Origin of the sequence: Shewanella carassii, assembly GCF_019670705.1 — a bacterium.
Classification (GTDB): Bacteria; Pseudomonadota; Gammaproteobacteria; order Enterobacterales; family Shewanellaceae; genus Shewanella; species Shewanella carassii.
In genome coordinates this window covers 287,707-345,377 of the sequence record NZ_AP024618.1, presented here as the reverse complement: position 1 = coordinate 345,377, position 57,671 = coordinate 287,707, and the positions used below count along the sequence as shown (strand labels likewise).

Annotated in this window: 46 protein-coding genes (2 of these 46 only partly in view); 28 read left to right on the top strand and 18 right to left on the bottom strand. The window is 52.2% G+C overall.

Annotated features, from left to right (window positions below):
• The 4 genes from prpC to K5621_RS01620 all read left to right on the top strand — a co-directional run.
• Positions 1-1,002, top strand: the 3' portion of a protein-coding gene (gene prpC, locus K5621_RS01635) for a bifunctional 2-methylcitrate synthase/citrate synthase (protein WP_025889866.1). It extends 123 nt beyond the left edge of the window; only the last 1,002 of its 1,125 coding nucleotides appear in the window; the start codon falls outside the window, past its left edge; its stop codon occupies positions 1,000-1,002.
• 104 nt (positions 1,003-1,106) lie between these two features.
• Positions 1,107-3,698, top strand: a complete 2,592-nt coding sequence (gene acnD / locus K5621_RS01630; RefSeq protein WP_221050256.1) for a Fe/S-dependent 2-methylisocitrate dehydratase AcnD — start codon at positions 1,107-1,109, stop codon at positions 3,696-3,698.
• An 85-nt stretch (positions 3,699-3,783) separates the two neighbouring features.
• Positions 3,784-4,983 carry a 2-methylaconitate cis-trans isomerase PrpF gene (prpF, locus tag K5621_RS01625; protein ID WP_221050255.1) on the top strand — a complete coding sequence of 400 codons (1,200 nt, stop codon included), beginning with the start codon at positions 3,784-3,786 and terminating at the stop codon, positions 4,981-4,983.
• Between the two features lie 322 nt (positions 4,984-5,305).
• The gene (locus K5621_RS01620; protein WP_221050254.1) at positions 5,306-9,637 is read left to right on the top strand and encodes an EAL domain-containing protein; all 4,332 of its coding nucleotides are present in this window, start codon (positions 5,306-5,308) and stop codon (positions 9,635-9,637) included.
• 63 nt (positions 9,638-9,700) lie between these two features.
• Here K5621_RS01620 and K5621_RS01615 read toward each other — a convergent pair whose 3' ends face one another.
• Complete coding sequence (locus K5621_RS01615) at positions 9,701-10,792, bottom strand: branched-chain amino acid aminotransferase (RefSeq protein WP_100146031.1); 1,092 nt, start codon at positions 10,790-10,792, stop codon at positions 9,701-9,703.
• Between the two features lie 129 nt (positions 10,793-10,921).
• Positions 10,922-12,280 carry an esterase/lipase family protein gene (locus tag K5621_RS01610; RefSeq protein ID WP_100146029.1) on the bottom strand — a complete coding sequence of 453 codons (1,359 nt, stop codon included), beginning with the start codon at positions 12,278-12,280 and terminating at the stop codon, positions 10,922-10,924.
• Between the two features lie 235 nt (positions 12,281-12,515).
• Here K5621_RS01610 and K5621_RS01605 point away from each other — a divergent pair, with 235 nt between their 5' ends.
• Both K5621_RS01605 and K5621_RS01600 read left to right on the top strand, forming a co-directional pair.
• Positions 12,516-13,070 carry an outer membrane beta-barrel protein gene (locus K5621_RS01605; protein ID WP_100146027.1) on the top strand — a complete coding sequence of 185 codons (555 nt, stop codon included), beginning with the start codon at positions 12,516-12,518 and terminating at the stop codon, positions 13,068-13,070.
• Between the two features lie 269 nt (positions 13,071-13,339).
• Entirely contained in the window at positions 13,340-13,618 is a 279-nt protein-coding gene (locus K5621_RS01600; protein WP_100146025.1) for a Rho-binding antiterminator, read from the top strand.
• Here the strand turns inward: K5621_RS01600 and K5621_RS01595 are convergent.
• The gene (locus K5621_RS01595) at positions 13,615-13,962 is read right to left on the bottom strand and encodes a RidA family protein (protein WP_100146023.1); all 348 of its coding nucleotides are present in this window, start codon (positions 13,960-13,962) and stop codon (positions 13,615-13,617) included. The genes K5621_RS01600 and K5621_RS01595 overlap by 4 nt on opposite strands.
• A 202-nt stretch (positions 13,963-14,164) precedes the next feature.
• On the opposite strand from K5621_RS01595, the gene K5621_RS01590 reads away from it, so the two are divergent.
• A complete protein-coding gene (locus tag K5621_RS01590) occupies positions 14,165-14,368 on the top strand; it encodes a cell division protein ZapB (protein WP_100146021.1) in 204 nt (67 codons plus the stop codon).
• 2 nt (positions 14,369-14,370) lie between these two features.
• Here the strand turns inward: K5621_RS01590 and K5621_RS01585 are convergent, their stop codons facing one another.
• The 7 genes from K5621_RS01585 to K5621_RS01555 all read right to left on the bottom strand — a co-directional run bounded on the left by K5621_RS01585 (position 14,371) and on the right by K5621_RS01555 (position 19,767).
• Positions 14,371-14,583 (bottom strand): DUF1107 domain-containing protein, encoded by a 213-nt coding sequence (locus K5621_RS01585; protein WP_025010850.1) that lies wholly within the window; start codon positions 14,581-14,583, stop codon positions 14,371-14,373.
• Between the two features lie 344 nt (positions 14,584-14,927).
• Positions 14,928-15,539, bottom strand: coding sequence for a thiol:disulfide interchange protein DsbA/DsbL (locus K5621_RS01580; protein WP_221050253.1), 612 nt, complete (start codon positions 15,537-15,539; stop codon positions 14,928-14,930).
• Positions 15,540-15,704: 165 nt separating this feature from the next.
• Positions 15,705-16,706 carry a serine/threonine protein kinase gene (locus tag K5621_RS01575; protein ID WP_221050252.1) on the bottom strand — a complete coding sequence of 334 codons (1,002 nt, stop codon included), beginning with the start codon at positions 16,704-16,706 and terminating at the stop codon, positions 15,705-15,707.
• Positions 16,703-16,996: a DUF3630 family protein gene (locus K5621_RS01570; RefSeq protein WP_100146015.1), complete on the bottom strand. Its 294-nt coding sequence runs from the start codon at positions 16,994-16,996 to the stop codon at positions 16,703-16,705. Before K5621_RS01570 ends, K5621_RS01575 begins: the two co-directional genes overlap by 4 nt.
• 16 nt (positions 16,997-17,012) lie before the next feature.
• A complete protein-coding gene (locus tag K5621_RS01565; RefSeq protein WP_221050251.1) occupies positions 17,013-18,485 on the bottom strand; it encodes a protein adenylyltransferase SelO in 1,473 nt (490 codons plus the stop codon).
• Between the two features lie 5 nt (positions 18,486-18,490).
• Positions 18,491-18,823, bottom strand: a complete 333-nt coding sequence (locus K5621_RS01560) for a hypothetical protein (RefSeq protein WP_100146011.1) — start codon at positions 18,821-18,823, stop codon at positions 18,491-18,493.
• Positions 18,824-18,942: 119 nt separating this feature from the next.
• Positions 18,943-19,767, bottom strand: a complete 825-nt coding sequence (locus K5621_RS01555) for a hypothetical protein (RefSeq protein WP_221050250.1) — start codon at positions 19,765-19,767, stop codon at positions 18,943-18,945.
• Between the two features lie 271 nt (positions 19,768-20,038).
• On the opposite strand from K5621_RS01555, the gene K5621_RS01550 reads away from it, so the two are divergent.
• The 5 genes from K5621_RS01550 to K5621_RS01530 all read left to right on the top strand — a co-directional run bounded on the left by K5621_RS01550 (position 20,039) and on the right by K5621_RS01530 (position 24,763).
• Entirely contained in the window at positions 20,039-20,398 is a 360-nt protein-coding gene (locus K5621_RS01550) for a DsrE/DsrF/TusD sulfur relay family protein (RefSeq protein ID WP_100145832.1), read from the top strand.
• 139 nt (positions 20,399-20,537) lie between these two features.
• On the top strand, positions 20,538-20,924 hold the full coding sequence (locus tag K5621_RS01545; protein ID WP_221050249.1) for a nitrous oxide-stimulated promoter family protein: 387 nt from the start codon (positions 20,538-20,540) through the stop codon (positions 20,922-20,924).
• 57 nt (positions 20,925-20,981) lie between these two features.
• Positions 20,982-21,833 carry a hypothetical protein gene (locus K5621_RS01540; RefSeq protein WP_221050248.1) on the top strand — a complete coding sequence of 284 codons (852 nt, stop codon included), beginning with the start codon at positions 20,982-20,984 and terminating at the stop codon, positions 21,831-21,833.
• A 68-nt stretch (positions 21,834-21,901) separates the two neighbouring features.
• Positions 21,902-23,962, top strand: coding sequence for a S9 family peptidase (locus K5621_RS01535; RefSeq protein WP_221050247.1), 2,061 nt, complete (start codon positions 21,902-21,904; stop codon positions 23,960-23,962).
• 222 nt (positions 23,963-24,184) lie between these two features.
• Positions 24,185-24,763: a lipid-binding SYLF domain-containing protein gene (locus K5621_RS01530; protein ID WP_221050246.1), complete on the top strand. Its 579-nt coding sequence runs from the start codon at positions 24,185-24,187 to the stop codon at positions 24,761-24,763.
• A 45-nt stretch (positions 24,764-24,808) separates the two neighbouring features.
• Here the strand turns inward: K5621_RS01530 and K5621_RS01525 are convergent, their stop codons facing one another.
• Positions 24,809-25,381, bottom strand: coding sequence for a hypothetical protein (locus tag K5621_RS01525; RefSeq protein WP_157929116.1), 573 nt, complete (start codon positions 25,379-25,381; stop codon positions 24,809-24,811).
• 335 nt (positions 25,382-25,716) lie between these two features.
• Between K5621_RS01525 and K5621_RS01520 the strand changes: the two genes are divergently transcribed.
• The 8 genes from K5621_RS01520 to K5621_RS01485 all read left to right on the top strand — a co-directional run bounded on the left by K5621_RS01520 (position 25,717) and on the right by K5621_RS01485 (position 35,958).
• Positions 25,717-26,679 carry a LysR family transcriptional regulator gene (locus K5621_RS01520; RefSeq protein ID WP_100145843.1) on the top strand — a complete coding sequence of 321 codons (963 nt, stop codon included), beginning with the start codon at positions 25,717-25,719 and terminating at the stop codon, positions 26,677-26,679.
• A 210-nt stretch (positions 26,680-26,889) separates the two neighbouring features.
• Positions 26,890-28,332, top strand: coding sequence for a disulfide bond formation protein B (locus tag K5621_RS01515; protein WP_221050245.1), 1,443 nt, complete (start codon positions 26,890-26,892; stop codon positions 28,330-28,332).
• Between the two features lie 118 nt (positions 28,333-28,450).
• Positions 28,451-30,652: a molybdopterin-dependent oxidoreductase gene (locus K5621_RS01510; RefSeq protein ID WP_221050244.1), complete on the top strand. Its 2,202-nt coding sequence runs from the start codon at positions 28,451-28,453 to the stop codon at positions 30,650-30,652.
• 11 nt (positions 30,653-30,663) lie between these two features.
• Positions 30,664-31,212, top strand: a complete 549-nt coding sequence (locus K5621_RS01505) for a 4Fe-4S dicluster domain-containing protein (protein WP_039035838.1) — start codon at positions 30,664-30,666, stop codon at positions 31,210-31,212.
• Positions 31,209-31,832, top strand: coding sequence for a TorD/DmsD family molecular chaperone (locus K5621_RS01500; RefSeq protein ID WP_208163148.1), 624 nt, complete (start codon positions 31,209-31,211; stop codon positions 31,830-31,832). The genes K5621_RS01505 and K5621_RS01500 overlap by 4 nt, the downstream gene beginning before the upstream one ends.
• 18 nt (positions 31,833-31,850) lie before the next feature.
• Positions 31,851-32,816: a formate dehydrogenase subunit gamma gene (locus K5621_RS01495; protein ID WP_221050243.1), complete on the top strand. Its 966-nt coding sequence runs from the start codon at positions 31,851-31,853 to the stop codon at positions 32,814-32,816.
• A 107-nt stretch (positions 32,817-32,923) separates the two neighbouring features.
• Positions 32,924-33,982: a porin gene (locus tag K5621_RS01490; RefSeq protein ID WP_100145853.1), complete on the top strand. Its 1,059-nt coding sequence runs from the start codon at positions 32,924-32,926 to the stop codon at positions 33,980-33,982.
• Between the two features lie 77 nt (positions 33,983-34,059).
• The gene (locus K5621_RS01485) at positions 34,060-35,958 is read left to right on the top strand and encodes a methyl-accepting chemotaxis protein (protein ID WP_221050242.1); all 1,899 of its coding nucleotides are present in this window, start codon (positions 34,060-34,062) and stop codon (positions 35,956-35,958) included.
• Positions 35,959-36,062: 104 nt separating this feature from the next.
• Here the strand turns inward: K5621_RS01485 and K5621_RS01480 are convergent, their stop codons facing one another.
• Entirely contained in the window at positions 36,063-36,389 is a 327-nt protein-coding gene (locus K5621_RS01480; protein ID WP_039035843.1) for a YkvA family protein, read from the bottom strand.
• Between the two features lie 478 nt (positions 36,390-36,867).
• Here K5621_RS01480 and speFL point away from each other — a divergent pair, with 478 nt between their 5' ends.
• From speFL to K5621_RS01460, 4 genes are all read left to right on the top strand, one after another.
• Positions 36,868-36,987 (top strand): leader peptide SpeFL, encoded by a 120-nt coding sequence (gene speFL / locus K5621_RS20135; RefSeq protein ID WP_167387703.1) that lies wholly within the window; start codon positions 36,868-36,870, stop codon positions 36,985-36,987.
• 270 nt (positions 36,988-37,257) lie between these two features.
• Entirely contained in the window at positions 37,258-39,423 is a 2,166-nt protein-coding gene (speF, locus tag K5621_RS01470; RefSeq protein ID WP_165564310.1) for an ornithine decarboxylase SpeF, read from the top strand.
• A gap of 58 nt (positions 39,424-39,481) precedes the next feature.
• Positions 39,482-40,801, top strand: a complete 1,320-nt coding sequence (gene potE / locus K5621_RS01465; protein ID WP_221050241.1) for a putrescine-ornithine antiporter — start codon at positions 39,482-39,484, stop codon at positions 40,799-40,801.
• Positions 40,802-40,878: 77 nt separating this feature from the next.
• Entirely contained in the window at positions 40,879-42,033 is a 1,155-nt protein-coding gene (locus tag K5621_RS01460; protein WP_221050240.1) for a porin, read from the top strand.
• 225 nt (positions 42,034-42,258) lie between these two features.
• Here the strand turns inward: K5621_RS01460 and K5621_RS01455 are convergent, their stop codons facing one another.
• The 3 genes from K5621_RS01455 to K5621_RS01445 are packed head-to-tail and all read right to left on the bottom strand — an operon-like array spanning position 42,259 to position 46,547.
• On the bottom strand, positions 42,259-43,881 hold the full coding sequence (locus tag K5621_RS01455; protein WP_221050239.1) for a GTP-binding protein: 1,623 nt from the start codon (positions 43,879-43,881) through the stop codon (positions 42,259-42,261).
• A gap of 18 nt (positions 43,882-43,899) precedes the next feature.
• Positions 43,900-45,069 carry an MBL fold metallo-hydrolase gene (locus tag K5621_RS01450; RefSeq protein ID WP_221050238.1) on the bottom strand — a complete coding sequence of 390 codons (1,170 nt, stop codon included), beginning with the start codon at positions 45,067-45,069 and terminating at the stop codon, positions 43,900-43,902.
• 8 nt (positions 45,070-45,077) lie between these two features.
• Complete coding sequence (locus K5621_RS01445; RefSeq protein WP_221050237.1) at positions 45,078-46,547, bottom strand: hypothetical protein; 1,470 nt, start codon at positions 46,545-46,547, stop codon at positions 45,078-45,080.
• Positions 46,548-46,842: 295 nt separating this feature from the next.
• On the opposite strand from K5621_RS01445, the gene K5621_RS01440 reads away from it, so the two are divergent.
• A complete protein-coding gene (locus tag K5621_RS01440; RefSeq protein ID WP_221050236.1) occupies positions 46,843-49,536 on the top strand; it encodes a DEAD/DEAH box helicase in 2,694 nt (897 codons plus the stop codon).
• On the opposite strand, the gene K5621_RS01435 is transcribed toward K5621_RS01440, so the two are convergent.
• Positions 49,533-50,990, bottom strand: coding sequence for an MFS transporter (locus tag K5621_RS01435; RefSeq protein ID WP_093981886.1), 1,458 nt, complete (start codon positions 50,988-50,990; stop codon positions 49,533-49,535). The two genes, K5621_RS01440 and K5621_RS01435, sit on opposite strands and share 4 nt — an antisense overlap.
• A gap of 559 nt (positions 50,991-51,549) precedes the next feature.
• Here K5621_RS01435 and K5621_RS01430 point away from each other — a divergent pair.
• Positions 51,550-52,161 carry a TetR/AcrR family transcriptional regulator gene (locus K5621_RS01430; RefSeq protein ID WP_221050235.1) on the top strand — a complete coding sequence of 204 codons (612 nt, stop codon included), beginning with the start codon at positions 51,550-51,552 and terminating at the stop codon, positions 52,159-52,161.
• A 58-nt stretch (positions 52,162-52,219) separates the two neighbouring features.
• Here the strand turns inward: K5621_RS01430 and K5621_RS01425 are convergent, their stop codons facing one another.
• Both K5621_RS01425 and K5621_RS01420 read right to left on the bottom strand, forming a co-directional pair.
• Positions 52,220-54,574, bottom strand: a complete 2,355-nt coding sequence (locus tag K5621_RS01425) for a YgiQ family radical SAM protein (RefSeq protein ID WP_221050234.1) — start codon at positions 54,572-54,574, stop codon at positions 52,220-52,222.
• 175 nt (positions 54,575-54,749) lie between these two features.
• Positions 54,750-55,154, bottom strand: a complete 405-nt coding sequence (locus K5621_RS01420) for an MAPEG family protein (protein WP_221050233.1) — start codon at positions 55,152-55,154, stop codon at positions 54,750-54,752.
• Between the two features lie 214 nt (positions 55,155-55,368).
• Here K5621_RS01420 and K5621_RS01415 point away from each other — a divergent pair, with 214 nt between their 5' ends.
• Both K5621_RS01415 and K5621_RS01410 read left to right on the top strand, forming a co-directional pair.
• Positions 55,369-56,589 carry a threonine/serine exporter family protein gene (locus tag K5621_RS01415; RefSeq protein WP_025889321.1) on the top strand — a complete coding sequence of 407 codons (1,221 nt, stop codon included), beginning with the start codon at positions 55,369-55,371 and terminating at the stop codon, positions 56,587-56,589.
• 156 nt (positions 56,590-56,745) lie between these two features.
• A protein-coding gene (locus K5621_RS01410; protein WP_245003123.1) for a BamA/TamA family outer membrane protein crosses the window boundary here: on the top strand, positions 56,746-57,671 show its 5' portion. 724 nt of this gene lie beyond the right edge of the window; only the first 926 of its 1,650 coding nucleotides appear in the window; its start codon is at positions 56,746-56,748; the stop codon falls past the right edge of the window.

Here is a 57,671-nt window from a genome sequence, read left to right as displayed (position 1 = left end):
GCCGAAAACGTCAGCTTCGAGGAAGTGGCCTACCTGATCCTCTACGGCGAACTGCCCACCGAAACGCAACTGGCGGCCTATCGTCAGAAACTCAAAGGCATGCGCGGCCTGCCACAGGCACTGAAAGAGGTGCTGGAGCGGATCCCGGCCGATGCCCATCCTATGGACGTTATGCGTACCGGTTGCTCCATGCTGGGTAACCTGGAAACCGAAAAAGATTTCTCCGAGCAGAGTGAAGTGGCCGACCGTCTGCTGGCGGCATTTCCTTCCATCATCTGTTACTGGTATCGCTACAGCCATGACGGCGTGCGTATAGACACAGAAACCCATGACGACCAGATAGGCGCCCACTTCCTGCACCTGCTGCACGGCGAAGCCCCATCGGCCCTGCATGCCCGGGTTATGGATGTGTCACTGATCCTCTACGCCGAGCACGAATTCAACGCCTCTACCTTCACCGCCCGGGTTTGCGCCTCTACCCTGTCTGACATGCATTCCTGCATCACAGGCGCCATTGGCTCACTGCGCGGTCCTCTGCACGGCGGCGCCAACGAGGCGGCGATGGAGCTGATTCAGGATATGCGCGATGAAGACCATGCCCGCGAAGTGCTCAAGGGCAAGCTGGAGCGCAAAGAGAAGATCATGGGCTTTGGTCACGCCATCTACCGTGAGTCAGACCCCCGCAACGTGATCATCAAAGAGTGGTCGGAAAAGCTGGCGCAAGAATACGGTGATGATCGCCTCTATCGCGTTTCTGTCGCCTGTGAAGCCCTGATGTGGGAAGAGAAGAAACTCTTCTGTAACGCCGACTTCTTCCACGCCAGTGCCTATCACTTCATGGGGATCCCCACCAAGCTGTTTACCCCCATCTTCGTTTGCTCCCGCCTCACCGGCTGGGCCGCGCACGTGATGGAGCAACGCGCCAACAACCGCATTATCCGCCCGAGTGCCGACTATGTTGGGGTTGAGCCACGCAAGGTGACGCCTCTCAGCGAGCGTTGATCCCGGCGGCGGCCAAAGGGCCGCCAGATGAATGAGCAAGAGCGGGCACCCAAGTAAGCAGGGGCCCGGCTCTTTTTGCAGTTGCTTCTCAGTGGACAGAACTCATGAATACCAATTACCGAATTCCCCTGCCCGGCACCAGCCTCGAGTATTTCGATACCCGCGCCGCGGTCGAGGCCATCAGCCCCGGAGCCTATGCCAAACTACCCTACACCTCGCGGGTGTTGGCCGAAAACCTGGTACGCCGCGCCGAGCCAGGCAGGCTCAACGACTTCCTCGAACAGATTATCGAACGCAAACGGGATCTGGACTTCCCCTGGTTCCCGGCGCGGGTGGTGTGTCACGACATTCTCGGCCAAACAGCACTGGTTGACTTGGCCGGTCTGCGTGATGCCATCGCCGACAAGGGTGGCGATCCGGCCAAGGTTAACCCTGTGGTGCCAACCCAACTGATTGTGGATCACTCTCTGGCAGTGGAACACCCCGGCTTTGAAGCGGATGCCTTCGAGAAAAACCGCGCCGTTGAAGACAGACGCAACGAAGACAGATTCCACTTTATCAACTGGACCAAGACGGCCTTTAAAAACGTCGATGTGATCCCGCCCGGTAACGGCATCATGCACCAGATCAACCTGGAGAAGATGTCCCCCGTAGTCCAGAGCCGCGACGGCGTAGCCTTCCCGGACACCTGTGTCGGCACCGACAGCCACACGCCACACGTGGATGCCCTCGGGGTGATCGCCATAGGCGTGGGTGGCCTGGAAGCCGAAAGCGTGATGCTCGGCCGCGCCTCCTGGATGCGCCTGCCGGACATAGTCGGCGTCAAGCTGACCGGCAAGGCCGCTCCCGGCATTACCGCCACGGATATAGTGCTGGCGCTGACCGAATTCCTGCGTAAAGAGCGGGTGGTGGGTGCCTATCTGGAATTCTTCGGTGAAGGCGCCGCCAGCCTGACCCTGGGTGACAGGGCAACCATCTCCAACATGACTCCCGAATATGGCGCCACTGCCGCCATGTTCTATATCGATCAGCAAACCATAGATTATCTGCGCCTCACCGGCCGTGATGACGACCAGGTAGCGCTGGTGGAAAACTATGCCAAGACCACGGGTCTGTGGGCCGACAGCCTCGAAGGCGCCGAATATGAGCGGGTACTGGAGTTCGATCTCTCCTCCGTGGTGCGTAACATGGCCGGTCCTTCCAACCCGCATGCCCGTTTGGCCACCAGCGACTTGGCCGCCAAAGGCATTGCCGGCAAGGTAGAGCAGCAAGAAGGCCTGATGCCGGACGGCGCCGTGATCATTGCCGCCATCACCAGCTGTACCAACACCAGTAACCCACGCAACGTGATTGCTGCCGGTCTTATCGCCCGCAACGCAGTGGAAAAAGGCCTGGTACGCAAGCCTTGGGTCAAGACCTCTCTGGCCCCCGGCTCCAAGGCGGTGGACCTCTATCTGCGCGAGGCTGGGCTATTGCCTTACCTGGAACAGCTGGGCTTTGGCATAGTCGCCTTCGCCTGTACCACATGTAACGGCATGAGCGGCGCGCTCGATCCCAAAATCCAACAGGAAGTGATCGACAGAGATCTGTACGCCACCGCGGTATTGTCCGGTAACCGTAACTTCGATGGCCGGATCCACCCCTATGCCAAGCAGGCATTCCTGGCCTCGCCGCCTTTGGTAGTGGCCTACGCCATTGCAGGGACTGTGCGTTTCGACATAGAGAAAGACCCACTCGGCACAGATCAGAACGGCAACGCCGTAACCCTCAAGGACATCTGGCCCAGCGACGAAGAGATAGATGCCATCGTCAAGTCATCGGTCAAGCCGGAGCAGTTCCGCAAGGTGTATGAGCCCATGTTCAATATCGCCGTGGAATACGGTGATGGGGTCGACCCTCTGTATGACTGGCGCCCAATGAGCACCTATATCCGTCGTCCACCCTACTGGGAAGGTGCCCTGGCCGGTGAACGTGCGCTCAAGGGGATGCGGCCACTGGCGGTACTGGGTGACAACATCACCACGGATCACCTGTCGCCATCGAACGCCATTTTGCCATCCAGCGCCGCCGGTGAATACCTGGCCAAGATGGGCTTGCCGGAGGAAGACTTCAACTCCTACGCCACCCACAGGGGAGACCATCTGACGGCCCAACGGGCCACCTTTGCCAACCCCAAACTGTTCAACGAAATGGTCAAGGACGATAGCGGCAAGGTGATCCAGGGCTCGCTGGCCCGTATCGAGCCCGAAGGGCAACAGGTACGCATGTGGGAAGCGATAGAAACCTACATGGAGCGCAAGCAACCGCTGTGCATCATAGCCGGTAAAGACTATGGCCAAGGCTCCAGCCGTGACTGGGCCGCCAAGGGCGTGCGTCTGGCCGGAGTCGAGGCAATTGTGGCCGAAGGCTTCGAGCGCATTCACAGAACCAACCTGATAGGCATGGGCGTGCTGCCGATGGAGTTCTTCCCGGGGACCGACAGGCTGACCCTGGGCATAGATGGCACAGAAACCTTCGACGTTCTCGGCGAGCGCACTCCCGGTGCCACCCTGACCCTGTTGCTGCATCGCAGCAATGGCGAAACGGTGGAAGTACCTGTGCGCTGCCGCCTGGATACCGCTGAGGAAGTAACCATCTATGAAGCCGGTGGTGTACTGCAGCGTTTCGCGCAGGACTTCTTGCAGGGCAATGTTTAAGCCGGCCCTTGATGCGTGACCAAGTCGGCCATAGCCAAGGTTATGGCCGACTGATAAAAATATTTATCTCAAAGGATCCAATGCCATGGCATTTAAACCACAGATAAAAATTCCCGCCACCTATATGCGCGGCGGCACCAGTAAGGGAGTGTTCTTCCGCCTGGACGATCTGCCCGAGGTGGCCAGAGTGCCCGGCCCGGCCCGCGACGCCTTGTTGATGCGGGTCATCGGCAGTCCAGACCCCTACGGCAAACACACAGACGGTATGGGCGGTGCAACCTCGAGTACCAGCAAATGCGTGATCATGAATGCCAGCCAGGTTCCCGGTCACGACGTAGACTACCTCTATGGTCAGGTCTCCATAGATAAGCCCTTTGTCGACTGGAGCGGCAACTGCGGCAACCTTTCCACTGCGGCAGGCGCCTTTGCCCTGCATGCCGGTCTGGTTGCTCCGGAACGGGTACCGGAAAACGGCATCTGCGAAGTGCGGATTTGGCAGGCCAATATCGGCAAGACCATTATCGCCAAGGTGCCGGTCAGCGCCGGAGAAGTGCAGGAAACCGGTGACTTTGAGCTCGACGGTGTCACCTTCCCCGCCGCCGAAATTGTGCTGGAATTTATCGACCCAGCCGATGACGGAGAAGACGGCGGTGCCATGTTCCCTACCGGCAAGCTGGTGGATGAGCTGACGGTTCCCGCCGAAGTACACCCCAGCGGTAAAATTCAGGCGACGCTAATCAACGCCGGGATCCCGACCATTTTCGTCAATGCCGCCGATCTCGGCTATCAAGGCACCGAACTACAGCCGGAGATCAACGGCGATCCCGAGGCGCTGGCTCGCTTTGAGCTGCTTAGGGCACACGGCGCGCTGGCCATGGGGTTGATTAAGGAGCTATCCGAAGCCGAAACCCGCCAACACACTCCCAAGGTAGCGTTTGTGGCCAAACCGCAGGCGCATCAGGTTTCCAGTGGCAAACAGCTGGCCGAAACCGATGTCGACCTCTTGGTTCGCGCTCTGTCCATGGGTAAATTGCACCACGCCATGATGGGCACGGCGGCAGTGGCCATAGGCACGGCCGCAGCTATCCCGGGCACCCTGGTTAACCTGGCGGCCGGCGGCGGTGAGCGCAGTTCGGTACGCTTCGGCCATCCATCTGGCACCTTGAAAGTCGGCGCCGAGGCCGAATTCAAGGACGGCCAGTGGCAGGTGACCAAGGCCATCATGAGTCGCTCGGCGCGCATCCTGATGGAAGGCCAGGTTCGGATCCCGGACGACGGCTTCTAAACCCGAGGCTATTAACACAATCACCGCCGTCTCTTCCCTACGGCGGCAAGCATCACTCGGTTTGCCAAAGGCTCCGCTTCCTCCCTTCCGGCGGGGCCTTTTTTCTACCACCTCTCTTTACGCTGCAACAAATTGCGATAAAGTTTGCCAAACTGAAAACAAAAATCTGTTATAAAATGAGTTTCTGCCAATAAAACACCTAGTTAAAGAGGACCTCTTGTCTCGGATCTGCTGTCTACTCGTCACTCTGCTATTTGCTATCTGCCTGTTTGAGATTAAGGCAGAACCTGCGTCCCAGCTCAAATTTCAACATGTTAGCAGTATGAATGGCCTGAATCAGAACAGCATCACCCACCTCTACCAAGACAAGGCGGGCATCTTGTGGATTGGTACCCAGGATGGATTGCACAGTTACAACGGCATTAACTTCACTCTGTTTCAGCACGACCCCTACCACAGCCAGACCCTGACCGATGATCATGTCACTGACATACTCCAGGATGCTCAAGGTCATTTATGGATAGGTACCTTCAACGGCGGACTTAACCGCCTGGATCTGAAAACAGGGACTTTCAGCGCCATAGGACGGGACAAAGGACTCCGCAGTAGTAGGATCAACCGCCTGGCCTTGGTGGGGGATACGCTATGGGTTGGCAGCGGCAATGGGATCTACGCCCTGAATACCACCACCAATGAGCTACAGGAGCTGGCTCTTGGGCCGAATATCAATGCCGATATTCGGGTACTGACCCCCATGGGTAAGGATGCCCTGTTGATTGGTACTCAAAATGATGGCTTGCTAGTCTTACGCAATGAGGGACTCAAGCCCCTGCCCTTGCCCGATAGTGAACAAGGTCATCCGGTCCAAGCTCGCCAAGGCGAAGATGGCGCTCTGTGGTTAGCCATGGGAAATGCGCTCTGGCGCTACCCACAAGAGCAACAAACGCCGGAACTCATTTATCGTTTAGCGACAGATAATATGCAGTTCCTTGAATTCATTTTTGACAGCCGGGGCGATGTCTGGCTCGGTGGCCAGCAGACAGGTCTTATCCGGCTCCAGCTTAGAGAGGGTCAGTGGCAAGCCAGGCATTATCGCTATGACCCATCCGATCCCAACAGCCTCAGCGACAATGATGTCTACAGCCTGCTACAGGATAATAACGGTATTCTGTGGATTGGCAGCCTGTTCTCCGGCATAGACACTGTGAACCTGGCGCGGCAGTACTTTGAACATATCCACAACAATCAAGATCCCGAGGAACGCCTGCGGGAAAACAATTTCCGCGCCATATTCCGCGCCAGTAACGGCTTGTTGTACTTGGGCACTGACAGGGCCGGTTTGTTTCATATGGATCAAGATGGCCGATTCTTTTCCTATCACAGCCAGCTTGCCAAGTTACTTGGCAAGGATGAATCCTTTCTGGATCTCACCATTAGAGCAATAGCCGAAGACAGTCACCAGAGGCTCTGGCTGGCCAGCAATGAAGGCTTGATTAGCCTCAGTAAGCAAGGTCAAATGCGGCTATATCGACCGCCGGGTAATAAATCCACTGTTCGCGACCTATTTATTAATAACCAAGATCAAATCTGGCTGGGAGCCGCCAACACCCTGTATCACTTCGATCCGGAGACAGAGGACTTCCAGGCCCATTTCGTCAATGAGTTTTTGGAAGAAGGCCCCCAAGCACAGATGATCCTATGTCTGGCTCCGGCCAATAATGGCATTTGGGTCGGCACCACCAATGGGGCTTATTGGCTGCAACCGCAAACAGGTCAACAGCAAACTATTCGTGGCGACAGGCTCGCTCACCCCATGGTGCGTGACATTCTCAAAGACAGAGATGGCAGCATCTGGTTTGCCACCCACGGCGGGCTCAGTCGGCTGCGCCAAAATGAATTGCAACACTTCGGCCGCAATCAAGGATTACCGGGTAATACCGTTTATGCCTTGGAGCAAGATCAGAGTGGTGACCTCTGGCTCAGCAGCAACTCTGGCATCAGCCGCTTTGCCATAGACAAAGAAAAAGTATTAACCTTCAACGAGTATGAAGGATTGCAGGCGCTGGAGTTCAACGGCAACGTCAGTTGGCAGGACAAGGACGGCAGTATCTGGTTTGGCGGCATCAACGGCCTGAACCATTTCTACCCGCAGCAGGTACCCAAGGTACGCAAGCAAGCCAAACTGGCCCTGGCCGGATATCGTCTGGGTAACCATTATTTTCCTCGGCTTGAACTGGATGGTATTCCCGAACTGACCATCTTGGATAGCAACCAGCTAATAAGCTTTGAAATAACCGCTTTGGATTTTGCCTATCCCCAACGCCACCGTTTCAGCTTCTTCCTCGAAGGCTGGGATGAAGAATGGCATCCAGCACAATCGCAAAACGAAATCAGCTATGCCAACTTGGCGCCCGGCGATTATCGGTTGTTTGCCCGACATCAACTACAACACAATCCGGAAGGGCAAGAACAACTGCTGCTGCAACTCACAGTACCGGCCCCTTTTTATCGTAGTACGCTGGCCAACATACTCTACTTGAGCTGCACCCTACTGTTTTTCGGACTTTGGCTGCGTCGTTACCTGCATCAGCGCCATTTGGAGTTGCAAACTCAGTCCAATATTCGCCTATCTGAAGAACGGCTTAAACTGGCACTCTGGGGCTCGGGTGACCGTATGTGGGACTGGCAAATGGAAGATGACCGCTTCTTTATTACCGGCCCCAAACACTGTGCCAATACCCCCCAGGAGATCAGCTCCCAAAAGCGCTTGGAACTGATCCATCCAGAGGACAGAGCACAAGTCAAAGCCGCTATGGAAGCTTATCTCCAAGGAAAGGCAGAGTTTTTCGAAGCCGAGTACCGTACCGATCTCGGCGACACCCATTGGTGCTGGGTACTGGATCGCGGCAAAATCGTTGAGTGGGACAAAAATGATAAACCTCTGAGACTGGCTGGCACCTATACCGATATCAGCATGCGCCGCGGTCAGGAAGAGGCGCTGCGTCTTTCTTCTCAAGTATTGGAAAGCATGAATGAATCCGTTGTGGTCTGTAATCTCAACTACCGGGTCATCTCAGTCAACCCGGCGTTTTGCAGCACCACAGGATTCAACGAACATAAGATTGCTGGCAAACCATTCCTGTTTTTAACCCGGGGTCTCTATCCCAGGAGCTTCTATCTACAGATAGAACACCAACTGCTGAATCAAAAACACTGGTCCGGTGAAGTGCAAATACGCACTCACTCCAAGCAATCCTTGTTAGTCTGGATGGAGATCAATCAGGTACTCAACAGCCAGGGAGAGGCCAGCCATTTTGTGGTGGTGTTTACCGATATCACAGATCGTAAACAGGCTGAAAAAGATCTGCGACTGCTGGCCAATTATGATCAGCTCACCGGCCTACCCAACCGCACCCTATTCCAGGACAGATTGGATCATGCTCTGCGCCAGGCTCACCGCAATCGCACTATGGTTGCCCTATTGTTTCTGGATCTCGACAGGTTCAAACACATCAACGACTCCCTGGGTCATCATATTGGCGATCAACTGCTGAAAGCGGTCGCATCCAGATTGACCAAAGCGATCAGGGATGGTGATACGGTTGCGCGCTTGGGCGGTGATGAATTCATCATTCTTCTTGAAGGGTTGCAAAAAACCAAGGCAGCGACCGTCATTGCCGAAAAACTGCTGACGGCGTTCGAACGCCCCTTCGCACTGGAGAATTTCAGCCTCAATGTTTCCCCGTCTATAGGCATCAGCCTCTATCCGGATGATGCCGATGAAGGACTAGAGCTACTGAAGTTTGCCGACACCGCCATGTACCACGCCAAGTCGTTGGGGCGCAATAACTTCCAGTTTTATACCGCCAAACTCAATGCTTATGCGGTGCGTCACGTACAATTGGAAGCCGGACTCAAACAAGCGTTAGGCCGAAACGAATTTAAGCTGCAATATCAACCCAAGTTCTGTGTTCATAGCGGTAAACTCACCGGCATGGAGGCCCTACTGCGTTGGGAAAGCCAGGAGCTGGGGCCTATTTCACCGGCAGAGTTCATTCCGCTGGCAGAGGAAACCGGCTTGGTCAATAGCATAGGCCAATGGGTATTGCTAAGCGTTTGCAGTCAACTGGAGCGCTGGCAAAATCAAGGGTTGGAAGTCGTCCCCGTGGCAATAAATATCTCCGCCAAACAGCTGCAGACTGACATTATTTCCAGCATAGAAGTCGCTCTCGCCATGCACGGTTTGAGTGCAGAATTGTTGGAAATTGAACTGACTGAGTCTGCCGTGATGCAGCGGCCACTGGAGTCGGTGGAAATACTCAATCAACTGAAAGCACTGGGATTAAGCCTGGCGGTTGATGACTTTGGCACCGGTTATTCCAGCCTGGCCTATCTCAAACGCTTCCCGCTGGATACCTTAAAAATTGACCGTGAGTTTGTCCGCGATATCACCAAAGACCCGGACGATGCCGCCATTACCAACGCCATCATAGTCCTGGCCCACAGCCTGGAGTTACAGGTGGTGGCCGAAGGAGTGGAAACCCAGGCTCAACTGAATTTCCTTGCTGCCCAGGGCTGCGATCAGGCTCAGGGCTTCCTGTTGGGACGTCCAATGACAGAAGTGCAAGCACAAGCCTTACTCAGCCGAAAATAAAATCACCTCATAAAAAACGCGGCTCAAATGGCCGCGTTTTTGATTAATAGTGGGATTATTGGCTTATGCCTTTTCCAGCCTGGGCACTTTGCAGACCCAGCCTTGTGGGCCTGGTCTGTGTCCTTTCTGGATTTCGGTGAAGACCTTATAGATGCGACTGACATGTTCACCCACCTTGCCGTCACCAACGGTGACCACCCGGCCATCTTCAAAAATGTAGGAGCCGACTGGAGAAACCACGGCCGCGGTACCGAAACCACCGGCTTCGATGATCTCACCCGACTCGACACCGGCGATAAAATCGTCCAGTTTCACGTGCTCCTGGCGGACATCGCAGCCAAGCAGTGGCGCCAGCTCAATAATAGACTGCGAGGTGATCGACTTGAGTATGGTATCGGTAAACTCAGGGATGATCACTGTGCCATCCTTGAGAATATGGAAGTGGTTCATCGCCCCGGCTTCTTCGATATATTCATTGGTCGAGTCCAGGTACAGCACCTGGGAAGCACCGTGAGCGGCAGCCGCCTTACCGGCACGCAGGGAAGCGGCATAGTTGCCGGCAGCCTTGGAGGCACCGGTACCACCGGATACCGCGCGGTGAAACTCTTTGCTGATCAGCAGACGAATGGCGTTGAGGCTTTCACCATAGTAGGCGCCGCTGGGGCTCATCACCACGCAGAAGGTGTAGCGGTTGGCAGGGCTGACTGACAGTCTGTCTTCGGTGGCAAAAATAAAGGGCCGAATATAGAGGCAAGCCCCTTCCTGCATCGGGAACCAGAGACGGTCGACATCGATAAGGGCGTTGATCGCCTTAAGCTGCATGGCTTCATCAATATTGGGAATACAGACGATATCGGCAGAGCGATTCATGCGTTCGGCATTCTTGTTGAGACGGAAGGTATAAATCTCCCCATCTTCATGCATAAAGGCCTTGGCACCCTCAAAAATACATTGGCCATAATGCAGCGCCATCGCGCCGGGAGCCATCTCGAAAGGTCCGTAAGGGACGATACGGGGATCCCGCCATTCGCCGTCATAATAATCCATCATGAACATGTGATCGGTACGCAGACGACCAAAGCCAACATTTCCTTCAGGGCAAAACTGTTCTGAGCGACGCTCTGCGGCGGGCTTTAACTGATACTTGATTTCCATTGCTTACCACCTTGACTGTTGTTCAAGCAGACTAGGGAGCGCCCGGAATAATGTCAAGAGGACCAAGGTCTGCAGCCAGTCAGGCTTCTGTAAAAAGTTGTGTAAAAAAGCCTAGCAATATTTTGACCATCAAATCTCGGCCAGCTCTCCCAGAGGCGGCAAACGAGAAAAATCACCGCTCTCTTCCGGGCTGACCAGAGTAAACAGTCCGGCATCACGATGCCGTTTCAGCAAGATATCCACTTCGAGAGTGGCGTCTTCCTTCAGCAGCCTGGATACCGCGCCGGCATCAGACTGGAACTCAGCCGCACGATAATAACAGCCACCATCATCGGGGCGCGGTACCAGTTTAAAACCGATTTTCCCCTGAGGCAGGGTCTGCATCTTGGCAGCATCCAGATACAGGGTCAGGCAGTTGCGGCTCTGCTGGTTGCGCTGCTTATCCTGCATAAAGCCCTTAGGCAGAATACCCGGCAGATACTGCTCGCCACTGAGCAGATAAAAATCGAAATCCTCTATGGCGGCGCCGGTATCATCCCACACCCGAATCACCAGCATGGTGTAACGCTTCTTGGTGGTCCGGCTTTGGGTTTGCCGCGTAAGCTCCTGACAGGCTCGGCGGTAAGCCTCTACCGAGTCTACCTTTAGCCAATCAAGAATCGCCTGCACTACCGGCTTGTTGGCGGCGTTTCTGCGGCTGACCGAGCGCATGATCCCCATTTTTTCTTTGCTGTGACTAGCCCTGGGAATAATGCCAAAGCCACTGACAGGAGCCTGAATGAAACTTGCCGGCGCCAGCTTGGCCACGCAGGCACCATCAAAACTGTCACATTCCTGAACCTGCTCCATCAATTGCAACCGAGCATAATTCATATTCGCCGCGGCGACCCGCACGACACCATCCGAGCCCGGCTCGGCGGTATAAGCGTTAAGATAATCATAGAGGGACGCATCTATGCTTTCGCCGGTCAGTACCAAGGGCCAAAGCCGAGCGGCCTCAAAGTCGTAGTTAAGCCAGGCTTGACTCAAAGAGGCCTGCCCCAGACTGCCCAGCTCCAACCAGTCGAGGATCTTCTGCCCGGGCTCCAATCCATCGAACCAGGCCTTGATCCTGGCGAGACGCGACTTGCCAAGCTGTGCCAAGGCGGAGCCGTGGTTGGCCGGTGCCAGCATGATCATATGAGTCACGGGACAAGCCGCCAATTTTTGGGATCCGAAGAAGGTCTCCAACCAGCAACGTATCACGGCTGCTCCAGTGCTGTGGGTGATCACCGCGAAAGGCTCATCCCCCAGCACTTCACGCCTGGCAGCCTCGAAGGCCAGCGCAACGTCCTCCAACTTCACCTGATCCTGAAAACTGATATAACGCCCCAAGTGCAGATGACTCACCTCAAGCTCTGTGTCTGCCCGCTTGGCCAATGCCTGCGGCAAATAGCCATAGGTCTCTGTGGATGTCACACTCCAGCCGTGTACAAATACCAGTCTCATCCCTTTCCCCTCAGGTTAACAGTCTATTTTTCGACCACAACACTATCACTATCTCACAACAATCAAAGCCTCTAACATTAAGTTTTTTAACATAAAAGGTCGGTATATACGATGAAAAGTCCCTTCCTGCGCTCATTCAGCCAAAGTTCAGCAAAACGGCCCTAACCTGCCGATGAACACAAGTTGACCCGGCTTAAAACAGCCATCCGGACTTTCCCGGATCAAGGAGTAAATTATGAAGATTCAATCTCTAATACTGGCTTCCGCTGCGGCTCTCGCTTTCTCGACCCCTTCCTTTGCTGCTGACTGGTTTGTCGGCGGCGGTGTCGGCGCGCAGCAAAACGACTACTCTCATAAGCCCACTGATGGCGGCAAGTTCAGCGATGATGATCGCAATGCCGTCTACATGCTGCGCGGCGGTACCTTCCTTACCCCCAACCAGCGTCTGTACGCCACTTATAGCTACAACAGCGATGACTTCGCCAAACAGCAGATGGGACTGGTTTCCTATGACTATCTGGTAGGTTTGGATCAGGCCCACAAACTGAACTGGTTTATCGGTGCCAGCGCCGGTATTAACCACACGGCGCCGGACAGCGATGCCCTGGGATCAGACAATAATTTTGTCTGGGGTGGTCAAACGGGTCTTGTGTATAAACTGAATGACAGGCTGGATACCGAGATAGGTTATCGTTATCTGAAGCAAGACTATGACAACAAGATAGACTCAGGTAAATATGCGCTGGATAACACCCAGCAACTGTACCTGAGTGTCAACTATCACTTCTAACCCTAAGCCTCTAAAAAGCCCCATTTTGGGGCTTTTTGCTTAATATCTCTTCTCAAATCGAATGGCATGGTTAACAGCCACACCAACACAGCGACATTCGCAAGCTGCTCCCACCGCCAAATCCATGGCTCACAATTTACGGCAAATTATTTTGGTATAAGCGAAAAATAAGACTACTTTTATACCACTCTGCCTCAAAGCAGCCATTACTTTGAATAGCTCGGATCACTGTCAGAGCATTATTTCACTTCACACGATAAGATCGAGATATGAAACCTTACCAAGCCATAGATTGTGGCAACTATGATTACCTGGAGTTAGCCTGTATCCGCGGTTATCCGCTGAAAATAGAGCTGTTGCAAGGAGAGATATTGCATGGCAAGGCATTGATCACCGAGACCCGTCCCGACAAGAGCGAGTGGCTGCTGGTGCAAACGGCCACCAGCAACCGCGCCATCCGAATGGATCAGTTGCTGGCGATTACCCCAGAGCAGGAAGGTGCCGAGTTCGGCCGAGTGCTGATTGCCTCGACCGGTTGTGAAATTTAAATCGCCGCGATAATAGAGACCTCCACCAGATACTCAGGCTCGGCGATCGAAGCCTCCACACAAGCTCTGGCCGGTGCATGTCCAGCAGGTAACCAAGCATCCCAAATGGCATTCATGGCATCATAATCACTCATCTGTTTCAGGTAGATAGTCGCCGACAGGATCCGCTCGCGACTGCTGCCAGCCCGTTTCAATAGCTCATCCACCTCTTCGAGCATGGTTAGGGTCTGTTGTTGAATATCGGCATACTTGTCCTTGGCGACTTGACCACAGAGGTAAGCCGTATTGTTGTGGATCACTATGCTGCTCATGCGTGCATTGGTATCGATACGTTGAATTGTCATCGGCGGGGTTCCGGGTAAAAAACATTATTTTATCCGGCAAAAGTCGGCTTGGGACAGCTGGGATTCAGATAAGTGAAAAAAACTGCCAAACAGCCGATTTTATCGCATATTTTTTGGACACTTAGAGATAAGAGCTATTCCTTAAGCCAGTGGCACTGATAGAATCAATATCTCATTCGCCAACTATATTAAGGACTCCTGTATGAGCCTAGAACTACTGTCCCAACTGGAGACCAAAATCCAGGCAGCACTCGAAAATATTGAGCTTCTGAAAATGGAGCTGGATGAAGAAAAGCAGAAAAATGCTGATCTGACAGAGCAAAACCAACAACTTCAGCAAGATCTCAACTCGTGGAACGAGAAAGTCACCGGCCTTGTTGGTCTGCTCAACAACGAAGTCAACTGAATCTAAACGGTTTTAGCTTGGCTGTTCTGAGTTTCAATGAGTTCGTTCAATTCCATGATAGCCTGCTTTACCTTTGGCAGGCTTTTTCTCGGCAGCAAAAAACGCCCCTTATCAAACTCTAATCTTCCCAGATCTTTCACCCAGACGGCGCCGGTCAAAAATATCCTTACGTGTTTGACTATCAGCTTGGGAGCATAGACAGGAAATACACGCACGAGAAACCTCCTTTAGTTGATTTCCGATCCCGATCTTTTGACTCTTTATTCCGCATAAGGTTTCATGCCGATCCGGGAAATAGCCAAAAACAACCAAGATCATTTTTTACCTTCCACCTCCCACAGAACGTCATTCATCGCCACAAAACGTCAAATAGACAACGCTTGCCAATTTTTTGACGCACTGTTAGAGTGAGCATGTTACTCAGGGTAAAAACTGAGCCCCATGGCTCTAGTCCGTGCTTTCTGCATTCAGGAAGTACGGTTTTTTTTTTGCCTGTCCCCATGCTTTTTGAGGTAACAAAAAAGGGCCTACAAGGCCCCTTTGATGTTGAAAAGCTGAATTACTTCAACTTAGTCAGATAGAGAGCTATATCCAGCATCTCGTCATAAGACTTGATGGCCCCGGTTTCGACCCGATATTTACCATTCACCACCAGCGCAGGAACCCCTGAAATCTCGGCATTTTCTGTGTTGCGCTTCATGCTGGCCAGCATGGTACTGACCATAAAAGAGCTGGCCGCAGAATCAAACTGTTTGGGATCCACACCATTGGCAACAAAGAGAGCCTTGATGTCGTCAAGACTGGTGAAATGTTGCTTCTTGTCCTGGATCGCACTGAACATGGCGTGATTAATCTTATCGGACACCTTCAGCACTTTGGCAATGGCAAAGGCACGGGACATTTCAACCCCCATCTCACGACCGATAAACTCGACATGATTTTGCTCAAATGCCACCCCTTCCGGCAGACGCGCCTTCAGGACAGGGAGTATATTTTTCTCAAAGTTATAACAATGAGAGCAGTAAAAAGAGAAAAACTCTCTGATTTCAGGCTTGGCAGTGGCGGGACCATCACTGACCACAGTGTAGTGCACACCTTCTTTGTATTGAGCTGCCGTGGCCGCCAGGGGAAGCAGCAAAAACGCCGCCGCCAACATCAGGATTTTCTTCATTGGAGTTCCTTTTTTTATTAAAAATTACAGCCAACACTGCTGGAGTTGCTGAATAACATAATCTTCTTTTTGAGTCGAACTCAAGCTCTGAGTTCCCTTTTTATTTTTCCCACCCACAACCGCGGTGGACAGATAAACAGGCAGAGATTGAACTCTGCCACCTTATCAATAGGGAATAAGGCTCAGCGGCGGCTCATCCAGTCGCTGCCGTTGCTCTTTAAAGGCCTGTAACTGCTGTCGCCAGTATTCTTCGGTCGCAAACCAGGGGAAGTGGCGCGGAAACGCGGGGTCGTCCCAGCGTTTGGCCAGCCAGGCGTTATAGTGCAACATTCGCAGAGCCCTGAGTGGCTCTATCAACTGTAGCTCTTTGGTATCGAAGTTGGAGAAGGCCTCGTAGGCCTCCAGCAAGACTTCCAACTGCAGCGTCTGTTGCTGCCTGTCACCAGACAGCATCATCCACAGATCCTGAACCGCAGGGCCGTTGCAGGCATCATCGAGATCGACAAACCCGGGGCCATTGGGGGTCCAGAGAATATTGCCGGGATGCAGATCGCCATGCAGGCGCATACTTTGGTATTCGATATTCTGCCAACGCCGCTGCAGCTCAGAGAAGAGGCTTAACGCCGCCTCGAGCAGATGTTCCCGCAAAGCGTTCGGGATCAGCTCTGTGCGCTGCAATTGCTCCAGCGCCGGAGTCCCCAGGGTTGTCGGCGTCAGGCTCAAGCGCTGCTTGAACAGACTGCCACGGGAATACTGGTGCAAACGGCCGATAAACTGGCCGGCACCCTCTATCTGATCCAGGTTGTCCACTTCGAAGCTGCGACCGCCTATGGAAGGAAACAGCGCGAAACGCCACTCTTTGAAGTGATGCAGACTGCGGCCGTCGAGCACCACAGGGGCGGCAATGGGGATCTCGGCTTCGGCCAGCTCGAACGTAAATTCATGCTCTTCCAAAATCTGGGCATCGGTCCAACGCTCGGGGCGATAGAACTTAACCACGTACCTCTGACCGCGATCGCAGCGAAACTGATAGACCCGGTTCTCATAGCTGTTGAGTGGCGTTAGCCCCGTCTCGGGGTAAATCGCTAGACTTTCGATGGCATCCAAAATCAGTTCAGGGGAAAGATCCCGATAATGAAACGCCGCCATGGCCTGCTTTTCTGTCATGCCTGTGACTCCAGTAAATGTTTCAGGTATACCAACACTTCCCAGTCTTGTTCACTCTGGCAGCTCAACCAGCATACATCACCGTAAAACTCATAGTTGAGCCACAAGAGGCTGCCTTCAAAATCCAGCAGCCATTGGTGACGGTCTGCTCCCCATTGCCGCTCCAGCACCTTGGCATCGAGTGCCCGGCACAGGGGCTCGGCAAAGCTGTCGAAGGCTTCAAACTCGACCCCGGCCGTCATCGACAAGGTTTTATGCTCGGGATCCAAGCTAAGATTTTGATACTGCATCTTTTAATCCTATTTCTTAACTGCTGCAGGACATGATCAACCCCTGCCCCCAATCCGGTGGTCGCTTGGCAAATTCCTGCATCTCTGGCTGTTCATCGAACGGGCGCCTGAGGAGCTGGTACAACTGCTCAAGCGGCTGGCTATTGCCCTCCTCTTCGATGGCAATGATCGCTTCCTGAGCCAGATAGTTGCGCAAGATATATTTGGGGTTATGGGCCCGGCGCTCGGCCTGCCACTGTTCAAGTCCCTGGCGGGTATCGATACGTTGCCGGTACTCGGGCAGCCAGTCATCCCAGCCCTGACGATTGATAAAATCATCCCTCAGACTACTGTTTTCTGCCTTAGGATCCAGCTCGCCGAAGCGGCGCAGGCTCTGGGTATAGTCCAAGGCGTTTTGTTCCAACAAGCCGGTAAAGGCGCCGATAAGCGCCAGGTCCTTGTTGTCCTGCTCCAGCCTGGCATCAAGGCTTAAATCTTCGGCCAAAGGTGCCAGCCCCAACTTGGCGCGCATCAAGCCAAGATATTGCTGCACCAATTCATGTTGATAAGTATTGAGCGCGGCTATCAAGTCATCGGAAGCCAGCACAGGCGTCAACGCCTGCGCCAAACGTTGCAGGTTCCACAAGCCGATGCCGGGTTGCTGACCGAAGGCGTAGCGCCCCTCGGGATCTGAATGGTTACAGATAAAGTCTTCCTTGAAGGTATCGAGGAAGGCGAAGGGGCCAAAGTCGAAGCTGTCGCCGAGAATCGACATATTATCGGTATTCATCACCCCGTGGGCAAAGCCCACCGCTTGCCAGTGAGCTATCATGCGCGCAGTATCGCGCACCACCAGCGCAAACCAAGCCTTGTAGCCGTCATAGTCCAGGCTGAGTTGGGGATAATGTTGGCTGAGGGTGAAATCGAGCAGCTGCTTGAGCTTGTCGGCCTGACCCCTCTCGCTGTAACAGAAATACTCGAAGTGGCCAAAACGTATATGGCTGCGGGCCAGGCGTACGGTAATGGCGCCTTTTTCCAGCGACTCGCGCCACACCGGCAGCTCAGAGCCGATCACCGCCAACGCCCTGGTGGTGGGCACGCCCAAATGATACAGCGCCTCGGACACCAGAAACTCGCGCACCGCCGAACGCATCACAGCACGGCCATCACCGTGACGCGAGTATGGCGTGGGACCCGCGCCCTTCAAGGCCAGATCCCAGGCACCTTCAGGCCCCTGCATCTCTCCGAGAATGATCGAGCGACCATCACCCAATCTGGGGCTGTAGCCGCCAAACTGATGTCCACTGTAGACTTGGGCGTAATATTCGGCGCCCGGCATTCTCTGGTTGCCGGCGAGTTGCTGCAGCAGGGTTTCATTGGGGCCAGCCAAGCCCAAAAGCGCCGCCGCATCATCACTCCAAGCCAACCAGTGAGGTGACGGCAGCCCAGAAGGCAATACCTGCTGATAAAATCCAGCCAGGCGGGTGAAGTAATCCTGTTTAAATTTCATGTCCCTTAGGGGCCGTTAGTGTGCCATTGGTCACAGATTACCATATCCCTGTCGTCGAGACGGCAGTTGTGACCGCACTCGAAGCTGCCTTTCCCCTCATTGAGGCGCTGCATGCCACTGCCCTTGCCTTGGCACTGCTGCAGGGTTTGATAATAACCGGCAATGGCGTGATAACGATCCAAGGTCTCGGCCGTTTGCGGCTCGACGTCCGACTTATCTCTATTCGGCTGCGGTATATCCGTATCCGGATAGTAAAACAGAGTCCATTGCGGCTGCTTGCTACAGGCTGCCAGCAGCAACAGTGAAGTAAGTGCAACCCATAAAGTCGCTGGTTTCATTGCGGCTCTCCATCAATAAAAAAAGCGAACCCGCAGGCTCGCTTAGCTTGGGAAGGAGTGACACGGCAGTCAACCCGGCCCTCCTTGCTTGATTCTACACATTGAATCGGCTTTTGTACTCAGGCAGAGGCTTTATCTCTAGCCTTTTCGATGCGTTTGATACGACCAGAAAAGCCCGTCACTGTGCCATCTTCCAGCCCATATTCAATCGCCTTGTTACACAGAGCTATGGCGGCATCGAAACGGCCTGCATCGCTGCACAGGGTAGAGAGTTGCATAAACCCCGTGCCCTTGAACTCGGCCTTGGGTGATTTGCTGAGTACTTTCTCCCGACTGGCGGCAAACAGAGCGCTATATGCGGTATCGTACTCCTGCCCCAACTGCAGATACTTGCTGTTTTTCCGCTGTTTGTAGCATTCGCCGATCACGGCCAGCAAAGCATCATGTGCTTCGATGGCGCCTTCAGAGGCTTGATACTGTTCCATCGCCCGTTTGAGGGTAATATTGCCCCAACTGATATCCGGTGCAGCCGCCTTGGCTGGCTCTGGCTCTGGCTCTGGCTCTGGCTCTGGCTCTGGCTCTGGCTCTGGCTCTGGCTCTGGCTCTGGCTCTGGCAGGACAGTCTCGACCTCGGCGCGGCCAACTTCCACCTCTGACGCGCTATTTTCGGTTTGAGACTCAAGCTCGGTCGACTCGCTGGTCACTTGCTCAGCCGATGGCTGAGGCGGAACTGGCTCTTTCGATTCGGCAAAGTCCAGATCGACACTCTGGTGCCCCTCCTGACTCTCGCTTGCTGTCTCGGCCTGTGGCGCCTGAGGCATGGTCGAAGCTTTTTCTTTAAGCTTGAGCGCCTCATCACGTTCCTCTTTTGCCAGCCGCTGCGCTCTGTTATAGAGGAAAATACCCGCTGCAACCAACAGGATTATGACCAGGATTTTAAACATCTTCGTCCACCATTTATTGAGTGCCGGGCCAACTGGCAGCCCTATTTCATGATTTTGGCACTCCGCCAAAATCATCCCGCTCTGCACAGAGTTTAACCGATATTAATAGAGTATCGTCTTAGTATAAATCAAGTATTTATGCTTTTTCTTACCGGTTTGAGACGCATTTTGCGAGTGAAACTCGGTCTGTGAAGCTCAATCTGCCATTAACAACGCCAAAACTGGTACACTCTATGAGTTTTGATCCCAAGAATGGCAAACAAGGATTCAGATGCAAAAGTTACTGATAGTGGCGCATGCCAGCCCTTATGGCACAGAAAAGTTATTCAACACTCTGCGTATCGCCCTGGCGCTGAAAGACCAGGAGCAGACCGAAGTGGAACTCAAAATCTTCCTGATGTCGGATGCTGTCTTTGGGGCAGTCAAAGGCCAAAATACCCCGGATCTCAGCTACAACCTGCAGCAGATGTTTGAAATCCTCACCGCCCAGGGTGTGCCCCTATTGTTGTGCAAGACCTGTGTTGAAGCTCGCGGCGTAGTGGCCGAAATGCTACTCGATGGTGCTGCCATTGGCACACTCGGAGACCTGAGCCGCTGGACCCTGGAAGCCGACAAGGTTATCCATATCTAGGGTTAAGTTGAGATTTGACCTTGGGTGTGCATAAAGCTTCATTTTGTGCGCACCTTCATAATTCCTGCCACTGTCTTTGAATCCCCCCTAGCCTCAGGACTAAGATAACCATAGTTGAGTTATTTACTAAGGTAAGGCTATGGAACTGCTGCAAGGAAAACTGCTGACCGAATTCCGCACTGTTTCTGCCATGGTGTGGATCTACTGCCGTGACCATCATCCCAGAGCCGACGATGGCAGCCTCTGCCCCGACTGTCAGGCCTTGATGGAGTACGCTCACACTCGCCTCGACCGCTGCCCCTACGGTGAAAGCAAGCCCACCTGCAACAAATGCCCAGTACACTGCTATAAGCCGGAACCCAAAGAGCAGATGCGTCAGGTCATGCGTTACGCCGGCCCCAGAATGCTGTTGAGTCACCCTATCCTGGCACTGCGTCACCTCTGGTGCGAACGTAAAGCCGCGCCCGCAAAGCCGCCGAAGGACGCCTCCAACCGCCATAAGCGCATGCAGGGCGTCAAAAACTAATTATTTTTTGTTGCACCCCAAAAGCGGCTGAGATATGTATGTCGTTAAGGGGGACGGATGACTGAATTCAGCGACATTTTTACCCAAGCTTACTGGTGGCTATCGCTACTTGGCGGCCTGCATTGCCTGGCGCTATCCCTCTACGCCCACTTTGCCCCTCAGGGCAACGCTAATCAACAGCGGCTATTAACCGCACTTTTTGCCATAATGGCGCTCTATTTCTTTACCGGCCTGTTCAATCGCGACAATACCCCGGCGCCTATCCACCTGTTATTTTTGCTACTGCTGCCACTGTACTTCCTGTTGATGCCGGCCTTGTATCAGTATCTGAAACTGCAACTCAGGCCAGCTACGAGCCCGAAGTTACCTCTTAAACATCTGTTGCCATCCATGTTCGCCATGCTTCTGGTCGTATTGTTGTGGCTGTTCAATCCCAGCCTGATCACAGGCTTGGCCTTGCTCGGTTATCAGCCCAGCCTGAACTGGGGTTCACTACTGTTACCTTTATTGCTACTAATGCAAACGGCCCTGTATCTGGTGTTGGTACTGCAGTTGATGAAACGTCACTATCAAGCTCCAAATGAATTAGACAGCCGTTTACAACAGCTGGGCAACCACTGGCTACTGATCTTGACCCTGACACTGATCCTCACTTGGTTGGTACGCAATATTGCCGTGCTCTTGACCCTGTTTTTCGGCGATCAATTTTCTGTTGTGGCTCAGGCTGTTCCGAGACTGGCACTACTGCTGACCCTCTATCTGCTGGCCATCTACGGCCTCAATCAGCTCACCCGCGCCGCCTATCTGCGCGAACACAGCCCCCGTAACGCATCAATGCCCAAACAGCCTCTCGATAAAGAGGAGCTGGATTTTCTCAATGAGATACTGCACGAAAAAAAAGAGAAGTAACATCGCCCAGACTGTGACCTTTACGTTAATCTAAAGCGGCTTTTAATAACAAAAACAAAGGAACAGAGATGGGATTGCGTAGCAGTTACAGCCTGCTGGCCCTGTGCCTTGTCGGTATGGGAACCCAGGCCTTGGCCGCAGAGCGGCAGCATAAAATAACCAACCAGGACTTTTTCGAGATAGCCAACATGGGCCAGGTAGCGCTCAGCCCAGACGCAAAAATGGCCGCCTGGTTGGAGTCCCGCTGGGACAAAAATCTGGATAAGGCTCAGAAAGACATCTGGCTGGTCGACAGCAAGAGCCGCCAAAGCAAACGTCTGACCTTCAGTAACGAGAGTGAAAGCGCCATCAGTTGGAGTCCCGATGGCCAATATATCTACTTCCTCAGCAGCCGCGGCGATGCCGAGCAACCGGCGCCCTTCAACGCCAAAGCGCAAATTTACCGGCTCTCAATTCAGGGCGGAGAAGCCGTCCCCATCACTCAGGAGGCCGATGGCGTCAAGAGTTACCAGTTGAGTAATGACGGCAGCCAACTCTATTTCCTGAGCCATAAGACCCTGACAGATAAAGATCCCTGGGCCGGTATGCGCGCCACCCACCAAGGTCCAGAGTATGGCCACGGCAGTCGCGAAACCAACCCCCTTTACCGCCTCGATCTGAACCATTTCCGCAAACAGTTGTTATTGGATGATGACAAGGTCGTTTGGGAGTTCAGTGTCAGCCATGATGGCAACAAACTGGCGCGGATCACCACAGAAGACAATGAACTGGTCAATCTGGAAGGCGGGTCCCAAGTAGAAGTCTTCGATATCAAAAACGCCACCAATCATGTTCTGGCAGACAAGCGTTGGCGTGAACAGGCGCCCTCTCCTTACGGTTGGTTACTGGGGCTGAGTTGGGCCGAGGACAACCGCCGCCTCGCCTTCAGAATCGACTTCGATGGGCATCCCGGCAACCTGTTTATCAGTGATACCAGTCAACCCAAGCAGGCACCTTTGAGTGTTAAACGCCAGGGTGATATGACTCTCAGCGGCGGCGATATCCGTTGGCGACCGGGCAGTGAAGAGATCTGCTATCGCGGCGCCGATCATGCGCTGGTACGCCTCTACTGCACCGAAATCAATGACTTGGAACAGGGCGATACCCGAACTCTGCTGCAGGATGATACCGTCATCGGCAGCTACAGTTTCAGTCACAACGGCAAGCAACTGGCGTTCAGCCATAACGGCCTAGATCACTTCTACGATCTGTTTATCGCCAACGCCGAGAAGCGCAAAGCACCGACCAAACGCCTAACCCATATCAATCCGCAAACCGATTCCTGGCTGCTGCCACAACTGAGCATAGTCAAGTGGCAAGCCGCCGATGGCACACAAGTTGAAGGCATACTGGAATTACCACCCGGCTACCGCAAAGCCGATGGCCCGCTGCCGCTTGTCGTGCAAATTCACGGCGGCCCCACTGCCGCCACCCCATTTGCACTGCAACACAGATCCTATGGCCGTGCGACTTTTGCCGCCAACGGCTGGGCCTTGTTGTCACCCAACTACCGTGGCTCTACTGGCTATGGCGACAAGTTCCTCACTGACCTGGTGGGCCATGAACACGAAATTGAGGTAAACGACATCATGGCCGGGGTAGACAAGCTGATTGCCGAGGGCCTGGTCGATGCCGACAAGTTAGCGGTCATGGGCTGGAGCAACGGCGGCTATCTGACCAATGCACTTATTGCCAGTAGCGACAGATTCAAGGCTGCCAGTTCTGGGGCCGGGGTGTTCGATCAGCGCCTGCAATGGATGCTGGAAGATACGCCCGGACATGTGGTCAACTTTATGCAGGGCTTGCCATGGGAAAAACCCGAGGCCTATACCCATGGCTCATCGCTGACACAGGCTGACAAGATAAAGACCCCGACACTTATTCATATCGGAGAGAAAGACGCCAGGGTGCCTTTGGGCCACGCCCAGGGGCTATATCGCGCCCTCAGGCATTACCTGAATGTGCCGGTGGAACTGATTACTTACCCGGGTGAAGGCCATGGTTTGAACCGCTACAAGCACAGGCAAGCCAAGATGGACTGGGATCAGGCTTGGTTTGAACATTATGTTCTCGGCAAACCCTTGCCATAGCCTAGCGGCGCAGTCATAGAAACCGGGTTAACTGAGCTCTAGTTAACTGAGCTTTAGTTAACTGAACTTTGGCTGACATTTACTCTAAAAAGCGCCATCATAGGCGCTTTTTTAGCCTTCAACCCTGTATTTTTAGCGCCGGACAAGTAAGCTCAAGAGTACCCGTAGGTATCCAGTCTCTCATTGAAGGAGAGCTTAAGACTCTCAATTTGGAGGTTCATCATGAAAGCCCTTTCAAGTACCTTGTTTGCCCTCTTCGCCTTGCTGAGCAGTCTGCTGCTGATCCCGACTGCCAGTGCCAATGACAACTACAGCAATGCCATAGCCACCTTTAAACAAGCCAGTGAAACCCATAAATTCTTCGACTCCGCCTATGGTTACGCCATATTTCCCACTGTCGGCAAGGGAGGCCTGGGCATAGGGGCGGCCTATGGTAAGGGGCGTGTCTATCGCGGCGGCGTCTATACCGGTGACTCGAGCATGACTCAGGTCTCCATCGGTTTTCAAATCGGTGGTCAGGCCTACAGCGAAATTATTTTCTTCAAGGATGCACAGGCCTACCGCGACTTTACTAGCGGCAGCTTTGAGTTCGGCGCCCAGGCTTCTGCCGTAGCCATCAATGCCGGTGCCAACGCTCAGGCCGGTACCACAGGTAACTCGGCCGGAGCGGGCCAATCCGGCGGCAGTCAGGCTGCCAAAGCTGCCTATATCAACGGCATGGCAGTATTTACCGCCGCCAAGGGTGGCCTCATGGTCGAAGCCGCGCTGGCCGGACAATCATTTACCTTCGAGGCGCAATAGGCTGATTGGCGAGGCGGCTCAGGCCGCCTCAGCCATTAACCCGTTTTATTCATGTCCCCATGGTGCCGGTGGCGGCGTCACCTCGTTGCTCAAATTGAATTGCAACAGAAAGTCTCGGTTTTCCCGGGTCAGGCGATAACTGAAGTTCTGCTGATCCAACCCCAGATGCCAAACATTGGTGACCGACTGCGCCAGACCATGCTGTTTGAAGTTGGCAATGGAAAATTCATCGACCGGAAAAGACTGCCAGGACTCGCTTCCCGGACTGCGACTGTCGCCACCATACTGAGTCACAGCATCTTCGCTGCCATCCTGATGACGATGATCATGCTTGAGCCTAAGACCATCGGCCGTCTTGCTGATCACCCAGGTGCGGGATCTGTCCTCTCCCACATGTAGTGGAATACGGATCTCAGTTTTTGAACATTGGCGCACATGCATCACCAACGGCTGGCCCGTGAAACCATCGCCGATACTGCCTCCCTTGATCAACTCACCACTGTAGGCCTTACCGCACAAACCGGATAATCGGTTAAAAAACTGCTCGGCAGCGGTCAACTCCTGCCCCTGTACCGACGTTGTCAGTAATAAGGCCGCCATCAATCCCCATCGTTTCATTATTCTTGTTCCTTCCTGATTAAATGAACGACTATAACGATGTAGTTTGAAACCAAACTGAATCCCTACAACAAATACTCACAGTAAGCAAGTAACAAAGTCACAACGGCTCACTTCCGAAATTCTTTCACTATATTACTTGAGTAAATTCACACCCTGAGTATAAAAATAGCCCTTCATTAATTTCATTTAAGGAAATATGGATTTTTCACCTGGCTAAATTTATGAAGCAATTCATGTTTAAAATAATTAACTATTTATCAATGTGATCTTAATCTAGGCAATATATCTACAATGAACCCATAGTAATGCCTCAGCAGTGTGGGGACAGCTAGATGAAAATTGACAGCCTTAATTACAACCAATTAAAAGTTTTGCTATCGGTATATAAACATGGCCAAGGAAGCTTGGCAGCAGCCGAATTAGGCATATCAAGTTGCGCCGTCACCCGTACACTAAATGCGCTACGTGATGTTTTTATGGACTCTTTATTTGTCCGTAAATCAAATGGACTAATCCCAACCCAAAAAACGGAAGAATTAATTCCACATGCAAAATTATTGGTGGAACAATATCAGTTACTTGAAAGACAACATTCCGTGTTTTCACCAAGCCAATCAGGCGGTCATTTTGTTATCAGAGCCTATGATGAATTTGTCTATGCCGTCCATAAAGTCATAGATAACTATATTCTTCCCGAAGCGCCAAACTTACGTTTTGATGTTCGGACTCTAAGCCATGACTGCAGTAATGAGCTCATTGGCGGCGGCGTCGATTTCGTCGTGGTTTATGAAGGCTTCGACGATGCCAGACTCAACTATGAAATCTTCTCTGAGACAGGTGACATCTACATTCTGGCCAGAAAGGACCATCCGGTGCTGGCCGAATCTATGTCGCTGGAACACCTGTCACACTACCCGCTACTGGAAATCGACAATTACAACGACCTCACCTGCCCTTTGCTGGTGAATCTTTGCCGAGACAACGGCCTGCAGATGGATGTCGCCGGCTATACCGACAGTGTCGCCACCGCGATGCAGATCCTTGCCGAGTCGGACAGTATCACACTCAGCTGCAATCAATTTACTCGCAAGTTCGTCGATATGATCCCCGCAGTGAGTTATCGAAGATTAACTGACAACATGATTGAAAATATAAAAGAAATTCGTAGCGAACATCGTACGGTAGGTAATTATATCCTTTATGGAAATATAAATAATTCCCCGGCTTTCAACTGGGTGAAATCAAAACTCGTTTATGGACTAGAACGAGAATGGCGTTTGGCTGCGGCCACATAAGATATAAATCACAAGTGAAACAAGAGGTATCCAATGGAGTTCACATTATTTTGTATAGCGGCCTATGCCGCGTATCTGGTTTATAAAAAACCAGAAAAAGAGAAACTAGCAGACAAACTGCTTTTCGGTTGCATAGGGATGAGTTTCTTTATTTGGATCATGATGTCCTGGGGCGTTTTACTTCCAGTCGGTAACTACTAAAGAGTCATTATGAAAGAGCATATTTTCAACAAGTTGGCATCCTTCGCCGCTATTGTCATCATGGCCTTACCTGTAGGTATTGCCTGTTTCTTTTTCGGATTTATTCTGCTGGATAATCCCTGCGCATTTTGCTGGCAAGAACGTACGGCAATGATTCTGGTGGCACTGACCGCTCTGTATATTGTGCGCTTTGGTCTCAAGCCTAAATATATTGCCGCGCTGGTTTGGCTGGGTATCTACGGTGCCTTTATGTCATCAGTGCATACCTCCTTCAACCTGGCCAGCGATATCGGCCAAGGCTTCTCACTGAAGATCATGGGCGCCCACACTTACACTTGGGCACTGCTGGTCTTTATCGTGGTGCTGGTTGTGGTAGCTCTGCTGATGCTGACCCTGGGTAATAAATTTCCCAACAATGCCTATGGAACCAAGCCTCTGGACTCTCTGCCTAAATTCGCCTGCGGCGTATTCCTGGTAGTGATTGCCGGCAACATAGTGCAAGCCTTTACCCAAACCGGTCCTATCCCCTTCGTCGGTCAGGACAGCCCAGGCCGCGTATCCTTCAATCCCAAGTTCATGAGCTGGGAACTGGATCACTGGCCAACCTATGCTCCCAATGCCCGTGGTGCTTACGCCATCAGCAACCCGGACATGGATACCTGGAACAAGACGCCAGCATTATTTGCCTCGGCTCCCGAAGCCAGACTGCTGAGTCAGACACCACTGCCTGAAGCGATTTCCGGTCGAGTGACTGCCATCGACTACCAGCCTGAAAGCCAGATCTATGCACTGACCACTTCAGACAACTGGGTCTACATTCTCGACAAGCAATTCAAACTGCTCACTCAGGCACAAATCGACGGCATGTATATGCTGCACATTGAAACCTTAAGCGGCGTTAGCTTTACCTCAGCCAACAGCCTGCTGGTAATGGGTTTCAACAAGGCTTGGGCCGAGCTGGTTCTGGATCCTGCACAAAACTGGGAAATGAACTATCGCCGCTTCAACCAGAGCAGCGACGGCATTGGTGAAACTGCCCGTGGTCAGTTCAGCACTGTCAGAGCCAAGACCAGCTATAGCCTGGCGCTGGGTTACAGCAAGGCGCTGGATCAGTATGTGACTGTTACTACTCGCGATGAACTGAATGAAAACCTGGTGGTATCCCGTTTCGACAAGGGTGACATGACACTGTCTGCCGAAGCCAATTTCAAAGGACTGGAAGGCAAGGCTCTGCCACAACTGACAGGTATCAGCGTCGATGATGAGCAAGCCTGGCTGCTCAACACGGATGCCAGTGAAGTGCTGCAACTTAACCTGCTCACAGGCGAAGTCTACTCAGGCGTGAAACTACCTGGTACTGACAACCCACAAGGCTTACTGGTTCGCGACGGTCAACTGCTGACTGTTAGCCAAATCAACGGCCGTAACCAACTGCAAACCTTTGTAATGTAACGCACCTTAGCTCCGGGGGAGTTTTCCCCCGGGGTAACGCCGGGAAACCGGCACAATAAAGGCCCTTGGGCCAACAATCATAACGGACTCAAGGTCCAAATTATGGTGAGTGATGACTATGAAAATCAATAGACGCACATTTCTACAGGGAGCCGGAGCCACAGCCGTGCTTTCGTCCCTGTCAGGGTTGACTCCCGGCGTAGCCAACGCCAAAGAGGCGGGAGCCAATTCAGGATTATTAGCCAAGCGCAATGGTAAAGTCGTGTACCATAGCTGTCTGCGTAACTGCGCCGCCCGCTGTTTGCTCAAGTTCCGAGTTCAGGATGGCCGAATGACTTACGTCACCGGCGCCGAGGAACAGGCCAAGACCGGCAAGGCTCCCTGCCTTAAAGGGCAAAGCTACGTGCAATACACCTATGCCCCCGACCGTATCCTGCACCCCATGGAGCGGGTCGGTAAGAAGGGTGAAGGCAAATGGCGCCGGATCACCTGGGACGAAGCCTACAGCAAGATTGCCAGCCGCTTTAAGCAGATCATCGATGAACATGGTTCTGAAGCGATTCTGCCCTATAGCTACTCAGGCAACTATGGTGCCATCGGCATGTCGGCCTCCGGCGAACGTTTCTGGAACCGTATCGGCTCCTCCATTTTGGAGCGTAAGGTATGTACCTACGCCGCCTACGACGGTCTCAAGTCGCTCTACGGCACTTTCCTTGGCCCGGATCCTGAAGATGTAGTACTCAGTGACGTCTATTTGAACTGGGGACACGACGAAGTGGTCTCCAACACCATAGCCATCAAACTTATCAACGAAGCCAGGGATCGCGGTACCAAAATACTGGCGGTCAACCCACAGCGCACACCGCTATGTTCCCAGGCCGATATCTACCTGCAGCCTCGCCCCAGCACAGACGTACAACTGTGTGCCGGTATCATGAAGTATCTGGTAGAAAAAGATCTCGTTAATCATAAGTTTATTGCCGAGCAGACCATAGGCTACGATGAGTTGCTCAAGCGCCTCGATGAAATCAGCTACGATGAAGTCGAAGCGATTACCGGAGTGCCCAGAGCCAAGATGTTCGAGTTTGCTCAGGTACTGGGTGAAAACGAAAAGACCATGCTGCGTATGGGTTACGGTTTCCAACGTAACTTCAACGGCGCCCGCATGGCCCGCGCGGTTGCCATGCTGCTCGCGGTCACAGGCAACTTCGGTAAACGCGGTAACGGTCTTATCTATGACAACGTTCATGCGGGCGGTGGTTTGAACCAATATCAAGCCAGCGGCAAATATATGCGTCCGAATCCGGATGCCCAGCGCATCAATATGACTGAGCTGGCCAAGGCGTTGCACCCAACTAACCCCACCAGCCACGATAAGCCCAGCAAATCTATCCACGGGATGATCATCTATAACGGTAACCCTGTGGTTGTCGCGCCAGATACCAATGCGGTCATCGAGGGAATGAAGCGCGAAGATCTGTTTGTTGTCGGTCACGACATGGTGATGACTGACTCACTGCAGTATTGCGACATCATAGTCCCAGCCGCCAGCCAGTTTGAAACCGATGATATTGTCGGTGACTACCACGGCTACTATGTGCAGGTATGCCAGAAGGTGATCGAGCCTCTGGGTGAGTGTAAGTGTAACTGGACCTTCTTCCGCGAATTGGGTCAAGCAATGGGCTTTGAAGATCCTGCCTTCCAGGCCAGCAACGATGACATCATTCACGAGCTGCTGGATACAGATTCACCTTACTATAAAGGGGTGACTTACGACCGCTTGATGAAAGAGAAGTACATCAAGCTGGACATTCCTCAACCTGTATTGGCCGACGGTAAATATGAAACTCCAAGCGGCAAAATTGAGTTCAGTTCACAATTGATGGCCGATGCCGGTTTCCACCCAGTACTGGATTGGGGCCTGCCAGAGGATGAGATGGAACCCAAAGAGCGCGAGTTGCCATTCCGCTTACTCTCTTCCGGGGTACCACAGCGGGTTAACAGCTCCTTCTACAACGTGAAATATATCCGCGCCATCCCAGCCTACTACGTCAAAATCAACCCCAAAGATGCCCAGCAATACGGCATTGTCAACAACGACACAGTCAAACTCAGCAACCACAGAGGCGAAGCTAAATTTGTTGCCATGGTCACCACAGGTGTGCCAGAGGGCTCACTGATGACCCCTAAGTGTAACTGGCTCAGACTCAACCCCAACGGCACCGATGGCTGCACCAACTCGTTGACCACAGATAAATTGACCGATATGGGCGGTTGCTCGGCCTACCACTCAACCCGTGTGGCACTGGCCAAAGTTTGAAGGAGATCCTCATGGAAAATAAACATCAACTCGGATTCGTCTTCAGACAGGAAAACTGTGTCGGCTGCCAGGCCTGCACCATAGCCTGCCAGATCCACAATGAACTGCCGGAAGACGTGCGCTTTCGCAAGGTAGACCGTTACGAAGTCAAACGCAACGACGGCATGGTAGACGTGTGGCTCAGTCACTCCTGCATGCATTGCGGTAACCCGGCTTGTCTCATGGTGTGTCCGTCTCAAGCCTATACAGTGCGTGACGATGGCCTGGTAGTACTGGATCGCGAGAAGTGTACCGGTTGCGGCCTGTGTGTCAGCGCCTGTCCTTATGATGCGGTAGTCATGCTGAAAACCGATGGTAAGGCTGCCAAGTGCAACATGTGTATTGAGCTTATCGATCAGGGACTCAAGCCCGCCTGTGTCGACGGTTGTCCGGTCAAGTGTCTGGATACCGACAGAATACAGCAGGTATTGGCCCAGAAACCTTCTGCCAGCAAGCAAGGCGTAGGTTACGGCGACTGCATCACCAAGCCCAATATGGTCATCATCAAGGAGCGGCCATGACACATCTCGACCTCGGTCCGGTTGCCAGCGGCTATCAGGCCTTGAAGGGAATGCTGTTTGCCCCCTCAAGCCCTGAATCGCTCAAGCGGCTTATCGATTGGCTGGAACAGGAGCAGCGCTATCCAGAGTTGCTCCAACAAGCCAAACATTGGCAATCAGAGCCTCTGGAACTTGAGTGTGACTTCAACCGTATGTGTATCGGCCCCACCAAGTTGCTGGTGCCTCCCTATGAGTCTGTCTACCGCGATGTCGGCCGGCAGATCCATACGGATCGCACTCTGGAGGTCGCCGACTTCTACCAGCAGCTGGGACTGGTGACAGATACAGGTTTCAACGAACCGGCTGACTATATAGGCAATGAGCTGGAGTTTCTGTTTTGTGCCGAGGCCCTGCGCCATCAGCAGCAAAACGAAGACCCGGCCGCAGCCGATGAGCTGGAGCAGTTGGCGCAAGTCTTTCTCAAGCAACATCTTGGCACCTGGTATCAAGCGTTTGCCCAGGGGATCAGCCAACATGCACGGCTGGATTTCTGGCGCTGCTATGCCCAGGCACTGGAAGACTTCCTCACTTCCAGACTGAAGAATTCCGGGGTCGAGACTCCGACTGCAAAGCATCATTAAGATGTTTAAGGATTTGACATGAAAAGTTTAAATGCCTTTATCTCAGGTGCTGTGGCCTTAGTATTCAGCTTACCGCTGCTGGCCGCCGACACTCTGACACCCGAGCCACAACAGTGGCAACCGATACAGGAAGTGGCAATTCAGGGCGATATCCCTGAACTCAGGGGCATGCCGCAACAGGCACAGTTCCCGGACGCGTTGCCCCCCGTCAATCAAGGGTATCTCGATACTCTGGCGCCGGCCTCCTGGTGGGCCGACCTCCTGAGCTACAGCTTCTTTGGCATGATAGTACTGCTGGCATTGTTCGTGGCCATCAATGGTAAAGCCAAGCTGAGTCAGGGATTTTCCGGCAAAAAGGTCGACCGCTGGAGTGGCATGGATGTGCTGGTGCACTGGGTGGGCGCCATCGCCTGCCTACTGCTGATCATCACAGGCCTTATCATGGTTGCCGGCCGCTTCTGGCTGGAACCCAACATGGGCGCCTCCCACTGGACCGGCTTTATCGGCACTTCGGTAGCCCTGCACGACCTGATGGCCTTCCCCTTCATCCTGGGATGGGCGGTCATGGTGGTCAAATGGGCCGGTAAGCAACTGCCGGAAGCCTGTGATATCGGCTGGCTCAAAGTGGTTGGCGGCTATCTGAACTTCGGCCCCTTCAAGGGCAAGCATCCGGATGCCGGTTTTGCCAATGCCGGTGAAAAACTCTGGTTCTGGTGCTTCGCCTTGTTCGGTGCCCTGATGGTCGGCTCGGGTCTGGTGCTTATGTTCTCAAGCCTGGTGGCCACCAAAGACGGTGCCAATCTGGCATTGATCCTCCACCTTGTCAGTGCCTTCGTGCTCGGCGCTTTTACCGTAGTGCATATCTATATGGCCACAGTGATCTCTGAAGGCGGTATGGAATGTATGCTCAGCGGCAAGTGTGACGAAAACTGGGCGAAACAGCACCACAATCTCTGGTACAAAAGCCTCTCCAAAGGCAAATAACTCCCACACCCTCCTCCTGCTCCCGGAGGAGGGTTTTCCAAGTTAAATGATGAACACTACGGCCCTGACGGGTCGGGGATCACTATACCCAAATGAGGGACAAACAGATGAGAGCATCTACCCTGTGTTTACTCGGTTGTGCCTTGCCGCTGACAGCAATGGCAACAGACAATAATAGCGATAACAATTGGCAAGAACTCGACCAACGGCTAAAGCGCCTAGAACAGCAACAAGCCACTCCAAGTGCCCAAAACACCAGCGTCAGCCTTTATGGTTCACTGCGTCCTACCCTAGTTTACAGCGACAGCGACCTCACAGATGAGTGGGATGTGGGCGATGCCCTGTCACGTATTGGCGTCAAAGGCCGCACCGAATTCGCCCCCGGCTGGGCCTTGCTGGCTCAGGGGGAATGGAAAATCAACCTCAATGGTGATGGCAGCTTCGGCGATGCCCGGCTGGCATTTGCCGGGGTGGATTCCCCTTATGGTCAACTCAGTTTTGGCCGCCAACGGCCGGTGCAGTATACCCTGGTGGCCGAATACACAGACATATTCAACAACGCCAACAGCCCGTTTGCCTACAATCAGGAAAGCCCCTTCTTCGCCGATAACCTGGCGCTATATCAATTCAAACTGCAGCACTTCACCCTGATGGCCTCGGCACGCTTCGATGGAGAAGCCAACAACAGCGGCGCCGATGCTATCAACGCCGGTCTGGGATTCGACTGGCAGGGCTTACACCTGGGGGTCAGCTATCTGGAGCAAGACAACTACGAAGGTGAGCTAAAGACCGGCAAAGATAAGACCAGCGCCGCCGCTGTGGCCTACAGCTTCGACAACGGTATCTATCTGGCGCTCGCCTACCAGTATAAAGACTATCAATTGACAGGCAGCGAAGACCGGGATGGCAGCACCCTGGATGCGGCACTGGCGATCCCGCTGTGGCAGGATTACAAACTCAAGCTGGGTTACTTCCGCTTCGATGATGGACTGGAGTCCGATATCAGCTTGGATTATCAGGGCTTCAACACCACACTGGAGTGGAACCCTGCCAGCAATGTACGCCTGCACCTTGAATATCTGCAGCAAGACAACGAACAACGTGCTACTGACAAGAGCATTGCCTTCGGCATTCGCTACGACTTCGATCTGAACTGGAAAGGCTAACCCGCTAACCAGACTCCCTCCAGAAGAGGCCGGCTCCGGCCTCTTCTATTCCGCGCACTTCATGGAGTTAGCAATAAATGGGATTTAAGAAATCACTCGTGGCCTCTATGGTCACTTTGGTCGTCCTCAGCCTGTTGATCTCAAACTGGCTCTCCTATATCCAAATCAAAGAGGCCACCATCACAAGGGTCAACGACAAACTCATCAACGTTACCCGCAATGAGGCGACCAGAGTCATTACCTGGTTTGACGCCAAAGCCCAGGCAATGGAGCAACTGGCCCAGCACTATCACCTGGGGAGCTATCGGGACAACTATGCCAACATCGCACGTCTCACCACAGATCTCACCGGAGTCGCCCGCATCTACTTCGGCTTCGATGACGGCAGCGCCTATTCCACAGAAACCAGTGATAAGTGGTTTAACGGCAAGGCGATTCCAGGGAAATACGACCCCAGGACGCGCCCTTGGTATCAACAAGGGAAGGCCACCAACCAGCTCGATGTCACCGATATCTATACCGATGATGGCACCGGCAACGAAGTGATTTCCATCTTACGAAACTTGGGCGATGGCGTGGTCCTGGGCGACATTGAGCTCACCTACCTTCATGAGGTGGTTAGCGCGATAGATTACCCGGGGGCGGTGGCCCTGATCATGGATCAGACAGGTAAAGTGCTGGCTTCAGAGTCTCCCAAATTGGTTACCGGTAGCCACTTTACCGATTTTGGCCTCCCCCAAGTGGAACAGAAGCTGCTTAGCAATGATGAGATGATGCAGGAATATAATATCGATGGCATTGATAAGCTCGCCTTCTCGAAAGCAATTCCCTTGGTCAGTGGCAAACGCTGGTATCTATTCATCAGCGTGGATAAGTCGAGCGCCTATGCCGTGGTGGATCAGGCACTGAGAAACGCCGTCATCTCCTCCGCCATTATGTTGCTGTGTGCCATCACTATCCTGCTCGGGGTACTTTCTTTGATCTACCGTCCTATCTTGTCTCTCAAGGAAATGGTCACCGAGTTATCGAAAGGCAATGGCGATCTCACCAAACGGCTCGAGATACACAGCCAAGATGATCTGGGACAAATTTCCCAGGGGATCAATCAGTTTATCGCTAACCTGCAAGCCATGATGCAGGAAGTCATGCAGGCCTCGACACACATCTCAGGCGGTGTCGAACGGCTTGAGACGGAAACCGAGACCAATCGCCAGATATTGTCGGCGCACACCAGAGAAACGGAACAGATTGTCGCGGCGGTGGAAGAGATGAGCGCCACAGCCAACGATGTCGCCCAAAATGGCAGTACAACCGCTTCCTTTACTCAGTTGACCAACGAACAGGCTCTGGCATCTAAACAAGTGGTTGCCGAGGCGACCGAAACGGTCAATCGTCTGGTCAGGGAAGTCGAGGATACTGCAGAGCAGATAGGTCAAATAGACCGGGACACCACCAATATCACTCAGGTGTTGAAGGTCATCGGTGATATCGCGGATCAAACCAACCTACTGGCGCTCAACGCAGCCATTGAGGCAGCGCGGGCCGGCGAGCAGGGACGAGGATTCGCCGTGGTGGCCGATGAAGTGAGGGCTCTGGCGGCGCGCACCCAAGACAGTACCGCAGAAATTGAGGTGACGCTGAACAATCTCAGAGAGGCATCCAATAGTGCGATCCACTCGATGGAGAGAACCAAACAGACCTGCTTGGAAACGGCCAAAACCACAGAGAGAGTCGCCACAGATCTCGATACCATAGGCGGGTCGGTCAATCAGATTAACGACCTCAATACCCAGATAGCCACTGCCGCCGAAGAACAAAGCTCGGTCTCGGCGGAGATCACTCGTAACATGAGCGCTATCTGCGAAATGGCCAACGAGCTGGCTCGCAGCGGAGAATCCAGCCGTAACGAAACCGCCAACCTGGCCACCGCCAACCAACAGCTGGAACAAATTGTGGGGCAATTTAAACTCAGTTAAATCAGTAGAACACGGGGGCTTTCACCCGAAGCCCCCTTTCCCAACGGTGACTGAAACAAACCCTTAAACAAGGTTTAGTGTAAAACCGGTTCGGTTGTACTCGCTTAGTCAAACCAACGCTTCAGCGTCTGATCGGCTTCCTGTTTCACCTCGGCGTTCACATAAAGACTCACCATGGCGAGTGCTGCCGCCAAAGCACCGAGATCATCACTGAAACCCACTAACGGGGTCAGATCCGGAATCGCATCCAAAGGAGTAATAAAATAAGCTAAGGCTCCAAAGATCGCGGCCTTGGCCCATTTTGGGGTATCTGGCCTCTGGGCGGCGTAATATAGCCAGAGCGCCTTCTGGACGACCTCCCGCCCCGCCTGCTTGGCGTAATCTTTGAGCTTGGCCCAAAAACCGCTATCACTGTATTGCTCTTGTTCCATCTCATCTCCACTCGATGTGTTTTAATGGTTCCCTCAATGTTCCTTGCCTGACTAGCTCTCGTCAATGTTGATGACTCAAATATGCGAATGTCTCTCATCTTGGACTGAAAGTCGTTCGCCGCCTTAGGACAGGGATGAATAATGCAATAATCACCAACCACTTTTGCCGTTTGCGTAGCAAAATTAAAGGGGGGTTAATAATACGAAAAAATGGAATATTTATTCAAATTAGCGCTCACGGTACGCATAATCACTCAATCAACATTTAAATTCAATCTCTTTGAAATAAACCAGAACCTCAATGCCGATAGAGAAACAGCCATAAGCTATTAAAACAATTAAATTTTAAATATCGCTGATACAGTTTTTTACAACTAATTAGAACTATGACTCAGCTCATATTTTTATTTTTTGCCCAGATATAAACTCGCCAATAAGTTATCAAAAGTGCTTTTCTCTAAACGTAACGGAGTTGTATATGAAGAGAAAGTCCAAAATCATGGCGCATATAAGGCGTACCCGACATATCATGATGCCTACCCATCGTGATTATTTTGACCACTCTTTCTTTTTCCCTGCCACCGCCCTCTCCAACTAATGGGGATAGGCTGCTCCGCGCATCCATCTCCTTAGTATCCCCAATACATACAATTAGTTGCTTTTACTCGGCCGGTAATATCCTGCACGCGTAACGGTAAGGCTTTCTTATACCTTTTCTCTGGCGAAGCATTCGTCATGGTATCTCTACGCCTTACATAAATATCGCTGCTTGAATATATCAGCCCAGGGCTGACTTTATCTAAATTTTAATATTGGAATTTATTTTTCCGATACGAGCCCTGCTGACTTTTTTAAATAAGGTTATTTTATGAAATCATTAAAAATTGCAGCAAGTTTATCTGTTCGCTCTTGTTTTGATACTGAAAGAGAAGTTGTCAACGTATTAACTACCGACTTTTGCGATATTGGTGCCGTGGTTGTTTCAGTCACAGATGTGAATAACGGCATAGTCGACAAAATCAATAATACAGGCCTGAAACTGCCCATTTTCGTCGCCGTATGTTGTGAAGAAACCTTCCCCGATGATATCTGCTCTGCCATTACCGGCGTATTCGAGCTTTGCGCCAGCAGCAGTACCGCGTTTTACGGCAAACAGGTAGAAACCGCGCTCAATAAATATGAGCAGGCGCTGCTGCCACCTTTCTTCGGCACGCTGAAAAAGTATGTCGATATGGGTAACTCTACCTTTGCCTGCCCAGGACACCAAGGCGGTCAGTTCTTCCGTAAGCACCCGGTTGGTCGCCAGTTTTTTGATTTCTTTGGCGAAACAGTATTCCGCGCTGACATGTGTAACGCCGACGTCAGACTGGGCGACCTGCTGATCCACGAAGGCGCCCCCTGTGATGCGCAGAAGCATGCCGCCAAAGTATTCAATGCCGACAAGACTTACTTTGTCCTCAACGGCACTTCAGCCTCCAACAAGGTGGTGTGTAATGCACTGCTGACCAAGGGCGATCTGGTACTGTTTGACCGCAACAACCATAAGTCAAACCACCACGGCGCGCTGATCCAGGCCGGAGCTACCCCGGTTTATCTGGAAACGGCCCGTAACCCCTTCGGCTTTATCGGCGGTATCGATGCCCATTGTTTCAGCGAAAACTATCTGCGCGAAGAAGTACGCAAGGTTGACCCCAGCCGTGCCGATGCCAAGCGCCCCTTCCGCCTGGCGGTGATCCAGCTGGGTACCTACGACGGCACCATATATAACGCCCGTCAGGTCGTGGACAAGATAGGCCACCTGTGTGACTACATATTGTTTGACTCCGCCTGGGTGGGCTATGAGCAGTTTATCCCCATGATGAACGACTGTTCACCGCTGTTGCTGGAGCTGAGCGCAGAAGATCCGGGGATCCTGGTGACCCAGTCGGTACACAAACAGCAGGCCGGTTTCTCACAAACCTCGCAAATCCACAAGAAAGACAGCCATATCAAGGGCCAGGACAGATACTGCAACCATAAACGTTTCAACAACGCCTTTATGTTGCACGCCTCCACCAGCCCCTTCTACCCGCTGTTTGCCGCACTGGATGTCAACGCCAAGATGCACGAAGGCGCCAGTGGCCGCTTCCTATGGCGTGAGGCGGTGAAAGCCGGTATCGAAGCCCGTAAACTGCTGCTGAAAAAGTGCAAATATATCAAGCCGTTCATTCCGCCAATGATAGAAGGTACCCCATGGCAGGATCATGAAACCGAACAGATGGCCGATGACCTGCGCTTCTTCGAATTCGAACCCGGTCAGAAATGGCATGCCTTCGAGGGATATGAGAAAGGCCAATACTTCGTCGACCCTTGTAAGTTTCTGCTGACGACTCCGGGTATCGATGCCGAAACCGGCAAGTACACCAACTTCGGTATTCCGGCAACGATTCTGGCCAACTTCCTGCGTGAAAATAACATCATTCCGGAGAAGTGCGACCTCAACTCGATTCTGTTCCTGATCACCCCGGCCGAAAACATGGCCAAGATGCAGCATCTAGTATCTCAGATTGCCCGCTTCGAGAAGCTGGTCGATGAAGATGCGCCGCTGTCTGAAGTGCTGCCCAATGTCTACAACGCCAACAAGGAACGCTATCAGGGTTACACCATACGCCAGCTGTGTCAGGAGATGCATGATCTCTATGTCAGCCATGATGTAAAACAGCTGCAAAAAGAGATGTTCCGTCAGGCCCACTTCCCCAAAGCCGTGATGAACCCACAGGAAGCCAACATAGAGTTTATCCGCGGCAATGTGGAGCTGGTGCCCCTGTCACAGGTGGAAGGTCGCATCGCGGCCGAAGGCGCCCTGCCTTATCCACCGGGAGTGCTCTGTGTGGTTCCCGGCGAGATCTGGGGTGGCGCGGTTCAACGTTACTTCCTCGCCCTGGAAGAAGGGATCAATCTGCTGCCGGGGTTCTCACCTGAGCTGCAGGGCGTGTATCTGGAACAAACCCCTGAAGGCCGACAACAAGCCATGGGCTATGTCCTGAAAGCTTAACCATAAGCGGCGGGGCATGGCGCCCCGCCACCTGGCAACATGATTTAGGTAAATAATTATGAGCAAAGCAAATAATAAAATTGGCGTGGTTCAGTTAACCATTCTCACCATAGTGAACATGATGGGCTCAGGTATCATTATGCTGCCAACCCAGCTGGCTCAGGTGGGAACGATTTCAGTGCTGTCCTGGTTGGTGACGGCGGCGGGTTCAACGGCATTGGCCTACGCCTTCGCCAAGTGCGGTATGTTCAGCAAAAAATCGGGAGGTATGGGCGGTTATGCCGAGTACGCCTTCGGTCGCAGTGGCAACTTTATGGCCAACTATACCTATGCGGTATCTCTGTTGATCGCCAACGTGGCCATCGCGATTTCCGCCGTGGGCTATGGTGCCGTGCTGTTCGGTGTCGAACTCAGCCCCATCGCTATCTGTCTGTCCACCATAGGTGTGCTCTGGTTGGCCACTGTGGCTAACTTCGGTGGCGCCCGCATCACAGGTCAGGTATCCAGTATCACAGTGTGGGGGATTATCATTCCGGTTATCGGGGTATCTATCATAGGTTGGTACTGGTTCGACTTAGACCTGTACAAGGCGGCCTGGAACCCCCACGACATGCCATTCTTCAAGGCTCTGGGTGGCTCAATCGCCATGACACTGTGGGCTTTCCTGGGATTGGAATCTGCCTGTGCCAACGCTGAAGCAGTAGAGAACCCAGAGAAAAACGTGCCTATCGCGGTAATGGGCGGCACTATAGGTGCAGCGGTTATCTACATCATCTCTACCAATGTGATCGCCGGTATTGTGCCCAACGGTGAGCTGGCGCTGTCCAATGCACCTTTCGGTCTGGCCTTCGCGCAAATGTTCAACCCCACTATCGGTTCCATTGTCATGGCCTGCGCCATCATCTCTTGTACCGGTTCCCTGCTGGGTTGGCAGTTCACCATCGCCCAGGTGTTCAAGTCATCTGCCGATGAAGGTTTCTTCCCTAAAGCCTTCTCCAAGGTGACCAAGAAAGACGCCCCGGTCGTCGGCATGCTGATCATAGTCTCTATACAAACCGTACTGTCACTGATGACCATCAGCCCCTCACTGAGCAAACAGTTTGAGGCGCTGGTTAACCTGGCCGTGGTCACCAACATCATCCCCTACATCCTTTCCATGGCGGCTCTGGGTGTGATGCAAAAGCAATTGAATATCCCTGTAAAACAGGCCCGAATTGCCAACTTTATGGCCGTGATTGGTGCCCTGTACAGCTTCTATGCCCTCTATAGTTCAGGGGAAACCGCCGTGATGCTGGGGTCTATTGCCACCTTCTTCGGTTGGACCCTGTTCGGCGTCATCTCCAACAAAAATGCCAAACAGCAATTGAAACACGCTTAAAGGCTTACGGGCGTGCACTCCCCGGCGTGCGCGCCCACCCCAAATTAAATCAATAACAATATTGGATGAGGTGGACTATGAACAAGACAATACTGGCGCTGGCAATCCCTGCGCTGCTGCTCTGCGGCTCAGCCCAGGCAATCGAGCTGTACAAGGATGATACCAATAGCTTTGGCATCAGCGGCTGGCTGGGTTTCGCCGCCTACAATGATGGCCACGAGACCTCAGTGATTGACGACACGTCAAGGATACGTTTGAGCTTCGAGCGTAAAGAGCGCAACGGCTGGACCGCCTATGCCGTCACCGAATGGGGCATCAACATGGTCACCAGTGATGACAATCTGGTGCTACAGGGCGGCAGACTCGCCGCCGAGAAAACCGATGACTTCCTCAACAACCGCCTGGGTTATGTCGGCCTGTCCCACGATACCTGGGGTAGCCTGACCTTCGGGAAGCAGTGGGGCGCCTATTATGACGTGGCCGGTACCACAGACTTACCCAATGTCGTGGCCGGTTATGCCGTCGGTGCTTACACCTTCGGTGATGGTGGTCTGACGGGTACCGGGCGCGCCGATGCCGCATTCCAGTACCGCAATGACTTTGGCCCGCTGCATCTGGCACTGCAATACGCCGCCAAGCAAGATGGTGAGGTCTCGGTACAGGACAGCAACGGCGAACCACTGGCCAACTCTGAACTGGACTTTGATTCCAGCTACGGTGCCAGCCTGACCTACAGCGTCACTGACAAGTTCAAACTGCTGGCTGGCTTCAACCGTGGTGATATCGATGGCCACCTGGAAGGTAGCGAACTCAAGGTGACCAACCAGATAGTAGGCATAGGTGCCATGTATGGCGACTATTATCACTATGCAGCCAACCGTGAAGCCAGCGGTTTGTATGTGGGTTTCAACGCCCACAAGAGTGACAACAACGAACTGGTTGGCGGTGAACTGTACGACGCCACCGGCGCCGAGCTGATGGTGGCCTACCAATACGACAACGGCTTTGTGCCCATTGCCATGTTGAGCTACCTGGATCTGGATACAGATCAGCACAGCGCCATTCAAGGGAACTGGCGTCGCCAATTTGCCATGCTGGGTCTGCACTACAGATACAGCAGAGACACAGTGATGTTCTTTGAGGCCAAGCTGGACTTCAGCGACATGGATGACCCGGCCGAAGATGCCGCCCAGGACAATAACTTCGCCGTGGGGATCAACTACTTCTTTTAACTGAACTTCTATAGCGGCACACTCCCGCTCCATTGCTGGCAGTACCCTTTTTGCCAGGCACGCTCGGCCACCCTGATCCCACTTCCTTCCAGGGTGGTTTTTTTTGTAACCGAAAAAGTTATCTAATGAACTCTCCAGCTACAATTGCTTTGCCCTGCCCCCTGGATAGGACTGCTAAGGCTGGTCACCAGAGGAAAAACGGCGCGATGTTAAGAACCACACACTTTAAACGGTCAGAGACTTACTGTCTGTTTGCACCACCCCCAGACAACTTAAAGCATCGGCATCCAAATCATAACCAGCTACCATTAAAAATGGTTTGCATGCGAGCTCACGCTCTAAAGTTTCAAAATGTGTCGCAGTAGCTTGAACAATGTATTCATGTTCCCATCCAATATATCCCTTACAACGAACCATACCACTTCCGACTTGGCTTATGAGATCTCGAAACCTTTCAGGTGAAATATCATTATAAGGGGTAATATTTACGACCTTGAGACCATCATCATTATGATTCGAGGTGATTGGAGTTTTGATACATCTACTATTGAACACTAACTCATTTGGATGTACCCGCCCATAATCGCAAGATATCATAGATGCATTAGGGTTAATCAAACCTATTTCATCCCTAACACTTTTTAAAAAACCTTCACTCACTTCAGACGCATGATTCAACAAGACAATATCCGCGACGCAAACTTGACTCATGGCCAAATTCGATTTACCCAATAACTTACTTAAAGAAATTGTATCAACAATGGTTACCACACCTAAAATATTAACAAGATGGTGTAACGTATCCTGTTCACTCAATAGGTTCATAGGATTGGCTACACCACTACATTCTAGAACAATATACTCAGGGTGAAATTTTTTACAAATTTTCGATATGGCACTTTCAACATTTCCACTAATAGAGCAACAAACACAGCCATCGTCCAATGTAACAACAGCAAAGTCATCAACCATTAAATGCTTATCTAAACCCTTTGTGCCAATTTCGTTTTGAATTACAGCAACAAATTGTCCTAAACGATTTTGAGCCTCTATATATTCATTTATAAAACTAGTTTTCCCCGAGCCTAGAAAGCCACTAACAATAAGTAAAGATGGTTTAAATTTCACCCTGTCAACTGAAGGTACTATTGCCCAACTAGGCACAGACTCTAACCCTACGGCACCATCAAGCCAAATAACGCGGCGATTATTATCCGACTGACATATGCTGTGAATAGGAAAACCTGTTAGACGAGTTATAGAAGGAACTAAAGTTTGGCAAAAACGATTGATATTATTCAATACTGAATATAAAGCCTCATATTTACCATCAATCAAAAACTTCGCATACTCTGAACGACAAAAACTTTTTGGCGCTTCAATTGCAACCAGTTCGCAAAAAGAAAGATCCAACTCTACTTCATTATCAAACCTATTTAAAATAAGTGTAAACCTGCCAATTTGGAAAAGGGATTTCATGGTTTCATCAAAGCAGAAACTACGAATTTTACTTGAGTAGTCCACAAGCTGAGAGAGGTATAGTGCGGCAAATGGCATCTGCTCCAAAACACTAGCATTGGGTTCTGGGAAATAATAGACATCAAAAGTAATCCAACAATATTTATCTAACAGTTTTCTTTCAGCTAAAGTAATACCATAAAATCCTTCATCATTGTAAAGCTGGCAGACCCATGAATTGGCTCTCCCCTTAACTTGATTTATTCCCTTCCAACCTAAAGCTTGCTTAAGCTTCCTATCGTGAGAACAATACAACAATAGTCCGCTAAAGAACTGAAGCAAGACCTTAGGGTCATTCCAAAGACTTGAAGGGCAAAAGGGGACTTTCATAATACCCCCAAATTACTATTAAGCATTTTCATAAACACCAAACCCTATATTGTCACCATTTCCAAGATAAGCTTTACTTTTCGATCTGTTTTTTGCCGTCCCCTTAACCAAAGGGTAGCCACGATCTAGCAATTTATTGGCTGTCATAATGCCTGTACAATGGTTGCACCCAATTTTCTCAAAGTTCCAATCTTGTAATGAGATAACCAGATCATCATATTTAGGATCCCAATCCTCAAATGGTGAAATATGTAACCCACCATATAACCCATGAAATTGATCCTTATCATATTTAAGCAATCTATACGCAGAATCCGTCAGTTGAATAATACCTTGATGACAACAACCAGAAACGATAACCAATCCTTTGCCAGCAACATTAAAAGCCATTGACATCTCACCATATGTACGACAAATAATAGGCACACCAAAGTGCATCAATACCATCCCTGGAATAAATTCACTCACTTCGTCCTTGATCTCTATCACATCGCCTGAATGACCTGAATCCTTGATATATTTAAAACCCTCTTCATAAAATCCATGCGGAACATATATCGGGATGTCTCTTCGATATTTAAGAGCTACGGGCAACCCCCAAAAGTGGTCAAAATGTTCATGCGAAAATATCAATGCTTCAATCTCGCCATCAGCCAACATTTTATCAATGCCTTCACGCTGGAAACATTCGTCCATCCAAGCATATGACCAACCACAATCGAGTAGATACTTATGATTAACCCCATCATTATCAAGAACTTCAACTAAGGCTGAAAAGCCACCAGGATTATCAGAATTGATAGACAAAGTCTCAGTTAATTCCCAAGCTTCATTTACTCTTTCAGGCAGCAAGTGCTTTATTTTTTCAATACCTTCAGAATAGCTGCCCTTCGCTATCCCCTTACCATTTCCAAATGGAGGCCAGTTAAAATCATATTGGTTTACCAACAAACCACCAGCATCATGTATATCCTTCATCAAGACGCTATTGTCAAACCAGCTTGTTTCAGAGATGCAAGTGACTTTAACGCCTTGACAACTACCAAAGTCGAATTGTTTTCTAACAGTTTTAGGAAGTTGACTTCTAGATAGTGGCGAATATGAGTACAAGCCCATAAAAGCAAAAGCACTAATACCGATCCCAGTAGCAACACCTTTCACAAAATCTCTGCGATTAACCGAAAACATAATGCCTCCTAAGGTATCAAATTAATGCTCTTACTAAACACTGGAATAATGTATATTACGCAGAAGTAAATTATCCCACCCAAGACACCACCAAGAATAACCCCCTTCCAAAAACTAGCTGGACTTTGATAAACTTCAAATTGCTCGCCAACTTCCAACTTATGAGGAACTCGCTTCCAACCAGGCCATTTATCCATAAAAAGATAGTTAATTAAAAATATATTTATTAACCATATCATTGGGATCATAGGAAATTGCTGAGGATGAGAGTATCCTTTTTGAGTACCTAAAAAGTCATGAGCATAACGGTAATAAAGCATGTATATTGCAATACTCGCAATAATAGTCACAACAGTCCTAACAAGTATTCTAAGAGGTTGATTACTAATGCTGTTAGGCCAATTATTACAATAAAAGGCAATATATAACGATGGCACCAACCAGAATATTGCCATTTCACCAACATGTAACCAACGCCAGTCAGGTGCGTCTTGACGCCTGGTACCACGAATCGCCTCGCCCCAAGCTAACTCTTGAACATAATACAAGAAGAAGCATAGACACACAGCCATAAATACAATACCTAAAAAGGCACTAACCCTGCGTAACCAAGCTATTTTTATATAACAGAACGGATACTTTTCGAAAGTGAACTCATATAGCCAAACAACAACAGTACAACACATTATCCAAGCAATATGAAAGTTACCAGACACTGTATTGGCAAATTGCTCCCAATACGGAGGAGTTATCGCTGTAAATTCTTGCCAAGGATAATAAAGTATAGCCATGTGTGAATGCATGGTAACCAAGTAAATGATTAAACTCAGGAAGAAAATTAGCAAACTGACGCTCATACCTCGACCAAATCGCGACATATTTTGCCAAGGAGCATAATCACATGCCGCCACCCAACTAGGTGCCAACCATGATGCAATAACAGCAAACATCATTATAGCTGTGCTCGCATACTCTACTGCATAAAACTCGGTAATACCTAACTCAGTCATTCTTTGTGGAGAAAAGTATGTAATGCCATACTGTCCAAGAAATAGTTTAAAGAAACCATCAGTAATCAAAACGACCAGAAGATAAGTTAACAATGTTAGAATAGCGCCCTTTAATATTGGATGAGTATCATCAAGCCATTCGTATTTAAATGGCCAATAATCAAAAACATAGGACACTAACAATATGGCAATTAGTATCCAGCGACAATACATGTAACCAACATAAGGCGTATACAGTCTAAATACACCGCGAGGATCTTGAAAAATCCACCAAGTTATTGCAAATATTAGCAATGTAAAAACAGTATTGACTAATAAAGATATTAGAGGTGACCATCTTGGTGCCAAATTCAAACCTTGCAAATAGGTTTTACAAAACTTACTTTCCATAAAAACCTCTAAAATTAAATAATTAATTTCAATAACCAATCTATGCTTTAAAAATAAAGATTCTGTGACAACTGTCACACAAACAACAGTAATGAGCCACCTATCACAAAGATATATAAAGATCAATTTAGCAAGGGGTAAAATAGCAATGTTTAAAATTTTATGAATAAAAACAGGCTCAACTTATTTTTATTTTTTATTTTTTATTTTTTATTTTTTACTCTGCCGTTATATTTAGCCCAGAACAATGAAGAAATATGACTTATATTCAAAAAGCAAGTTCTGGAAAGCTTAAGCCTAAACCGTTAGGATACTTGCCATCCCGCGGCTTCAGTGGACGCAGCCGCGCCAACGCAAAAAAGTAGCCAAGGTCATGCCCGCCAAACCATTACTCGCTTACTACCAGGATTGCTATAAGGAAGATTGTGTCGACCTTAATCTGTGGCACCTTGGCAAACTAAACCAGGAAGACAGGCTATTTATTGAGGGCGAGGATTCGCTGCTTTCAGGCTTCCTGCCAAGACAGCCAATCGCCCAAGAAGCCGGGGCGCAGCTCCTGCCCAGAATCGCCATGTACCAGCGCGAGCGCCAACTGCTTTACGTTTCCCATTTCGTGGTCGGCCAGTTAAAGGAAGAGGGGCAGACCCGCACTATACTCAGCCCTCTGGTTTTTAAAGAAGCCCAGTTGGAAGAGGATGACGGCAGCTTCTATGTTTCCCTCAAAGAGGGGGCACTGCAGATTAACGAACCCTTGCTGCGGCTGTTGCTGCCGGAAGACAGTATGGAAGCCGGCTTTGATGCCATCTTCGCTCCCGAGCGCCCCGACAGCTGGACCTCGCTGTTGAGCCAAAGCCACCAGAACATAGATGCCCTTGGGCTGCTGGGATTCCCCAAACTGACAGGCTATGACAGCCTCGCCCGCCTGACCCGCAAGCGTAAGTTAACTCTGGTGCCGGCATCAGCGCTGGTGTTTCTGAAACGCCCCAGCGCCAGTCGCGGCATTCTGCATGAGATCTCTGCCATGATGAATGCGGCCGAACTCTCGGCGCCGCTGCAGAATCTGATGGGAACACAACTGCCACCCAAGACCGAAGCCAAGCGCCGCCTCAAAAGCCAGTACCTGCCCTGCCTCTTGTCCCGGGCACAGCAGCAAGTGCTGGAGATAGGCGCCGGCCACAGTCTTGGCTGCGTTGTCGGGCCGCCGGGAACCGGCAAGAGTTATACCATAGCCGCCGTCGCGACCGAACATATGGCCCGGGGCGAGTCTGTGCTGATCGTTGCCAACAACGAACATGCGCTCGATGTCATTAACGACAAGCTTGAGAGTCAGTTCGGGCTCAAGGACATCAGCCTGCGGGCGGGACAAAAGGCCTTCCTGAAACAGCTCAAGGATTATCTCAGCAATCTGCTGGACGGCTATCATTCACTTGAGCACACACCCCCGCGGCAGTTGGAAAGCCAGCTCAATTTATTGAACCGGCAACTGGACAACTCAGAACGCCGGCTGCTGCGATTTTTACGCCGCGCCATTCGCCGCGGTCAAAGGCTGCACAAACTGGAACGCTCACAGCAGCGCTGGTTGTTGCAGCTCTATCTTGCTCTGTTTGGCCACAGCATGGAGAACCTGAGCCAACATTGGGACACCCTGGATGAGTTGAACGATAGCCTGACAACCAAAGAGGCGCTGGCGGCCAAGTTGCTGCAAAATGTCAAAGCCAGCCGGGTCGCCGGCTTGCTGAACAACCACAGGCAACAGCTGCAAACTTTCAATCAAGCGATTCGTTCCCGCACCTCACAACGGCAGTTTGCGCTGTTCGATACCTTGGATTACCAGGTGTTGCAACAGGCGTTTCCCATCTGGCTGGTGAGCCTCAACACCCTTCACAAGGTGTTGCCGTTGCAGCGGGAGCTATTCGATCTGGTTATCTTCGATGAAGCCAGCCAGAGCAATATCACCAGCGCCTTACCGGCACTGTTTCGGGCCAAACGGGCACTGGTGGTCGGCGATGGCAAGCAGCTCAGGCATATCTCTTTCCTGTCCCGCAGCAAAGAGCTGGCGTTGCAACAACTGCATGGCGTGTCCACAGCGCAATCCGGCATCTGCAGCTATCGCGATAAATCGATTTTGGATCTGGTGGCCGAGCAGATAGCCTCCCAGCAGCAGGTCGCCTTTCTCGATGAGCACTTTCGCAGCGCTCCCGAGCTTATCAGCTTCAGCAACTCGCAGTTTTATCAGCAGCGGCTGCGGATAATGCAGCACAGACCCTGTACCAGCAGCGGCCATCTGCATCTGCACTCAGTGATGGGCGAGCGCAGTGAACAGGGAGTCAACCAGGCTGAAATCAGTGCACTGTGCAACCTGATAAGGCAGCAGATAGACAGCTGCGAACAAGCGGGAATGACCAAGTCGCTGGGAGTGTTATCGCCTTTTAGGGCTCAGGCCGATGCGCTGGCCGATGCTTTGTTCAAACAGTTTTCCGCCACCGAGCTGGAAAAGTATCGCCTGCGGGCCGACACCCCCTTCGGTTTTCAGGGGGAGGAGCGCGACATTATGTATCTCTCCTTCGCCGTTGACCCACAGAGCAAGAGAGCCGCGGTATATCTCAACCGCGAAGATGTGTTCAATGTAGCCATTACCCGCGCCAGGGAACAACAGCACCTGTTTGTTTCGGTAGCGGCCCAAGAGCTGCCGAGCAACTCACTGCTGCGCCGCTATCTGGAATCCAGCCGTCAATTCAATGCTCGGCACAGGCAAAATGACCAGTTGGATCAGTTTCAGCGCCAGCTTTGTGACGCCTTGGCCGGGCACAATATCGAAACCTGGCCGGGCTATGAGATAGCCGGCACAGAGGTGGATATCCTCTGCCGCTGGCAGGGCGAGTATCTGGCGCTGGATCTCATCGGCTTTCCCGGCCCCTGGATGGACTTTTTTGAACTGGACACATACAAGATACTGCAGCGGGCCAAGGTGCCCATGTTGCCCATCAGCTATGGACTCTGGTTGCAGAATCCCGGTGCCTGTATCGAGCGCATTCGCAGTAAGCTGACTCGGGAACCCCAGAGTTAACAATCATCAGAAGCGGTTTTGGCGGCCGCAAGCGAACCCAAACGGGGATGACGCAGCAGCAGTAACCATAAGGTCATCCCCAAACAAAGCACGCCGGCCCAAAACATAGCGACCCCAAAGCCGGCGGCAACCGCCTGATGATTTATCGCTGCTATCCCACTCGGATCAAACTGTCCCCCACTTTCAGTCTCTTTGGCCGTGTAGATGACCCGGCTCATCAAGGTGCCCAAGAGGGCGATCCCCAAGGTCATACCCGTCTGCCTCACGGCATTCATGGTGGCCGAAGCCATGCCCGAGCGCTGAGCCCCGACACTGGCCATCACCAGCTCACTGGTTGCCGGTACCGCTAGCCCCATTCCCAAACCAAGCAGGGCAAGATAGCCCGCCGTCAGAAAATAAGCCGTTTCCGCTTGCAGGTTTGACAGCAACATGAGCGCCAAAGCCATCAATCCATACCCCAGACTCATCAGTCGCCTGACTCCAAAGTTCGCCGCCAGGCGGCCAAACCCCATGGCCGCCACAGCCATAGCGATAAACTCGGGCGCCATCCGCCAACCGGCCTCGGCGGCATCCCAACGCTGCGCTTCCTGAAAAAACAGCGACATAAAAAACACGCTGCTGTAGGCAGAAAAGCCCAACACAAAAGAAGCCGAGTTATAGCAACCAAAGTCCCGCTGCCGAAACAACTTCAGCGGCAGCAGTGGCCGCGGCGCCTTAAGTTCAACCCGGATAAAGACCGCAAACAAAATGGCGGCCAACAGCAGCGGCACCAAGGTGTGATAACTCAACCAATCATGCTCACCCAAGCCGATAAGGCCATAGGTCAGTCCCCCAAGGAAGAGTATGCTGAGCAACTGCCCGGCAAAATCCAGTGCCGCCTGTTCCGGGTCGGCACTCTCGTCCAGCCCCCAAGCCCCCAGCAGTAATGCGATTATGCCTATGGGGACATTGATCCAGAAAATGCTCTGCCAACCCACATGCTGCACCAGCAAACCGCCGACTATCGGCCCCAGTATCAGAGACAGGGCGCTGACCGATGACCAGATGCCTATCGCGCGGGTGCGGGCGCCAACGTCAGAAAAGGCGTGGGTCAACAGAGACAGGGCTCCCGGGATAACGGCGGCACCGGCAATCCCTTGAATCCCCCTTCCCAGGAGCAACAGCCACAGAGAGTCTGCCATGGCGCAGGCGATTGAACCCAGAGTGAACAGCACGACCCCGCAGAGCCACAACAACTTGCGGCCAAAACGGTCCCCCAGCGGCCCGGAAGAAAGAATTAAAGCCGATAAACACAGGGCATAGGCGTTCACCACCCATTGGGAATCCGCCATGCTGATTGCCAACTCCTGTTTCATGGTCGGCAAGGCGACATTGACTATGCTGATATCCAGAGTCGCCATAAAAGTGCCCAGACAGATGGCCGCAAGCAGAGCGACCTGACGCAGAGAAGACATGCTGTTCCTCCTTGAAGCTCAGTTGTTATTGAGAATAATTCTCAATATAAATTTCGACCGACCGTCGGTCAATTGCATTTACAATCACTGGATGGCCGGCATCTGGCCTTGGATCAGCACTTTAGGTAGGATGAATGCCGATTCTGACCTAAGGAAGGTGCGAACAAATCCCATGTGTGCTCTGCGTCGGCTTACTGGCTTGGATGCAAGGCGTGGTTCGCAGCAAATGGCCCTAGTCCTTTGCAAGAAGCACAACACAGCAGGCAGGCCTGTAAACCACGCCCTTCGGGGCTTTCACAGCAACCGGCTCTCTGCGTTATCCGACTTCGACAGGCCCTGGCATGCCTTCAGTCAGATGCCTTGAACGCCAATTACGGTGTCAGCCACTCTCTACAAAAGAGAAGGCCACGAGGACTTATTCGCACCTTCCTAATGCACAGGGGCTTGATTCACTCGGCGAGTATGAAAGAATTTGGCGGCCAATCGGCCAAGAAAAACATTATCCTGGCCGACGCAGTTTCCTGGCAGATCAAACTTCTTATATTGAGTGGTATGGCTAATGACAAATAACAGCACCCCGGGAGCTCCACGCACTAAACCGGCAGAGGTTCGTCTCGATGAACTCATGGATGCGGCACAGAAGTTATTTATTGAGAAGGGGTTTGAAGCCACTACAGTCAGCGACATAGTGCGCGAGGCCAAGGTCGCCAAGGGGACTTTTTACCACTACTTCAATGCCAAGCCGGAGATACTCTCGGCTCTGCGGCAACGCTTTAGCCGGCATTTTGTCGAGCAGGTGCAACTGGCAATGGATGCCTGCGATAGCCATGACTGGCCGACACGACTGGATGTTTGGTGCCGGGCCAGTGTCAACGCCTATCTGGCCGGTATAGAGCTGCACGACCTGCTCTTCCATGACAACTATTACCACGGTCACGGCAACAGCGAGCGGGATCGGGTGTTGGCGCAGATTATTGAGCTTTTGCTAAGCGGCAAGCGCCATGGCGCCTGGCAGTTGGAAAGGCCAGAGCTGAGCGCCATCATCCTCTATCACGGCATGCATGGCGCGGTAGACAACGCCATGCATAACGGCATCAAGGACCGCCAAGCGATGGCGCAACAACTCGGCGAAGATCTGTCACTGGAATTCCGGCGTCTGCTGGGCTGTTAGCCTACGCAGCCCTTGTTTAGAACAAAGGCTTGCTAGCGCCCTCTATCGTCTTGGGTTTTTACTTTGATTTCTTACTCTGGCCCTGGCTTTTACCCTGAGTATGGCTCTGGGTATGGCCAAAGACGGGCCTGGCACCGGGTCTGGCTTTGCCACTGCCGGGCTTGGAGCCTTTAGCTGTTGCCGGTTTGCCTGTTGTTGTGTGGTCGCCGCCCTTGCCTTTTCCGGCCTTGTTACCGCCTTTGGCCCCTTCAGTGGACTTACCCTTGGCAGCTTTGCCGCTGCGCTCTGCAAACTGATTGTCGCTGAAACGGGTGAGTCCCTGGCGGCCCTTGTCGGCCCCCTTGCGGTTATGCTTACCGGCCCAGGCTTCGGCGCGGCCTTCCGGGGGCACCAGATGCTGTGGCCCAGTGCCGATAAGATGCTGTTTCCCCATGGCGATAAGCGCCTCGCGGATCAGCGGCCAACCTGCGCTGTCGTGGTAACGCAGCAAGGCCTTGTGCAGTCGCCGCTGGCGCCCCTTCTTGGCCACCGGCACCTGTTCGCTGCTGTGTTTGACGTTTTTCAACGAGTTCAGCTCTGTGTGGTAGATGGTCGTGGCGTTGGCCATAGGCGATGGGTAGAAGTTCTGCACCTGATCCAGTTTGAACTTACGCTCTTTGAGCCACAGCGCCAGGTTGAGCATGTCCTCGTCCGTGGTGCCCGGGTGAGCCGAAATAAAATAGGGGATCAGATACTGCTGCTTACCCGCTTCGGCCGAGTATTGGTCGAACAGCTCCTTGAACTTGTCGTAGGTGCCCATACCTGGCTTCATCATCTTGGATAAAGGCCCCTCTTCGGTATGTTCCGGTGCTATTTTGAGATAGCCACCCACATGGTGCTTGGCCAGCTCTTTAACGTAACGCGGATCTTCAATCGCCAGGTCATAACGCACGCCGGAGGCGATCAGCACCTTCTTGATCCCGGGAACATCCCGGGCGGCGCGGTAAAGATCTATGGTGTGCTGATGATCTGTGTCCAAATGGCCACAGATGCCGGGAAAGACACAGGATAAGCGCCGACAGGTTTTTTCGGCCTTTTCGCTCTTGCAGCCGAGACGATACATGTTGGCCGTTGGGCCACCGAGATCGGAAATCACCCCGGTAAAGCCGGGCACTTTCTGCTGTATATCTTTAATTTCTTTGATAATAGATTCTTTCGAGCGGCTCTGGATAATCCGCCCTTCATGCTCGGTTATCGAACAAAATGAGCAGCCACCGAAACAGCCTCGCATGATATTGATTGAGGTCTTGATCATGTCGTAGGCCGGGATCTTGGCCTTGCCGTAAACCGGGTGTGGCACCCTGGCGTAAGGTAAGTCGAATACCGCATCCATCTCATCTGTGTTGAGCGGCCAGGCCGGTGGGTTAACCCAAACACCACGGTCGCCGTGGGGCTGGAACAGGGCTCTGGCACAACCTGGGTTTTGCTCCTGATGCAAAATCCTCGATGCATGGGCATATAGGTATCTGTCTTCACTCACCCGCTCGAAGGCCGGCAGCAACACATAGGTCTGCTCCCAGGGTCTTGGCTTGGGTGGCTGCACACTGATGGGCTTGGGTGCGTCGTTATCGAAGATCTTCTTGTCGGATGGCCCGGACAAATTCTGGCAGCCGACATCGTCGGCGCCATAGGGATTGGGGATAGGGTCAATTTTGTGCAACTGATCTATCTTGCGCGAGTCCATGCCGCGCCATTCTGGCAGTGGCTCTTTTCGGATAACCGCTGTGCCGCGGATATTCTGCATCTGCGCCATGGTTTCACCCTTGGCGAGACGATGCGCCACTTCCACCAGCGGCCGCTCGGCATTGCCATAGATCAGAATGTCGGCCTTGGCATCAAAAATCACACTGCGGCGCACTTTGTCGGACCAATAGTCATAGTGGGCAATCCGCCGCAGGCTGGCCTCGATACCGCCTATGACCACGGGCACCTCTTTAAAGGCTTCCTTACAGCGCTGGGTATAAACAGTCACGGCGCGATCCGGGCGCTTGCCGCCTTCATTGCCCGGGGTATAGGCATCGTCGTGGCGCAGTTTACGATCGGCCGTATAACGGTTGATCATCGAATCCATATTGCCTGCAGTGACCCCGAAAAACAGATTCGGTTTACCCAGGCTCATAAAGGCCTCTTTGCTGGACCAATCCGGTTGCGAGATGATCCCCACTCTGAATCCCTGCGCTTCCAGCAAACGGCCAATCACCGCCATGCCGAAACTGGGGTGATCCACATAGGCATCACCTGTCACCAGGATCACATCACAGCTGTCCCATCCCAGTTGTTCCATCTCCTTACGGGACATGGGCAGAAAGGGAGCCGTGCCGTAACACTCGGCCCAATACTTGGGATACTGAAATAAGCTGGATTCGACTTGCATTTGAGACTGACCATCAGAGGATTCGACACACGGCAGCCACGCTGCCTCAGGGCCGCGGAGTATAACAGGCTAGCCGGGTTAAGTGTGACTGATTTTTCACCAACTACCGACTATTTGTGCCCCTTGCTTGTGCCTGCAAGCCAAGGCCCCACTTGGATTGTGGCTTCTCGTGGGCTCAGAGCAGCAAGCGCCCCACATACTGCCAGAGGTTAAACAGCGCCAGCACAAGTATGCTTATCCAGGTGAACAAGGTGCCGAGGAATCGGCCCGGGTGGTAACCGCCCTTGCCCTGGGTCAGACCTATGGCATGCAGCAATCTGGCCACCAGCCAAATCGTCCCCAGTAGATGTAACCAAACGCCGGCCATGCCGTTGGCTTCGGCCAGCACTAAAAGCAGCAAGGCTATCGGGGCATTTTCCAGCAGGTTACCGTGCACCCGGTTGGCCAGATACAGTGCATCGTTACCACCATCGCCTAGGCCTATCTTGTAAGTACGGCGCAGCCCTACCACCCGGTAGGCCAAAGCCAAGACCAAAAGCCCCGTCAAGGCGGCATAAAAACCCGATATAAACAATGACATAATTTCAAACACTCCTTTTTAACCTTCTCTATTCAGCCTCTATTGGCCCCATAAAACCCAGGTGCGCACATCAACCTTAACGCAACAAGCTTGCACTTAAGCTCACATAAAGGAAATAATTTTTAAAATGTCATTAACCAGATTCGGCCCCTTGCTGTAGAATCCGCGCGGGCCAAAAGCCGTCCATCCAACCAAGGGCACAGTGGGAAACCGAGTGGATAATCAAGAATTCATTGAAAAGCGCCGTTTTATCATCAAGTTGGGTAAGGCTCTGCATAAGTTCGGCACTCCGGCTTATCGGCTCGAAACCCACTTGCAGACAGTGGCCAAGACGCTCGGCATCGAAGGCTATTTTCTGATCTCCCCCACTTCGATGACCTTTGTGCTGCAGCACGATACAGATCAGGAATACAACCATGTTGCCAGAGTCAAACCCGGCGAGCTGGATCTGGGTTCGCTGGCCCGTACCGACGCCCTGGTGCAGGAACTGAGCCTGGGGCAACGCAGCCTGAGTGAAGCGCTGGAACGTCTGGATGAGATAGCCAACAAGCCCAATCCCTATGGCCCAATGTTAACCCTGGGCGCCTTTGGCACCTCGGCCGCCGCCTTTGCCATGCTGATGGGCAGCAGCTGGAATGATGTGTTCTGGTCGGCCTTGATAGGCATGCTGGTCTATGGCTTGGTATTCAGCGCAGAACGCTCGCGAAGGATGGCCGAACTGCTGGAACCCCTGGCCGCCATGCTGGCCGGTTTCGCCGCCTGCGGCCTGGCGCAACTGGATGCCGGGCTGAATATCCCCGTGGTGGTGCTGTCGGGGATCATCGTCTTTATTCCCGGCCTGGCGCTAACCCTGGGCCTGGCCGAACTGGCGGCAAGGGATCTTATGTCAGGCACCATGAGGATCATGGATGCGGTAATGCTGCTATTCAAACTCTACTTCGGCGCCGTACTCGGCGTGGCAATAGGCAATGCCCTGTTCGGCGAATCCCTCTATATTGAGCCCATGCCGTTGCCTCGCTGGGCCATCTGGTCGGCGGTGCCCATCCTCTCCATGGCGCTGGTGTTTATCTTCAAGGCCAGGCTCAAAGATGCCCCCTGGGGCGTACTGGCCGGTATTGTGGCCTTCTTCTCCGCCATGTTCGGCGGCCTCTATCTGGGGGATTCTCTGGGGATCTTCTTCGGCGCCCTGGCCGTGGGTATTTACGCCAACCTGTTTGCCCGCTGGATGAAGGCACCGGCCTCCATTGCCCTGCTGCAGGGGATAGTCATCCTGGTGCCTGGCTCCAAGACCTATATCGGCCTCAATGTGCTGATCTCGGGTGAAACCATGTTGAACCAGTCGCATCTGGGGTCGCAGATCTTTCTGATCTTTATGTCACTGATCGCCGGGCTTATCTTCTCCAACGTGGTGGTGCCGCCGAGAAATACTCTCTAAACACAGCTGCCGTGGGCATTCGCGCCGGAGGGTGGTAATTTATTACAAGCTAAATCATTACTTTATTTCGACGGTCGCCTTGACTAACCGCCCATTCGGTTGTGTTATTGAAGTGTGAATATCAGCCCGATATTCACTACCGAGAGGAGGCAGTCTATGGCAACAAGCCGCAGTGTCTTGCTTCTGGCAACTCTGTTTGCCAGCCTCTCCGTTTTGGCCGAAACCGGCACCGCAGGCAATGGCACCACCTCGTCTTCCCAAGGCAAAAATCCACTATCAGAGCGGTTCAAGGTTGGCAAAATTGTGGTGGTCAGCAACCCGATTTTCGACGAGTCTGCCAAGAATGCCATCTTCCTGCACAATTGGGCCAACGCCTTGCATATCAATACCCGGGAGTCGGTGATCCTCAATCGCCTCAGTATTCAGGAGGGGCAGGAAGTGACCCCAAGGCAGTTGGAAGAAGCGCAGCGAATTCTCAGGCGTGAGCCCTATCTCAGAGACGCCAAGGTCTCTGTGGTCAAGGCCGACCCCAGCGCCGATCAACAGCCTGATGGTGAAACCCTGCTGGTAGAAACCTGGGATCAATGGTCGCTGCTGCCCACCATCAGCCTGGGACGCAGCGGCGGCAACAACAGCTTCTCTGTCGGGTTGAAAGACGACAATATTCTGGGTCTGGGGATCCGCACCCGTTTGAAGTACCAATCCGACGAGGACAGAACCGGCTACAAGGTGGCATTCGAAATGCCGCTGAACATCATCAAAAATGCCACTGTGGCGGCCAACTTCTATGACAACAGCGATGGTCAGGCCAAACAACTGTATTTCGACAAGCCTTTCTATACCCTGGACGACACCCGAGCCTACGGCGCCGAGTATCTGGATGAAGACAGAACCGACACCATTCGCCAAAACGGCCTCGACATCAACGAATTCAATGAAGAGCTCCGCTATCGCAACCTCTACTGGGGCTTTATGTTCGCCAAAGAAAACCAGAGCCGGCAAAGATTACGCCTTGGAGTTACCCAGGATAAGCACAGCTTTTACGCCCTGCCTCAATATCCGCAGCAACCCTTGCCTCAGGA

Bases quoted from the DNA above. Each gene is read 5' to 3' on its own strand.
- acnD (WP_221050256.1), top strand. From the start codon at position 1,107: ATGAATACCAATTACCGAATTCCCCTGCCCGGCACCAGCCTCGAGTAT.
- prpF (WP_221050255.1), top strand. From the start codon at position 3,784: ATGGCATTTAAACCACAGATAAAAATTCCCGCCACCTATATGCGCGGC.
- K5621_RS01620 (WP_221050254.1), top strand. From the start codon at position 5,306: ATGAATGGCCTGAATCAGAACAGCATCACCCACCTCTACCAAGACAAG.
- K5621_RS01615 (WP_100146031.1), bottom strand. From the start codon at position 10,792: ATGGAAATCAAGTATCAGTTAAAGCCCGCCGCAGAGCGTCGCTCAGAA.
- K5621_RS01610 (WP_100146029.1), bottom strand. From the start codon at position 12,280: ATGAGACTGGTATTTGTACACGGCTGGAGTGTGACATCCACAGAGACC.
- K5621_RS01605 (WP_100146027.1), top strand. From the start codon at position 12,516: ATGAAGATTCAATCTCTAATACTGGCTTCCGCTGCGGCTCTCGCTTTC.
- K5621_RS01600 (WP_100146025.1), top strand. From the start codon at position 13,340: ATGAAACCTTACCAAGCCATAGATTGTGGCAACTATGATTACCTGGAG.
- K5621_RS01595 (WP_100146023.1), bottom strand. From the start codon at position 13,962: ATGACAATTCAACGTATCGATACCAATGCACGCATGAGCAGCATAGTG.
- K5621_RS01590 (WP_100146021.1), top strand. From the start codon at position 14,165: ATGAGCCTAGAACTACTGTCCCAACTGGAGACCAAAATCCAGGCAGCA.
- K5621_RS01580 (WP_221050253.1), bottom strand. From the start codon at position 15,539: ATGAAGAAAATCCTGATGTTGGCGGCGGCGTTTTTGCTGCTTCCCCTG.
- K5621_RS01575 (WP_221050252.1), bottom strand. From the start codon at position 16,706: ATGACAGAAAAGCAGGCCATGGCGGCGTTTCATTATCGGGATCTTTCC.
- K5621_RS01570 (WP_100146015.1), bottom strand. From the start codon at position 16,996: ATGCAGTATCAAAATCTTAGCTTGGATCCCGAGCATAAAACCTTGTCG.
- K5621_RS01565 (WP_221050251.1), bottom strand. From the start codon at position 18,485: ATGAAATTTAAACAGGATTACTTCACCCGCCTGGCTGGATTTTATCAG.
- K5621_RS01560 (WP_100146011.1), bottom strand. From the start codon at position 18,823: ATGAAACCAGCGACTTTATGGGTTGCACTTACTTCACTGTTGCTGCTG.
- K5621_RS01555 (WP_221050250.1), bottom strand. From the start codon at position 19,767: ATGTTTAAAATCCTGGTCATAATCCTGTTGGTTGCAGCGGGTATTTTC.
- K5621_RS01550 (WP_100145832.1), top strand. From the start codon at position 20,039: ATGCAAAAGTTACTGATAGTGGCGCATGCCAGCCCTTATGGCACAGAA.
- K5621_RS01545 (WP_221050249.1), top strand. From the start codon at position 20,538: ATGGAACTGCTGCAAGGAAAACTGCTGACCGAATTCCGCACTGTTTCT.
- K5621_RS01540 (WP_221050248.1), top strand. From the start codon at position 20,982: ATGACTGAATTCAGCGACATTTTTACCCAAGCTTACTGGTGGCTATCG.
- K5621_RS01535 (WP_221050247.1), top strand. From the start codon at position 21,902: ATGGGATTGCGTAGCAGTTACAGCCTGCTGGCCCTGTGCCTTGTCGGT.
- K5621_RS01530 (WP_221050246.1), top strand. From the start codon at position 24,185: ATGAAAGCCCTTTCAAGTACCTTGTTTGCCCTCTTCGCCTTGCTGAGC.
- K5621_RS01525 (WP_157929116.1), bottom strand. From the start codon at position 25,381: ATGAAACGATGGGGATTGATGGCGGCCTTATTACTGACAACGTCGGTA.
- K5621_RS01520 (WP_100145843.1), top strand. From the start codon at position 25,717: ATGAAAATTGACAGCCTTAATTACAACCAATTAAAAGTTTTGCTATCG.
- K5621_RS01515 (WP_221050245.1), top strand. From the start codon at position 26,890: ATGAAAGAGCATATTTTCAACAAGTTGGCATCCTTCGCCGCTATTGTC.
- K5621_RS01510 (WP_221050244.1), top strand. From the start codon at position 28,451: ATGAAAATCAATAGACGCACATTTCTACAGGGAGCCGGAGCCACAGCC.
- K5621_RS01505 (WP_039035838.1), top strand. From the start codon at position 30,664: ATGGAAAATAAACATCAACTCGGATTCGTCTTCAGACAGGAAAACTGT.
- K5621_RS01500 (WP_208163148.1), top strand. From the start codon at position 31,209: ATGACACATCTCGACCTCGGTCCGGTTGCCAGCGGCTATCAGGCCTTG.
- K5621_RS01495 (WP_221050243.1), top strand. From the start codon at position 31,851: ATGAAAAGTTTAAATGCCTTTATCTCAGGTGCTGTGGCCTTAGTATTC.
- K5621_RS01490 (WP_100145853.1), top strand. From the start codon at position 32,924: ATGAGAGCATCTACCCTGTGTTTACTCGGTTGTGCCTTGCCGCTGACA.
- K5621_RS01485 (WP_221050242.1), top strand. From the start codon at position 34,060: ATGGGATTTAAGAAATCACTCGTGGCCTCTATGGTCACTTTGGTCGTC.
- K5621_RS01480 (WP_039035843.1), bottom strand. From the start codon at position 36,389: ATGGAACAAGAGCAATACAGTGATAGCGGTTTTTGGGCCAAGCTCAAA.
- speFL (WP_167387703.1), top strand. From the start codon at position 36,868: ATGAAGAGAAAGTCCAAAATCATGGCGCATATAAGGCGTACCCGACAT.
- speF (WP_165564310.1), top strand. From the start codon at position 37,258: ATGAAATCATTAAAAATTGCAGCAAGTTTATCTGTTCGCTCTTGTTTT.
- potE (WP_221050241.1), top strand. From the start codon at position 39,482: ATGAGCAAAGCAAATAATAAAATTGGCGTGGTTCAGTTAACCATTCTC.
- K5621_RS01460 (WP_221050240.1), top strand. From the start codon at position 40,879: ATGAACAAGACAATACTGGCGCTGGCAATCCCTGCGCTGCTGCTCTGC.
- K5621_RS01455 (WP_221050239.1), bottom strand. From the start codon at position 43,881: ATGAAAGTCCCCTTTTGCCCTTCAAGTCTTTGGAATGACCCTAAGGTC.
- K5621_RS01450 (WP_221050238.1), bottom strand. From the start codon at position 45,069: ATGTTTTCGGTTAATCGCAGAGATTTTGTGAAAGGTGTTGCTACTGGG.
- K5621_RS01440 (WP_221050236.1), top strand. From the start codon at position 46,843: ATGCCCGCCAAACCATTACTCGCTTACTACCAGGATTGCTATAAGGAA.
- K5621_RS01435 (WP_093981886.1), bottom strand. From the start codon at position 50,990: ATGTCTTCTCTGCGTCAGGTCGCTCTGCTTGCGGCCATCTGTCTGGGC.
- K5621_RS01430 (WP_221050235.1), top strand. From the start codon at position 51,550: ATGACAAATAACAGCACCCCGGGAGCTCCACGCACTAAACCGGCAGAG.
- K5621_RS01425 (WP_221050234.1), bottom strand. From the start codon at position 54,574: ATGCAAGTCGAATCCAGCTTATTTCAGTATCCCAAGTATTGGGCCGAG.
- K5621_RS01420 (WP_221050233.1), bottom strand. From the start codon at position 55,154: ATGTCATTGTTTATATCGGGTTTTTATGCCGCCTTGACGGGGCTTTTG.